This is a genomic window from Rhodococcus sp. BH5, assembly GCF_027583855.1.
Lineage (GTDB): Bacteria > Actinomycetota > Actinomycetes > Mycobacteriales > Mycobacteriaceae > Rhodococcus_F > Rhodococcus_F qingshengii.
This window is the reverse complement of the sequence record NZ_JAJHVW010000011.1, coordinates 1-57,671: the sequence shown is the minus strand read 5'-3', so window position 1 is coordinate 57,671 and position 57,671 is coordinate 1. Positions and strand designations below refer to the sequence as shown.

The following is a 57,671-nucleotide window of genomic DNA, read 5'->3' as shown; positions in this document are numbered from 1 at the left end:
CCGTTCTTCGCGAACTCGACAACGCTCTCGCGCGAGCAGGCCGGCCGTTGTTCGCGCAATCCGAGGACGGTTCGCTGACCGTCCTCCTTCGCGGAACCGACACAATCGACACTGCCAAAACACTACTGGCGCAGCTCTCCCCCACCGAGGCGAAGACGGTGCGTGCCGGAATCAGCACCCCTCACCGTCTTCTCGACGCACCCCGCGCACTCGTCCAGGCCCGCGCCGCGGCCAACCTCACGACGGCTACGGCGCGCATTCTCGAGTTCGACGCTCTGAGTGGTTCGACGATTCTGGCATCCGAGTCTGCCCGTGAGGCATTGATCGCCATGGCTGTGGACACCATCCCGGTGTTGACGGAACACGACCAGGCACACGGAACCGCACTGGCCGCGTCTTTGCGCGCCTATCTCGAGGCAAACGGCCAATGGGAATCGGCCGCAGCCGAACTCGGTGTTCATCGGCACACCCTCCGAGGTCGCATCGCACGCATCGAGGAACTGCTGCAATGCGACCTCGGACAGGCCAGGGTCAGAGCCGAACTGCTGCTATCGCTACTCGCCTGGGAGGGCCGCTGAACCCTCCTCCGCGTGCACCGAAGCGAAGCTCGACGCACCGCGGACGAGTAGTTCGAGTTCGGCGTCGACCGTGCAGAGACGGGCGGTGTCCAGCGCTCCACTGCGGCTCACGCTCGACATCAAAGCCGTGAACCGGCGCACCGCTTGCGGATTGGCGGCGGTCCACAACTCGACGACCTCCGGATTACCTTCTCCGAGCGCTCCGGACACGAGGTCCGCGAAACGCGCCGTCAACCTGGCGTGGACGGCAGCGCTGCCCATGACCTCCCAATGCGAGGCACCGACGGCGACGTCGACGCCGCCGAGAACATCGCCCAGGTCGAGAGCGTCGGAGAGTTCCCGATAGATCGCGGCTGCGGCCGCGGCCGTCGTATTCTCCTGCAGTGCAATGTCTGCCAGGGCGAGCGCTCCGAAAGACGCCTCGATGCGCTCGCTGGCCGACAAACCGTCGGTGAGTTCCCGCACCGGGGCTGCCCACCGATCGATGTCGGCGCGCGGGTTCACGGTGAACCGGCCGGCTGCTCCCGGACGACGCAACACCCAGCTCATCTCGGATTCCAACAACTGCTGCAAGCGATCGAGAGCCTGCAACTGCTCGGTGGCGCGCAGCTCCGAGTTCAAGATCTCGCGCCGAAGTTCCTCGGTGCCGAGCACTTCGCTGACCACTGCGTAGGCCAGAGCCGCTTCCGGACTGTGGACTCCGAGGTGTTCCTCGAGCCGGAACAGCACGCCGGGTCCGACGCGGTTGACCAGTTCGTCGACCACCGAGGTGATGATGATGTCGCGGCCCAACCGATGTGCGCGGACCGCGTCCGGTGCTGCCTCGACGACGGAGAGCGGGAAGTACTGCGGGAGACGATCGGCGAAGATCTGATTGTCCGGGACGGTCGACGCCCCCAATTCCGCCGTCAGCACGTTCTTCGACTGCGCCACCAGCACAGCAAGTTCCGGACGGAGTAGGCCCTGCCCGGCACGCGCCCTGACCGCCAGCGCCTTGGCGTCGGGCAGAGATTCTTCCAGTCGCTTCATGGCGCCCGCCGAGACGAGGTTCTCGATCAACCGTTCGTGCTGATCGAGTAGGGCGGGAGCGCGGTGCTCGGCCAGGCTGATCGCGAGGGTCTGATCTTCGCTGGCCTCGAGTACCGATGCGGCTACCTCGTCCTGGGCCGCCGCAAGTAGTTCATTGCGCGAGGTCGAGTCCAACTCTGCGAGTGCGATCTTGATGTTGACCTCACGGTCCGAGGTAGCCACGCCTGCCGCGTTGTCGATGAAGTCGGCGTTGATTCGTCCTCCGCCAGCGGCATATTCGATGCGGGCACGTTGGGTGAAACCCAGGTTGCCGCCCTCACCCACCACGGTTGCACGCAACTCGTCAGCGCTGACGCGAACTGCGTCGTTGGACGGATCGGCCGCGTCGACGTTGCTTTCGGTCGACGCTTTCACGTAGGTACCGACGCCGCCGTTCCACAACAGGTCCACCGGAGCACACAGGACCGCTCGGATCAGTTCCTGCGGGGTCAAGTTCTCCTCGGTGATTCCGAGGGCCGCACGCGCCTCGAGCGGAAGGCGGATCGACTTCGCGCTCCGCGGCCAGACGCCACCGCCCGGCGACATCACGGTGCGATCGAAGTCGTCCCAGGACGAGCGCGGCACGGTGAAGAGGCGAGCGCGTTCGGCAAAGCTCGTCTCGGTGTCGGGGTTCGGGTCGATGAAGATGTGGCGGTGATCGAATGCCGCGACCAAACGGATCTTGTGCGAGAGCAACATTCCGTTGCCGAACACGTCGCCGGACATGTCACCGATGCCCGCGACGGTGAATGGATCGGTGTCGACGTCGAGGTCACGCTCGGCGAAGTGGCGTCGTACCGCTACCCAGGCGCCGCGAGCGGTGATGCCCATCGCCTTGTGGTCGTATCCGGCCGAACCGCCGGAAGCAAAGGCGTCGCCGAGCCAGAAACCACGCTCGACGGCGATGCCGTTCGCGACGTCCGAGAACCGTGCGGTCCCCTTGTCTGCTGCCACGACGAGATAGGAGTCTTCACCGTCGTACTCGATTACTTCTGCCGGGTGTACCGCAGCGCCGTCGACGATGTTGTCCACCACGTCCAGCAAGCCGCGAATGAAGGTGCTGTACGACTCCTGCACCTGCGCCGGGGTTGGTGACGACGTGCCCCGAACCACGAACGCGCCCTTGGCACCCGAAGGAACGATCGGGGAATTCTTCACGCTCTGGGTCTTCATGAGGCTCAGGGCCTCGGTGCGGTAGTCCTCGTATCGATCCGACCAACGCAGGCCGCCACGGGCGACGGAGGAACTACGCAGATGAACGCCTTCGACATTGGGTGCGCTGACGTAGATCTCGCGGAAGGGAACGGTCTTCTGAGGGGTGGAGAGCAACTGCGAGTCGATCTTGAACGACGCGTACGGCAGCGGGTCGCCGGACTCACCACGCAGGTACCAGTTGGTGCGCAGAGTCGCCTGCAGGAACGAACGAACGCCGCGCAAGACGCGATCCTCGTCGAGAGTGTCTGCACCGTCGACTGATTCGTCGATGGCCGCCGCCGCGGTGACCACTGCTGTCTCCCGCAATCCTGCTACGGCGGGATCGAAACGCGCAGTGAAGAGTTCGATTGCCTGCCGTACGAAGAGTGGCTTCGCTGCCAACACTCCGACGATGTAGCTCTCGGACAGCCCGATACGAGCCTGAGCGAGGAAACGGCACGCAGCGCGCAGCAACTCTGCGTCGCGCCACGTGATGTCTGCTCGTCCGATCAGACTGGAGAATGCGTCCATCCGGGTCTGTCCGGCGATGACGGCTTCGAAGGCGTCCGCCATCTTCTCCAGCGCACTGCCGTCGAAGGTGCTCGGCTCGAAGGTGAAGTAGTGCGCCGAACCCAGAACGGTCGGAAGGGGGCGGTGCGTCGAAACTCGGAGTCCGAGGGACTCGAAGTTCTCGCACAGATCGGAGAGGGAGGGCTCTCCGGACGGCCACAGCACCACACAGGTCAGATCGTCACTGCTCAGGGCATCGCTGTTCAAGTCGTCGCCCTGACGGAAGACGAGTCGCTGGCCCGCTGCTGCCAATTCGGCGACCAGTTCGAGCGCCGGGTCACCGGATCGATCACCGCCTGCCGGTCTCGATTCTGCAGCTGCGGTCTTGGTCGCCGATGATGTGCTCGCCATTGAACACCCTCCTGGAAATTATTGGATCCGAACACTTTCCAGTGTTGCGTGGATCACCGGAAAGAGGTCGTGCCCGATAGGAGTACCAACCCCCATCGGGCACGACATTTCGGCAGTTGCGGTGAGCTCAGTCGCCCAACCTGATCGGAGCAAGCTCCTCGAACACGTCGCCGGGTCCGGGATTCTCGGTAGGCGCAGCGCCGCCGAGATGGTTGACGACGCCCCATACCGCGTTGATCGCGGTCTGGATCGCGCCCTCGGCCCAGCCGGCAGTCCACGACACGTCGTCACCGGCGAGGAAGATTCCCCGATGACGCGGTTCGAGATCATTCTGCACGAAGTGGGAGAACAGGCGCTCCTGGTAGCGGTAGTGCCCCGGAAGGTTCGCCTTGAATGCGCCCATGAAGTCGCGCTCGGTTTCCCACGACAGCGTCACCGGGCTCGAGATGATGTGGCTGCGGAAGTCAACGCCGGGGTAGATCTCTTCGAGAGAGCGCAGCATGATGTTCATGCGCTCGGTGGCGTCGAGCGCCAGCAGCTTCAGCGAATCATCCGACCAGGTGTACGACAAACAGATGAGGCCAGGTTTTCCCTCGCCTTGATCGAGCAGGTAGGTGCCGCGACTCATACGGTCGGTCAGTGTCATCGACACCGAATCACGGCCGGTCACGGGATCCTTGTCCTTCCAGAACGGGCGGTCGACGAGAACGAACACCTTGGTCGAACCCATGTAGTGAGTTCGCTCGATCGCAGTCCAGTGGTCGATCGGGAACAGATCGTCGTCACACCTGATGTTGTTCAGCAGCATCCAACTCTGCACTGTCACAACGGCACTCGCATACGTGCGAATGAAACCTTCGGAGTCCGTCACCGTGATGTTGCCAGGCTCGGTACGCCGGAGTTCGGTGACGCGGGGACGCGTCTCACCGTCGTTGAGCGAAGCGACCGTAGTACCGGCAGGCCAATGCGCCATGTGCGCCGGGGCGCGGTTCCACAACCGCATCGGCAGCTGCTGCGATCCACCGACGATGCCGCGGTGGTCGTCGTCGGCGGCCGTGATGACCACACGAAGGATTTCGAGGATCGAGTTGGGGTAGTCGGTATCCCAACCGCCCGTACCGAATCCGACCTGTCCGAACACTTCCCGCATGTGGAAGGACTTGAAGTGCTTCGACGCGGCGAGGAATCCGTAGAACGTCTGGTCGTCGTAGCGCACCACGAGGTCGTTCCAGATCCGCTTGATTTCTGCGGTGTCGCGGTCACGAATGGCCTGCTGCAACGGAATCAGATCGGCATGCTCTTCGAGAGTGCGCTGCCAGGCCTGCGCCACCTCGGTGTAGATCGGCGGCAGATCCTCGAGAGTGTGCGCGTAGTGGCTCTCGCCCTTGAGATCGATGACGGTGCTCGGCGTGACCTCGGCAAGGGGATTCGGGAACTCCTCGGTCTGCAGACCCAGTTCGTTCAGGTAGTGGAACAACGTTGTCGACGACGGTGGGAAACGCATTGCGCCCATCTCGGCGACCACCCCGGGGTGCCCGTCGAACTCGACCGACCGCATCCGGCCACCGATCTGATCAGCTTCGTAGACAATCGGTTTGAGACCGATCTTGAGCAACTCGTAGGCCGCGATCATGCCGGAGAGTCCGCCACCGATCACGGCAACTTCTGTACCCAGTGCCAGATCGGGCACCGAGCCGAGTCCCGCCGGACTGGAAACGTAGTCGTCGTACGGGAACGGAAAATCCGGCCCGAACATCGTGAGGGGCGGCTGCTTGCCGGGTTCCGAGGAACTGTCCGGAGCTACTGGGATGGTCATCTACGGTTCTCCTTGGAGACAGTCGTGACAGAAAGATCTGGATACAGATCGAGGCGTCGATCGTCGAGATGCGTGTTGAGGGTGCGCGATTGCGAGACGGTGGCGGCGGCGATATCCGCGAAGAGCAATTCCTGGCCGAACCCGGCCCTCGCCAACTCGGCACCGTCGGGCGCGATGGCGCACGAGAGACCGCAGTAGGTCAGCTCGGTTTCGGCGCCGCAGCGATTGACGTAGGTGACAAACATCTGACTCTCGTATGCGCGGGCCGGAACCACTTGCTGCGCAATGTGTTCGTACGGAGTCATCAACCCTGTCGGCACGATGAGCCATTCGGTACCGGAGTCGGCATGGGCCCGAACCGCTTCCGGAAATTCCACGTCGTAGCAGATCAACAATCCGCAGCGGATGCCCTCGAAATCGAACCCGACCACCAGGGTCTCACCTGGCCGGAAATGTTCGCGGTCGAGCGTGCCGAACAGGTGTGTCTTGCGGTAGTGCGCAAGCGAAGTGCCGTCGCGGTCCACCACCTGCACGCTGTTGTAGACGTCTCCCCCGTCGAGTTCGGGGTAGCCGTAGACGACTGCGATGCCTGCACTTCGAGCAATCTCGGCGACGGAATCGAAGATAGGGCCGTCGGCCGGCTCCGCGCGTAGCGACACCAGTTCGCCGATGTCGTAGCCGGTTGCGGACATCTCCGGCGTCAGCAGGATCTTCGCACCGGATGCCGCAGCCTCGCGGGCAGCGGTGTCGATTGCAGCGAGGTTGAACTCCACCGACGCAAAGGTGTCCGGGGTGGTGAGCGGACCTTGGAACAGGCCAACTCGAACTGAATCGACATGCATGGTGCGCTCCTTCAGGAGTTCCGTGACGCCAATTTTCGACGGTGTGTGTGACGGGGACAACTACCAGCGTGACGGGTGCCGCCAATCATGTCAACTCTTGTTTCCTAAGAATCAACATTCGCGGATTCGATTCTCACAAAGACGACGCGCGTGGCCCTTCCGGCAATGCCGGATTCAAGACCCACAGAACCTTCGCCGGAACCGAGCCTTCGGCCTGAAAACTATGGTTGTGCGTCGGCGTGAACGTGAAGGAGTCGCCCGCCGCAAGCACGACGTCCTCGGCATCGACGGCCTCACCGTTCGGATCCGTCCGACCACCCTCGAACGAAACCCGCAAACCACCCTCGAGCACGTGTACGAAGTTCACGTCGATCGGCAGACTGTAGAACTCCCGACCACTTCCGCCGCCTGGTTCGAGCTCGCCGAGCAGCACCTGAATTCGACGTTCGTTGGTAGGCGTGAGCAGGTACTCCGTCATCTTTTCGCCACCGAAGCTGATTTGCGGCATGGCGTCGGCGCGGACTACTTCACCGGCGGACGCATTCTCGAACAGGGATCCGACGGGGATCTCGAGCACCGCGCACACCTTTATCAGGGTCGCCACCGACGCGTTGACGTGATCGCGCTCGAGTTTCGAGAGATACCCCTTGGTCACACCACAGGCCTCGGCCAAGTCGTCGAGGGTCAACCGCTTCGATTGACGTGCCGCCTTGAGCCTCGCCCCGATGCGCGGTCCGATCGGCTCGACCGCTTCCTTCGCCTTGGCCACTGAACCCACTCCTTCACGACCGCCGTGTCCCTTTCAGGAAACAGGGGTTGACAACCGAGCCTCTTGAAGAAACCATACTTGCTCAGAGAGCTACATCACTGAAGGGCGCCCGGTGTGCGCCGAATCGAGAGCAGGGACCTCTGCACATGGCTACCAACAACCCCGGATCGTTCATCGGACCCGTCGACGCCACGCGCGTCCCCCGCTACGCCGAGCCGACCACCTTTGCGCGTCTCCCGCGCCTGGACGAGGTCTCGCGCGCCGACGTGACGATCCTCGGCATCCCCTTCGATTCGGGTGTCAGCTACCGCCCCGGTGCCCGGTTCGGTCCGGGGCACATCCGCGCTGCGTCGAAGCTGCTGCGTCCGTACAACCCGGCGCTGAAGGTCTCGCCCTTCGCCAACCAGCAGGTAGCCGATTTCGGCGACATCGGCGTCAACCCCTTCGACATTCAGGAAGCTCTCACGACGGTTCAGTCCGCCGTCACCGACCTGCGCGCCGACGGTTCCTCCGTGCTCACGCTCGGCGGCGATCACACCATCGCACTGCCGATCCTGCGTTCACTGGCCCGCGATCACGGCCCGATCGCCGTCCTGCACTTCGACGCTCACCTCGACACCTGGGACACCTACTTCGGTCAGCCTTTCACCCACGGCACCCCCTTCCGCCGCGCCAGCGAAGAGGGCCTGATCGACATGGAGCGTTCGCAGCACATCGGCATCCGTGGACCGCTCTACAGCGAGAAGGACCTCGAAGACGACCGCGTCCTCGGCTTCCAGGTGATCCGCAGTGACGACTACGAGGTCGACGGTGTCGCCAGCATCGTCGAGCGCATGCGTAAGCGCCTCGACGGTGGCCCGGTGTACGTCTCCGTCGACATCGACGTACTCGATCCCGCCCACGCTCCGGGCACCGGAACACCCGAAGCGGGCGGCATGACCTCTCGCGAATTGTTGAACACACTGCGTGGGTTGGTGGGACTCAACGTGGTCGGCGCCGACATCGTCGAGGTAGCGCCGGCGTACGACCACGCCGAGATCACCGGTATCGCAGCGGCCCACGTCGCTTACGAGTTGCTGTCGGTGCTCGCACTCAATCGCTGAAGCAGCACAACGGTATCCGTCGTGTGATGCATCTCGGGGTTCGCGGGAAGATCACGTTCCCGCGACTCCGAGACCAACACCTTCCAACCATCGGTGAACAGCGACTCCACGTATTCGGGTGTATGGAGCATGGCCCGATGGTGCTCGGTCGGCGACTCGTGAGGTGAGTGGCCCACGATCAGCAAATGCCCGCCGGGCGCGACCAGATCTCCGAGAGCACGGAACAATTCCCCGCGCGCGGGTTCGAGCATGTGGAAGAACTGCGCGGACACCAGATCGAACGAGCGCCCCTGCGGATCCCACTTCGTCAGGTCGGCTTCCAGCCATTCGATGTCGACGCCCTCGCCCTCGACGTGAGCCTGGGCGCGGCCGAGCGCAACCGACGAGATGTCGGTGCCGGTGACCTTCCACCCGCGACGCGCCAACCACAAAGCGTCGGCACCTTCGCCGCAACCGACGTCGAGTGCCGTGCCCGGTTCCAGGTCGGAGGCTTCGGCAATCAACTGTGGGTTGAGATTTCCGCTCCAGCGCGCGGGGCGTTCCTCGTACAGCGAGTTCCAGAACTGTGCGTCCGCCTTGGCGTACGGATTCTCGGTGGTATCGGAGTTTTCGTGGTGATTGTGGTGTTCGTGGCTCATGCACCCAGGATGAACGACCTTCCACAACTCTCGCAACCATCTTTGCTGAAACAGCAACTTCTCCATTTCGACGCCCTGCTAACGTCACGTCGTGGCCGGTGGATTTCCCGTGTTTCGTCTCTACTGCAACTCAGCAGGCCCATACGTTTTGTGTTGTGCGCATTTCCCCGAGTTCACCGGTTCGAACTCGGACGAAGAGTTCAGCGTCCGGCAGAGCTTCGACCGCGCAGTCGAGAAGATTCTGCGCGATGCATCCTTCGAACCGACTACCTTGACTTTGGTCGGCGAGCAGCAGGGCTATCCCGTCGGAGACCGACTGTTCGATACGACAGTTCCGCGTACCGGAACCGTCTCGTACGCGTTCCAAGAAGCCGGACCGCCGTGGATCGTTCTCGGCCTTGATGTTTCGGCGGACGAATTCTGGTCCGAAATCGACGACGACGCAGACCTCCACGGTCTCGGCCCCACCTCCCCGTTGAGGTCAGTTCCAGCAACCGTGCTCACGGAGACCGGGTGGCCACGACGAAGTGACCTCGACTCCCCGTGAACTGAACCAGAACTCCAACCTTCGTGAAATCGAACAAAAATCCGCCCGATTTTCGTGAGGATCGACCGAGATGCCCGTCACGTCCTACGCCAAGATTTAGCGGTCACACTCGACTGCGCCCTCACGATTCACTCCCGGGCCCCGGCTCCTTCACGGAGGCACAATGAAACACCGCTCCTATTCGACGCTTGCCGCGACCGCGGGGCTCGCGCTCGTATTGTCGGCTTGCAGCTCGGGAGGCACGTCCTCGGGCTCCGGCGGCGGTGAGCCTCTGACTGACGGAACCTTCCGGTACGCGTTGCAAGGCGATCCGGGTGCACTCAACCCGATCATGTCCGGCTCTGCGGCAACCGCGGAAATTTCGAAGCTGGCGTACGACTCCCTGGTCTACCAGGATCCTGAAACCAGTGAATTCAAACCATGGTTGGCCGAGAAGTGGGAAGAAACGCCGACCTCCGCGTCCTTCACCATTCGTGAAGGCGTGACCTGTACCGACGGGTCGACGCTGACTGCACAGACCGTCGCGAACAACATCAACTTCGTAGCCGATCCAGCCAAGGGTTCACAACAACGCGGCACCACAGTTCCCATCGGCGCTTCGGCCACTGCCGATCTCGCCACCCGCACCATCACGGTAACCACTCCGGCGCCGACCCCGTTCCTCCTCCTCACCATCAGTCGCCTCCCGATCATGTGCGATGCCGGACTCGAAGATCCGACCGCCTCGAACAACAAGTCGCTGGGCTCCGGCATGTTCGAAGTCACCGAAGTCTCGGCCAATGACCACTACACGTTCGAGCGTCGTGACGGTTACAGCTGGGGGCCCGACGACACCACCTCCGACACACCGGGTGTCCCCAAGACAGTCATTGCTGTCATGGCACCCAATGTCAGCACCGCAGCAAACCAGCTTCTCTCAGGCGAACTGAGCGCATCTCCGATCGCCGGTCCGGACAAGGATCGCATCGATGCCGCCAATTTCGACTCGGTCCAGCGCCCACTTCCCGCCGGTCAGATGTACTTCAATCAGATTGCGGACAATCCGACCAGCGATCCCGCCGTTCGAAAAGCTCTCGTCCAGGCTGTCAATCTCGACGATCTCGCTGAAGTCATCACTGGCGGCCAGGGCACCCGTGCAACAAGTCTTGTCTCCGTCGAGCCCCGAGCCTGTGTGTACGACTCTGTCGCAGGCAACATTCCGGACTTCGACCTCAGCGCAGCAAAGGCAACACTGGACGCTGCAGGTTGGACCGCCGGCTCCGACGGCAAACGAAGCAAGGACGGAAAGCCGCTGACCCTCCGCCTCTTCTACGCTGCCGGCGAAGATGCGCGCAGCGCGGCAGCCGAGCTCACCCAGTCGGCATGGTCCGACCTCGGTGCGACCGTCGAGGTGACAGGAGCCGACCAGACCAAGGTTGTCGACGTCATGCTCAGTGGCAAGGACAACAACCAGTGGGACATCGCGTGGATCCAGATCAACAATTCGGTTCCCAGCGGGTTCGTCCCGTTCTTCTCCGGTCCTGCTCCGGCAGCAGGTAAGAACTTCTCTTCGATCAACAACCCCGCCTACGAAGCAGCCGTTGCCAAGGCATCCGGCTTGACCGGCGAAGCAGCGTGCGCGGAGTGGGCGGACGCCGAGTCACAGATCACCAAAACGGTGTCCGCAGTCCCGTTTGCAGATACGGTCTTGAGCTTCTACTTCAACAAGGCCGGACTCGCATTCGGTAAGACCTTCATCGGTTCTGCGTTGCGCCTCTACCAGTAGGCCGGTCGACCGAACGCGGTGCGTCAACGAGATACGTCAGATCATTGTGATCTGACGTATCTTGTTGCCACACCGATCGTCTCGTTGTCGAGTTCGACGTAGGTCAGCTGAGGAATGCTGGACGCAAGTTCACTGAAAGCCCACTTCGCGACATTCTCGAATGACGGACGGAAATCGAAAATCTCCGGCCAGGCACCGCTCGCCAATTGCTCGGCACATCGATCGACGGACTCGTCCAGAGCGTCCGTGTCGACAAACCATCCACGTTCTCCGAGTTGGTCGTCCTCGAACGAGAACGCCACTCGCATCGTCACGCGAAATCCGTCGGCAGGCATCAGCGGCGGCAAGTTCTTCGCGTCCCGCACCGGTGCCGGAAGCCCCTGCCTCACAGCGAATGTACGACGGATCTCGATACTGAACATGCGCACCAAGGTATCAATGTTCATCACAATTCTATGAGCGGACCAATCGCGCAATCGCGTCGTTCGCTTCTTTGATCTTCGCGTCCGCCTCGGGCCCACCGGCAACAGCGGCTTTGACGACGCAGTGGCCGATGTGGTCCTCGAGCAGGCCCATGGCCACCGCCTGGAGGCCCTTGGTCATCGCCGACACCTGCGTCAGGATGTCGATACAGTACTTGTCCTCGTCGACCATGCGCTGCAGGCCGCGAGCTTGACCTTCTATGCGACGCAGACGCGCCAGGTAGTCGCCCTTGGCGGTGATGTAGCCGTGCGAATCACTCGTGCAGCATGCATCGCCGGTCGCATCACTGCCTTGGGCACTGTTTGGAGCACTGCTTGGCGCACTGCCCACTTCTGTCGCTTCCGACATTCGATGTCCTCCTGTTCGTCAACGCGTGACTTCGCAACAATTCTCGTTATCGGGGCGATGTGCGGAGACTCTTCGACTTCCGTTGTCTTGCAGAGCAATCACTGCGCACATCGCCACGCATTTCGCTACGGCACGAACAGATGGATGCATGGCGATTGCCCATGCCCGTTTTCCCGTTGCTGCGAAACGCATTCGGTTTCAGTGCCCGTGGTGCGCGTGGCTCGAGTGTTCGGCCCCAGGCGTGGTCGCATTGTCGGCCGTCAGCGTGAATTCCGCCGTACGCACCACTCCGCCGTGCTTGAAGTCCAAAAACAACCGGTAATCCTCGGCGCTCGGCATGTTGGCGTAGAAGGTGATTGCCGGTCCAGCCGGCGTGACACCGTCACCGGGGTAGCCGTCCGGATGGACATGGAGATAGGCGAGGTCGGAGGCACGCAACGCGACCAGATGCCCGTATGCGGCAAGGTAGGGCTGCAAGTCCGTGACCGGGATTCCGTCACGACTGACCGAGAGCGTGAGCTTCGATATCTGGCCGGCATGGGCCGCGCCTTCGAGGGAGACGGTATAGCCGTCGACCGTCGTGGCGGCAGCAGCAGCGGGCAACGGCCGAGGATCATAGGGTCCGGCGACGCGCACATCCGCACTGAGCGTGATTCCGTCACCACCGTCCGGAGTGAAATCAGCGAACACTCGATAGTCTCCCGCATGATCGAAATCGACTGACACATGCCAGTTTCCGTTCTCGTCCAATTCGGGATGCACGTGCTGGAATCCGGTCAGGTCCAGACCGACCACGATCAGATGCAACTGCTTGTCGTGGGTGTCCGTGTACCGGATCAAGGGAGTTCCAACCGGATCCAGGATCCGGAACTGCAAGGGGACATGGTTGCCGACGGTCGCCTCCGACGTTGCCAATTCCAGTGTGTAGCCGTTGTCGCTGAACATCTTGCCCTCCAAAGTTTGGGTCGGCAGCACTTTCGTTGCCGTCTGCGTCAGGTTCTGCACTCCTTGACATCGAACCTGTTGCAATTTGTACCATACCCCCCTAGGGTATGCAACGAACTACTCGAACACCCTGAATTCACTCGAAGGAGATCCGATGCGCATCTACGCAGAGCGCCGGCCGAATGAGTTCCAAGAGCAGCATTTCCCCGTGCGCCCCAACGAAGCGCTGCGCCGATGTCACCCAGGCCCGCTTACGACACCCCTTGACCACACAAGCATCACCTATACCCCGTACAGGTAAGGAACTCAGAATGTCCACACAACCGAAATCCACCCGTAAGTGGTGGGCGTTGGCGTTGATCGCCGCCGCTCAGTTCATGGTCATCATGGACACCTCCATCATCGGCGTCGCTCTCCCCCAGATGCAGAGCGATCTCGGCTTTTCCCAAGAAGGCCTGACCTGGGTCTTCAATGCGTACGTCATCGCGTTCGGCGGGCTACTCCTCCTCGGCGGCCGCCTGTCCGACCTGTTCGGCGCCCGCAGAGTGTTCTCCGCTGGTTGGCTGATCCTGCTGATCGGTTCCGTTGTCGCCGGTGCCGCCGGTAACGTCGCCGTCGAACTTGCGGGCCGCGCAGTTCAGGGTGCCGGTGCCGCACTCATCGCGCCGTCGGCGCTCACCTTGCTGATGATGCTGTTCGGCAGCACGCAGAAAGAGATGACCAAGGCGCTGTCCATCTACGGCGCTGCCGCCCCGGCCGGCGGTACGGCCGGCGTGTTCCTCGGCGGCGTCATCACCGAATACACCAGCTGGCCTTGGGTGTTTTACCTCAACATTCCCATCGCTGTCATCGCGCTGATCGCTACTCCCCTCCTGATGCCGAACGCACCGGCACGTACCGGGTCGATCGACTTCCTCGGCGCACTCGCTGTCACCGCAGGTCTTGCTGTCGGAGTCTTCGGCATCGTCAGAGCACCTGATGTTGGATGGGGATCCGGGCAGACGTGGCTGGCGCTCGCCGTTTCGGCCGCTCTGTTGGGTGCATTCGTGTTGATCCAGTCCAAGCGTCGGGAACCTCTGGTGCGTCTGGGAATCTTCAAGGCGCCCAACCTCGGTGCCGCGAACATCGCTCAGCTCGTCCTCGGCGCTGCCTGGATACCGATGTGGTTCTTCCTGAACCTGTACCTGCAGCAAGTGCTCGGATACAGCGCCTTCCCGGCCGGTGCGGCGCTGCTGCCGATGACGATCTTCGTCATGCTCGGCATGGTCGTCGTGGCACCACGGGCCATGGCACGCTTCGGTGCAAAAGCGATGATCGTGACCGGATTGCTTGTACTGGGAATCGGTTTGGGTTGGATGTCGTTGATCCGGCCCACCGGCAACTTCTGGGTCGACGTACTGCCGGCATCGCTCGTGGCTGCGGCAGGTATGACGCTGGCGTTCATTCCCTCACTCGGTACGGCGATTTCGGCTGCGCGCCCGGAAGAGGGCGGATTGGCTTCCGGCATCGTCAACGTCAGCTACCAGGTCGGCTCGGCTGTCGGCCTCGCGGTGATGACCGCGATCGCAGCAGTGTTCGGCGCTGATCAACTCGGTGACCTGACGGAGTTGACGAACGGTTTCTCCGCCGTGTTCCTCGGAGCAGCCGCCATAGCAGTGGTTGGCGCAGCAATCACCGCGATCGTGATGCGGTCGACCAAGGTCGACGATCCTCGACCCGTTCAATCCACCGTCAATTCTTGACCAACTCCGGTGGTGGGTTCGGCCGGCTGTCACCAGCCGAACCCACCACCGGCGGAACCACTTAGGACTCGTTATGTCGCGCCTTGCTTCTCTCACGCCCACCACCGCTGTCGGTGCATCGAAAGACCTTCTCGCCGAACTCGTCAACCGTCACGGACAGGTCGGTGACATGGTCGCGGCGATGGCTCATTCGCCCGCTGTGCTGGGCGGCTATCTGCAACTCAGCCGAGCAATGAAGCGAGCGAAACTGAGCCGCAAGATCACCGAGCGAATCTCTATCGCTGTGCAGGTCCAGCAAGGTTGCGCTGTTTGCCTCGAAGCCCACGTGGCCGCCGCGCACGCCAACGGCGTCGAGGCGGACGAGATCGAGCGTGCCCGCGCGGGCACCTCGGCCGATCCCGCCATCGCGGCAATGATCGACCTCGGGCTTCGCGTCTATCGGGAGCCTGCCTCGATTTCAGACGAACACATCACGGGCCTTCGAGCGCACGGCTACGGTGATCGCGAGATCGCCGACGTAGTCGGAATCGTCGCCCTCAATGTCCTGACCGGAGCTTTCAATCTTGTCGCGGGAGTGAAACCAAATGAACCGGATCGCTAACTCCGCACCGGAACGGAACAGCCTGCGTCTGTTCTTGATTCGCGACTATCGCCTGCTCTTCAGCGCCCAGATCATCGCGCTGTTCGGCACCGGGTTGGCGACGGTTGCGCTGGGTCTACTCGCCTACGAACTCGCCGGACCGAGCGCCGGAGCCGTGCTGGCCACCGCGCTGACGATCAAGATGTCCCTGTACGTCGTGATCGCTCCACTCGCGGCGGCGTACGTAGACCGGTTGCCGAGACGGGCTTTCCTCGTTGTCCTCGACGCCATTCGCGCAGCGGTCGTGATCGCATTGCCCTTCGTCAGCGAGATCTGGCACATCTACGTGCTGGTGGGCGTTCTCCAAGCTGCGTCGGCAGCGTTCACTCCCACGTTCCAAGCGGTCATCCCTGACATCGTGACCGACGAGGCCGATTTCACCCGCGCGCTGTCGGCATCGCAGGTCGCTTACACGATGGAAAGTCTGCTCAGCCCTGTTCTTGCCGCAGTCGCTCTGTCCTTCATGACATTCAACCTGTTGTTCGTCGCCACCTCCGTGGGCTTTGCCGTCTCGGCACTGCTCGTGCTGGCCACCCGAATCCCCAACGCTCGCCGAAGTACTCACCGCAAGGCGTGGGATCGGATCGCGTCGGGGATGCGGATCTTCGTGACCACGCCGCGACTGCGCGGCATCATGGCACTCAATCTCGTGGTGGCAGCAGCCGGATCGATCGTGGTGGTCAACACCGTCAACTACGTCCGCGACGAGCTCGGTGGAACCCAATCCGACGTGGCGTGGATGCTTGCCGCGTCAGGCACCGGCACGTTGGTGACCGCGCTTCTTCTTCCACGCGTTCTCGACAGAACCGCTGAACGTACCGTGATGACAGCAGGTTCCGTTGTCCTGGTCGTCAGCGCCGGCGCGGCAGCAGCCCTCGCCGTGGCCGGTGTATTCACGTGGATGCTCACTGCCGCAGTGTGGGCGCTCGTCGGCGCCGGCATGGCCATGATCGTCACTCCGACCGGAAAAGTACTTCGGCGCTCCGTCGAACCCGCAGGCATACCGGAGGTGTTCGCAGCCCAGTTCTCCCTGTCGCACCTTGCCTGGCTTGTCACCTATCCGATCGCCGGATGGGTTGGTTCGAGCGCGGGATTTGCGGTCACCTGGAGCATCCTTGCAGCGCTTGCCGCAGTGGGAGCCGTTGCAGGATTTGCACTTTGGCCTCGGGAGACAGTTGCTGAATTGCCCGGACAGGCGACGTATGAAACCACGCGAGGCCAATGCACCTTGGCGGCAACCCAGTGCGCATGCGCTCGCACCGTCTGATGTCGACGGTCTGCCCGAACCTCGATTGGGCCTCAACGAAAGTGGTGGTGCAGCCATCGCCTGCACCACCACTTTTCGCTCAGCTCACGTCGGCATACTTCCTGGGATTTGCGTCGAACCGAGGACCACATCCCTTGCAGCAGAACCAGTACCGATTACCTTCGAAGTCACGAAACAGGCCTTCCGCTTCGGCACGCACCTTCTCGATCACGCTGCCGGGCATGACCCGACATTCGACAAGTTCACTACTGCCAGCGGTGAGTAGGTCTTTCCCACCGGTCGGCATCGCCGAACCGACAGCGCCGACATCGCCTTTGGCGTCAGACTTCGGGGTGTTGCCACAGCCACAACTGCTCATTGGGATTCCTGTTCTTTTGCGGGACGGATGCGGCCCGCAAAGCGAGCCCGATACAACCGCCAATATACCCCCTATAGGTATATTTGACTGAACCTAAGGGTGCGTTCAGTTGACACATCGCCGTATAAACCATTGCGGGAGAAAGAATAATGCGTCACCAGTCTCGGATCACCTGCAGCATCACGACACAGTCAACCCTATACCTACTGGGGGTATAGGGTAGGTCTGGCATCAACCAGCCATGTCCGCGAGGTCGTCGACGAAGAGGAGCAATGAAGAACTGGAAAGCAATCGGCAGCAGCCGATTCGCCGTAGTTGGAGCTTTGCTGTTGGTCGGCATGCTCTGGGGAAGCTCGTTCCCCCTGGTTGCTGTGGCAGCACCAACTCTCGGCGCCGTCGGCACGACGCACGGCCGCTTCATTGTTGCAGCGTTGGTTCTCGCGCTGATAACTGCTTCCAGCAGATCGACCTGGCGCGCGGTCGGTCATCGGTTTCCTGCATTCCTACTGCTGGCTGCCCTCAACGTCGCTGGGCCCCTGACGCTTGTCGCAACTGCGATCGTCGGCCTCAACTCGTCGACGGCGTCGATCCTGAATGCCACGACTCCGATGTTCACCGTATTCGTCGCCGCTTTCTGGCTTCGACAAAAGATCACCTGGCGAAAACTCTCGGGGGTCGCGATCGGCATCGTCGGCGTCTCGGTGCTTGTCGGCGGAATTCCGTCAGCGATCGACAGTCGCGCAATGCTGGCCATTGGCGCATCTTTGACCGCGGCGCTGCTGTACGCAGTCGGAGGTGTCTACGCACGAAAGTCGTTCCAGGACACTCCACCCCTGACTCTGGCCCTCGGCCAGCAACTTGCCGCGGTCGCCCTCTTGGTGCCGGTGTCCGCCGTCGCTCCCCCACCGGGGCCCATAACCGTCGGCCCTCTCATCGCCGTGGTAGCCCTGGGGCTGGGGGCTACCGCCGGTGGCTACCTGGTCTACTTCTGGATAATTCGTCAGGCGGGTCCAGTCGCGGCATCGGCCGTCACGCTTCTCGTTCCGATTTCGGCATCAGCTATCGGAGTGCTGTGGTTGCACGAACCTGTCACCTTCGCGCTCGTCGGCGGGCTCGTCGTCATTCTTGCCGGAGTCGGCTTGCTCCTGGATCTTCCACCGACGCGAGATCCATCCCGCAGGGTTGCCCCGGGGCGGGCGGCTAGCGCGGACAAACGGCCGGTCAGCGGCTGATCGGAGCCGTCCAAAGTCCGACCAGCGCGTCGACGAGATCGGTCGTGAAGTCCTCCCATGACATGACCGCGTCCGGCCCCTCTTCGGCAAGCGTGCGCTCACGTTCGGCGAACATGTGCACGATCGCATTGCGTCCGATGTCCGCGCGGGCGCGTCGAACACTCATCGGCATGTCGGCCAGACAGTCAGAGAGTCCCCGAAGCGTCTCCTGCAGGGTGGGCGAGGCCAGTACCTCGTCGTAGACGATTTTCCGCAGGACCGGGTCGGTGAGAATCTGCGCGCTGAACCGCGCATACCAGGTCGGGCCACCCATTTCGGCGTAGTGATCGGTCGACGCCCGAACCAGACACGAAATCCAGTCACGAACATTTGTGGACCCTTCGATCTCACGCAGCAGTTCGCCACGGTTCTTCTCGACCTGCTGGGAATGCTTGTTCACGATCGCGCGGACCAGATCGGTCTTGGTTCCGAAGTGATATCCGACGGCAGCATTGTTGCCCTGACCTGCCGCCTCGCTCACCTGACGGTTCGAAACCGCGAAGACTCCATGTTCTGCGAACAACTGCTCGGCGACGGCGAGAATGCGGTCTCGGGTTGCAGCAGAGCGCGCGGAATTTGCGGCGCCGCCGACATCTGCCGACGCGTCCTCAGTCCTCGTAGTCATGGACACCATCATCCTCGACCATCCGAAGCTGCTCGGCACCGGAGATATTCGTCACGATCGGAGACACAGCCTTCCGTTAAGTCAGTCAATTGATTTAACTTTAGTTCAAGCAACTGACTTAAACCATTATTCGTTCTTCCTCCGATGGAGTTACCGCAATGTCGTCAACCACTTCACCACCACCGACAACGCCGCCACAGACAACGAAGTCGCCAGCCACCACCGCAGTGGTGGCTGTTCTGGCGTTTTCCGGCATCGTCGTCTCGCTCATGCAGACGCTGGTGATCCCGATCATCCCGCATCTGCCCGAGTACCTGAACGCGCCGGCGTCCGATACCGCGTGGGCTGTGACCGCCACGCTGCTCGCAGCTGCCGTCGCCGTCCCGACCATGGGCCGCTTGGGCGACATGTTCGGCAAACGGCGTCTACTCCTGATCAGCATGGCGCTGTTGGTCACCGGTTCGGTGGTCGGAGCACTCAGTTCGAGCGTTATCCCCCTCGTTGCCGGCCGAATCCTGCAGGGCCTTGCTGCCGGCGTCATTCCGCTGGGCATCAGTGTGATGCGCGACGTGCTTCCGCCCAAGAAGCTCGCCGGCGCTGTTGCGATGATGAGCGCTTCACTGGGAGTCGGTGGCGCTCTAGGTCTTCCGATCGCGGCTTTGATCGCCGAGTACGCCGACTGGCACGTCCTGTTCTGGGCGTCAGCCGTGCTCGGCGCTCTTGCGGCCGTTCTTGTTGTCGTCCTGGTCCCCGAATCGACGGTTCGCACAGGTGGCACGTTCGACTTCGGCGGGGCAATCTCGCTCTCAGCCGCCCTCATCGCTCTACTACTGGCCATTTCCAAGGGTGGCGACTGGGGTTGGACGAGCACGCTCACGCTTTCCCTGTTCGGCGCCGCGATCCTGATATTCGGATTCTGGGCTTGGTGGGAACTACGCACCCCCAAGCCGCTGGTGGATCTACGCGTATCCATCCGCCGCCAGGTGCTCTTCACCAACCTCGCATCGATCGTGTTCGGGTTCGCGATGTTCGCCGCCAGCATGGTATTTCCCCAGGTAGTCCAGTTGCCTGAAGTCACTGGTTACGGCCTAGGCGGTTCGATGCTCACCGCGGGTCTGGTCATGGCTCCCTCCGGCATCATCATGATGCTGATCTCTCCGCTGTCCTCACGTATCACCAATTCGCACGGCCCCAAGGTGACGCTCATGCTCGGCGCCGTTGTCGTCGCAATCGGTTACGGCATCGGCATTTTCGCCATGCACTCGATTTGGGAACTGATCGTGATCGCCGTGATCATCGGCGCCGGTACCGGTATGGCTTACGGCGCGATGCCCGCTCTCATCATGGGGGCTGTTCCTCCGTCCGAGACCGGTGCAGCCAACAGCTTCAACACCCTGATGCGCTCCCTCGGTACATCATTCGCCAGCGCCATCGCGGGTGTCGTCATCGCCCAGATGACCATGTCCATCGGTGGGGCAACGCTGCCGTCGGAGAACGCTTTCCGCGTCGTCATGGCCCTCGCTGCCGGATCCGCCGTCGTCGCACTCGTCCTGGCCGGTTTCCTCCCTCGGTTCAACAGCTCCAACTCCCGCAAGGAGATTGGTAGCCAGCACACCGATACGTCCCCGACCTCCTCGAAGGAATCCGTTCCGACACACTGAGCCAGCGCGCAATACACACTGCGCTGTACACACAGCCCGGCCCCGGCGGAGTCCAACTCCGTCGGGGCCGACGCGTTTCACACATTTTGCTGTTGATACACCTGCGGACGACAGTTTCGTGACATGCTCCGTTGAGATGGGTGCTCGTTCGATACTCGGGGAAAGGATGCCGCGATCGCCGCTCCTCGTGCTGACGTAGCCCTTGCTGTCGCCGCCGCTGCCGTCCTGGGCATAGGCGTCGGTGTCCTTCTTGCCGATGTCGTCGCCGGCCTGGCTGCAGGTGCGGGTGCTGCAGTGGTATTTCGGTTTGCTCTTCGGATGATCAATACCCGAAAGTGAGCGTTTGCCGAGGGTCCTACTTCAGGACACGGATCGCCGAGCCCGGAAGGATTCCGCTCGATGGCGGATAGATCGACGTTGCCCCGTTGAAGAACATGTGAGCGGGAGTCGTGGATACCGGCAGCAGGTCGACGTCCTTGAACAATGCCCGCTCACTTTCCTCCCAGACCTTGCAGGACTCGTCACCGGGAAGAAGCGAAGCCTGAGTAGATAATTCGATGTACTTCTTGTTGTCGAGGGAAGCGAAGTTCACTCCTTCAGGCTTCGGTGGGCCGGTGAAGTACTTCGCAAAGATACTCGGCGTATCGCTCCCCAGCGTCAAACCGATGGAAACGTCCCACGACGACAGGTCGGTGGTGCTGAATGTGTTGGCGATGACAAAACTGTAGTCGCCGCCGGTCAGTTTCACCTTCGCGCCCAGTCCTTCCCACTGTGTTGCCACGTATTCCGCGGCGGCAGAGTTCGTATCGCGTGAGTTGTTGAAAATCACGTTGAGGGCAAGCGGTCGACCGTCCTTCGTCAGGATGCCGTCGGCCCCCGCCTTCCAACCTGCGTCGGACAGCGTTTTCTTTGCTGCATCGACGTCGAAATCGGGGATCGTCCCTTCGACACTGTTGTAGTCGCAGGCAAGGGGTTCCGAAACCGCGAGGGCGCGTGCGCGGGTTCCTTTACCGCCGGTGGTGATCTCGGTGTAGTCGTCCAGGTCTACTGCCTGCACGAGGGCCTGCCGCACAGCACGGTCTGCCGTGGGTAGGGCCGCGAAATGATTGAAGATGAACTCGCCGGACAACGTGGTGTAGGTCTTCGAATCCAGACCCGCGGCCAAGACTCGTTCCTCGTCCGAACCGGTGACCGCTGCGGCATTCACTCCGCCGGTGAGAACAAGATTCGCCGTCGTACTGGGATCGGTGACAATCTTGATCGTCACTGTCTTCGGCACTCCGAGAGTGTCGGAAGTGGTCTCGCCGTTCGGACTCCAGGTGTAACCGTCGCGGCGTTCCATCGTGATGTGATCGTTCGGAACAACTTCGGTGACCTTGAACAGACCCGTTCCATTGCTACTCGAACGGATGCTGGCCGGGTCTTCGAGCGTCGCAGCGCACGGAAGCCGCAACGCGCCGATTCGAGAGAGCAGGAAGGGCGCTGGCTCGGCGGTAGTCACCGTCAGTTCGTCACCGTCCGCTGAGGCCGAAGTCGACATCGGCACAGTGGATCCGCGTAGCGGTGAAGCGTTTTCAGGATCCATGACCCAGTTGATGTCATCGGCCGCGGTCTGTGCGGTGAAGGAAGTGCCGTCGGCACAAGTGATGCCCTTCTTGAGCACGAACTTCAGCGTGTTCCCTTCTTCACTCCAGCTCTCCGCCAGATAGGGACGCACAGTGCGTGTTTGCGCGTCGATGTCGATCAACGAATCGTACGAGTACGCGTTCACGATCTGAGTCGACGTAAGGTTGGTGATCAGAGGGTGCAGATTTCCGGGATCGGCGTTGATGACAGTCGTGAAACTGCCGTCCTTTGCATACTCACCGACTGAACCTTCGGGACTGGATGCGCCGCCACACCCGGCCAGGGTGAAAACGCCAACGCTGATAACTGCTGTCGCGGAGACAGAACGGGCTTTCATACGAGCCGCCATCTACTAGGAGTTCCCATGGCGACAATCGTGCGGGACTGACGTGGTCTGTATCTCGTTGAAGTTCCCCATACAGTCGGCCGTACTCTGTTCGATTGTCACTATCGACCGGGCAAGCGCAGACGCTAAGTACGACGCTGCCGTTGACGGTGATTCGCGACGTTGATTCGGTTGCCGCACAACGCCGGCATGCAGTAGCGGCGTCGCCCTCCCCGGCTTGTATCGACAAACACCCCGTTGCACGTCGGCGATGCGCATGGACGGAATCGTTCGTACCCCAATGTGCGCAGAGTCCCCAGCAACGAGTATCCGATCAACAACGTGAGTTCACCCGCGAGATCGATTGTGTTGTCCGGTACTGCATTCCACCGATAGCCGTTCTGGGAATCTGGCGTAAGTCGAACGTGATGCGGGACGGCCTGGAGAAGTTGATGAGTGCGATCGACTAGTTCGCCGGCAGTCGGAGCATCGAGAACCGAACGAATTTCCTCTCTGAGCCCCTGAACGTCCGCAAGTTCACCGCTGGTCGGCCCGCGTCCGTTGCGGAGTGCGTCCGGCGAGAGTCCGTGTTCACTCAGTAGATCCCGAAGCGTCTGGGAGTCTGGCAACGCGTCACCAGCCTCCACCCACACTCGGGGTGAGGTGTTGACCAGGTCCGTCGCAAACGACGCACCGGATACGTAATCGTCTAAAACTACTTGCATCCCTTACCTCCCTGCTTTACCGTAATTGAATAACCTAACTTTACACCTTACGGAGGCGGCGGGATGGAACACTGCGCAGACCACGGACTGCCCGAGATACTCCTCGACACCCACAACCGATTACGCCGCGCCGGCACCGTGGCGTCGGGGACACCCGTCGTTGCAGCCGAGCTCTACTGGTCGATCGGAGCGCTCGCCCAATGCCTGACCGCGATGGACGAGGTCATTTCACAACTGGGAATCAACGCCCGAAAGCAGTTGCGAGCTGGAAAGTTCGATGTCCAGAGCGGACCGTTCGAAGGAGAGCCCGACGCTGCCCTGCTCACCGCAGTTCTTGCGCTCGCCCGAGCATCGAGCAGTTGCGAACCAGTTCAGACGGCAATCGGCAATGCCCAGATCGCGGTGAGCGATCTCGTCGTCTCAAGGCCCACCAGCGCTTGACGCCCGCGCTCGCAGCCTGTCCCAATAAAGACTGTATGGTTGGTTTTCAGGCAGCCATCGAGAGCATCGACCAGCAGGAACCGGGTTATCACTGCGAGTGCAGGAACATCGACAATCTACGAGGACCGAACCGTCCGGATCGACGATCAGGGCGTCACGATCCGCCTCTACTACTTCCCGTTTGTCAGCAAGTTCGTCCCGTACTCGCAGATCGAATCCGTCGACCTCGGAGTCATGTCATGGCTGAGCGGACGCCTACGAATCTGGGGAACAACAGATTTCAGCTCGTGGTACAGCCTGGATCTTTCACGCCCGCGGAAGGAGACCGCGGTGGTACTCACTCTCGCCGGCCACGGATCGCCTTCGTTCAGCCCCAAGGACGCCGATCGCGTCGAGACCGAAATCCGCAGTCGCATCGGATCACACGCCGCGAACTGACTAGCGGAACTCGGATTCGACGGTGACGATCTCACTCCAGTCGGTTCGATCGAACAACCGCGCCAGCGCAGTGAACAGAACTTCCGGGTCGACGACGCTCTCGGGTGAGTGCACACCGATCCGATCCGAAATCGTTCCGTCGGCGAGCCGGGACACCACCTGAGCAAGGCCGAGCGCCAAGGGGATTCCGGTTGCACCGGCCATGTCCGACAGCAACTCCGACACCGGTGAATCGTCTGCAATCCGGGCCACGACGCGCATCGCTCTTCCGTCGAACATTCCTGTCGCCGAGGCGAAGAACAACGGCAGGGATCCGTGGCCGGCGCGCGTGAGCATTCGAGGCGCAGCACGGATCATCCGTCCGAGCGAAGGCTTGCCCAATTCTTCGGCGGCCGAGTCGAGATCGATTCTCCCCTTGTCGATGTCGGCGCGGAGAACGTCGAGAAACGCCACGGTTTCCGGTGTGATGACCATCAGATTTGCCGAATGCCCCGCAGGATTGATGGTCCGATGAAACATCACCGGCTCCGGATGCCCGACCACGTAAGCGTTCCCCCGACGTCCGCCGGGCAGTTCGAGTGCGATGGAACGCAACGGTTCTTCGTTGACGATTCGCCCCGCACGAACCACCGGAACCTGGCCGCTGATCTGTTGCATCCAGTGAACGGCGGCTGCACTCAATGTGTCCACCGACTCGTCCTCGCCCTCGACATCAACCGGCCAGGCTGTATACAGATCGTCGACCACGTCCAATCGCGAGACTGCCATCGCGGCCAGGAGGTTACTCATCCCGGGACTTGCGCCCATGCCGACTACCGCACAGATTCCGGCTCCCCTCGCGGCACAGTCCAATTCCAGCATGTCGACGGCCGGCTCCCAGTCGTCGCAGATGTCGAGATAGTGAGTCCCGGTCTCGATCGCTGCCTGGAGAATGCCGACGCCGAAACGGAAGAACGGTCCGACCGTATTGACGACCACGTCTGCGCCGTCAAGCAATTCACGTAGCGTGCGACCGTCCGTGACGTCGATGCTGCGCGCCTCGACTTCCGCTGACGCCTGCGCCAGTTCAACTGAAAGACGCTTCGCAGCATCGATATCGCGATCCGCGACTACTACCTTGCCGATTCCCGGCAATGTTGCGGCCAGACGAACTGCTGCCGAGCCCATGGCACCGGCACCACCCAGTGCGACAACCGTGATTCCGTCAGCCATGAATTCCCTCCAAAAATGCAGTCTGATCCGCTAGATAGCCGGGAGCGAAGATCGAACGGGGAGCAAGGACGGCCACCAGAGCGGACCTCACTTCCGAGTCTTCGAGATCCTTGTCCACGATCGAATGCGTAGCGTCGGGGTACTTCTTGACCACCAGTTGCCCTGGCGAGTCGAGTAATTCGCGGTACACCCTTTCGGTATCAGCCACGTCGACGTTGACGTCTTGTCCGCCGATGATCAAGAGCACCGGAACCTTCACGGTTTCGAGATCGGCTCGCGCATCCGAGAGGTAGTTCTTTCGGATGAAGTTCCACCGGTCTTCGGTGAGACCGTCGGCCTCGCCGGAGGCCACGAGATCGTCGAACGATGCATCACGGGCCAACTGATCCAAGTTCTTCGCACGATCGACCCGCGCTTTCTCGAACTCGTCGGCCGACGCATTTCTCTCGGAAAGTTCGGCTAGGGTATTGAATTCGCCTTGTTGGAGCCAGTTGATCGCGGGACCCACGGCAATGACGAACGCTACGTCCGGGTCGAGGTTCACCACCTTGGGCATCACCCACCCTGCCTGGCTTGCACCCCACAGACCGATCCGAGACGGATCGATATCCGAACGTCCCCGCGCCCACTCGATTGCCGCTTCCGTTTCTGCCGCGCGATCGTCCATGCTCTGGTCGAGCCAATTGCCCGGTGCCCCATTCACCCCCGGCTTGTCCCAGGAGAGTGACGCGTACCCCGCCTTTGCGAACGCCTCCCACACCGGTCGATAGAACGTCTCATGTGTTGCATCGACCGGGCCGTCTCCGTGGACGAAAACCACGAGCCCGAAGGGACCGTCACCGTGTTCGGGCAGTGCAAGGACTCCCTGGAGCGGCACCGATCCCCCGGTGATCGTCACTTTTTCCTCACGGATGTCATAGGTGTTCTGGTACAGCGTCCAGCCCACCAGAGTCGCGATCAGAACAACGACCACCGCCAGGGAAGTAACCATCCACCTGCGTAAACGAGGCTTACTCTTGCCCTCGCTCATCGATTCCGCTGCCATCTTCCCGCCCTAACGTACGAATTTGAAACGATCGTATTGCATTCGATAGTACAGTTGTGGGCGAAGATGTCGAGAAGCGAGGAAAGGACATGGCGATGACCGACAGGGACGTCGATGTACCCACGAGGATCTTGATCGAGGGACTACTGCGCACGGACGGAACTGTCGACGGGCACACCCTCTATGCCACCGCCGACGCCCTCGGCAAAACTGATCAACAGGTTCGGCTGTGCATCAAGCGGTTGGTCACCGAGGGGAAGTTCACTCAGGAAGGTCGCGGGCGGCAGGCCACGCTACGAGCAACGCCGAAAGCCCTGCGCGAGATGGAACCCGACGTCGAATTCGTTCGGCTGGCCTATCGACAAGACCGCGACACTGTGACGCCGTGGGACGGGTATTGGCACCTGGCCGGATTCGCAATTCCGGAGTCGTCACGGAAAGCGCGAGATGCGCTGCGCACCAGGGTCGTTTACCTCGGCGGCGCGCTCGTCCAGGGCGGTCTGTACGTCTCGCCGCACGCCTGGGAACCGTATATTCGCGATGCGGCCGCCGAACTCGACGTCGAACAGCACCTGTCTTCTCTCACCACCCGAGATCTGAAAGTGGGCACTCTCGAAGACCCCGTGAAGATTGCCGCGCAGTTGTGGCCACTGGACCAGATCGCTGACGGATACGAACGGCTACTCGACGTAGCGACCGCACGCCTGCACAAACTGCAGAACAGTCCGGGTACCGATGCTGTCACGATGACCATCGAACTCGCGGCGGAATTCACGCGAGCCATGGAACCGGATCCGCTGTTGCCGCCGGAACTACTGCCCACCAACTGGATCGGCACGAGGGCTCGGTCGATCACTGCGCAGTGCTGGACGCTTCTGGCACAGGTGGACGGTGCCGACGAATTACCGTCGCTGTTCCACCTGTACGCAGATGCAATCGGTGACGATCAGGACGCAAGCGTGCGATGACGGGGCGGCAGTCCGAAACGCCCGAGAACCTCGTCGACTGCGGTGGACGGTGTGACAAGTCCGCGATCCTGAAGCCACGGAATGGTGCTGTCCACCAGATGCTCGAGCGTGCGAGGCAATGCGAGAGGCAGCAACGTAACGCCGTCGGCGACCTCCGCAGCTCGGATATCGGCGATCAAACTGCCGAGACCGGAAGGCGTTCCGACGTAATGAAGCGAAACGGGAACCCGCGGCGAGGTCAACGCGCTGTCCAACTGCGCAAGCTCCTTACGAGCGGAGCGAGCCTCCGGCGCGATCAGAATCTCGAGATCGACCAGCACTGCGACGCTGTCGGGATCGCGTCCTTCTTCAGCGACGGCAGCGCGTATCCGTGCGCGTTCGAGCTGTGCCTCACGCAGATCCGCAGCGCGAATCCGAACCACATTGGTAGGGAATGAAGCCAAATCGAGAGCCTTTTCACCCTCGGTGAGGTCCACCCAGTAGTCGCCGCCGATGATGGGCAGGTTGCCGGGTGCGCCCTCAGCGGCCGGATGGTGACCGGATCCGGTCAACTCGACCGCTACGTGCAGAGAATGCGAAGCGAGTGAAGACATGTGAGACCTCCGAAAATCAGAAAAGTATGGGATGAGCGAGACGAATCGTCAGCTCGAACACATTCCTGAAGAGGTGCGGCACAGATCGACATGGCGACGGCACCACTGACCGAGAGTGATGCTCACTCTCGAAGGGGTGGCGGGAAAATCCGCTGGTGCCATGGCTGCCATGCTAGTTGTCCGTTCGAGTTTTCGGGGACCGAGCTCAGCTCAGACGCACTCGGCTGCGCCGGCATTGTCGTCTGCGGCTCCGAGGAAGGGGCGGGTCTCGGGCACAGGGTTCCACGCACCTGCCGTCTTCGCGTACTTCCAATCACGCTGATTCGAAACCAGGATGTTCACGGCGTCGACCAACCGCGTCACGTCGTCCGAGCTGCTACCGAGGCCGAGGCTGGCGCGAACTGCACCGCCGGAGAGGCCGAGGCGCGCGAGAACCGGATGTGCGCAGAAGCGACCGTCGCGAACTCCGATGCCGTGCTCGGCGGAGAGGAATGCGGCGATCTCGCCCGCTTCGAATCCGTCGACGGTGAAGGTGACGATTCCGACGGCGTCGGGAGCGTCGTTCCACAGTCGCACGAGTGAGACGCCCTCGATGGCGGACAAGCCGTCAGTGAGCTGGGCGGTGAGCGCCTTCTCATGCTCGGCGATCACGTCGAAGTCCAGGGCGTGCAGGGTTTCGCAGGCGGTCGCGATGGCTGCCGCACCGAGCACGTTGGGGGAACCCGCCTCGTGGCGTGCGGGCGCGCAAGCCCACTCGGTGGATTCGACGGTCACCTCACGCACGGCGCCGCCGCCGGCGAGGTACGGCTGAGCTTCGTCGAGCCAGTCACGGCGGCCGACGAGAACGCCGGCGCCGAAGGGCGCGTACAGCTTGTGGCCCGAGAACGCTACGTAGTCGACGCCGCATTCCTGCAGGTCGATGCGACGGTGGGGAGCCAACTGAGCAGCGTCGACGAGGATACGTGCGCCGCAACGGTGAGCGATGTCAGCCAAACGTGCAATCGGCAGGATCTCACCGGTCACGTTGGAGGCCCCGGTGATTGCGAGCAGCGCGGCAGGCTTGGTGCACAGTTCACCGATCAGACGCTCGATCGTTTCTTCGATGGTGTCTGCGGCGGTGACGATACGAGCGTCGTTCCACGGCAACAGGTTTGCGTGATGCTCGACGTCGAGGACGACGGTGCTGCCGGGGACGCACTGCGCAAGCAGGTTCAGCGAATCGGTGGTGTTCCGGGTGAAGACGACAACCTGATCGTCGGCACAGTTCACGAAACGAGCAACGGATTCACGAGCGTTCTCGTAGGTGAGCGTGGAGATCCGGGACGCGTAGCCGGCACCGCGGTGGACGCTGGCGTACGTGGGCAACAATTCGGCGATACGGTCGGTGACCTGGGCCAATGCCGGCGCGCTGGCCGCGTAGTCGAAGTTGGCGTAGGAGCATTCGCCGCCCTGAACCAATGGAACCTGCAGGTCGGCACCCGAATCCTTGGCAATCGCGGTGGTGCAGCAGGTGTCGGCACTCAATACAGCAGTCATCGAAGACAATCCTCACGTTCAAGGACTCGTTCGTCGGGAGATGGCCCCGGAAGAGTCCGCGCTTGCCGCATTCGTTTTCGAACGCAGCCGGGTCGTCACCCGGAGCACCCCACCGCGGAGGAGGGTTGCCGACCAGCAAGCCGGGGCTGAACACTGGTACTCGTGACCTGGCAACGAGGATGGCAGGAACCTCCCGCGCTTGTCAAGACGAAGCTGCGAAGACCGTCGTCACGGCGCGATCGTCCGGCAGGCGAGGTGGAGCGCAAGCCTGGTTTCCGGATCGGCCAGATCGACCGAGAGAAGGCGCTGAATTCTATCGATCCGACTCGATACGGTGTTGCGGTGCAAGCCCATTCGGGTTGCGGTGTGAGCCAGAGACGATTCTTCGTCGAGGTACGTCGACAGAGTCTCGAGCAACTCTCCATTGGAATCGCGTAGCGGTGCGAGCAATGCCGCGGCCGCAGGCTGGAAGGTGTCGGTTCGCGTCCACGCCAGCAGCAACTGCGCCAGCCCGAGGCGGTCCACGTGCAGGAATCGACCTGTTTGAGATCGGGAACCGGCGAGCCGAGCGGCATCCCCGGCCTCCGACAGGGACGAACCGATTCCAGCCGGACCGTCGTGTGCGCGTCCCACACCTACCCAGGTCTCCATCGTGGGTTCCAACCTGGCCTGAGCTGCACGGATGCACTCGGCGATCCTGGTGATCGCCTCCGGTCGCGGCTCGCCTGGCAGAGTCGTCCACGCCGCCCAGCCGTCAGCCTGTTCCACGACATTGGCGTCGATTCCCTCGGCGGCGAGAGCATCTGCAACCTCGCTGCGTCTTGCCACCAGGTCGACCTCACCGACCGCCAGGACTTTGATGCCGATGTGCCATCCGTCCAGCATCCAACCCGCGTCGAGTGCGCGCCGGAGCAGTCCGGGTGTGGCGTCTGCTGACGTGTCGATCAGTTCACCGAGCAACGCGCTACGCCGGCGCGCTTCACGCTCGTCGACCATGCGCGCAACGGCCAGTCGGTGCCCGGCAGCCAACGAGGCCACGTCGAGAACCACTGAGAGAGAAGCCTCTTCGACGCTTTGACGCACCGGGAGCAGCACCGCCAGCCAGGGCTCTCGGGCTGCGCCGGACATCACCGGGCACGCAATCAGGACCGCGCCGGAGTCCAATTCGACCGTGGTGGGCGCCCCGCGACCCGACAACATACCGGCAGCTGCTCGATCAGCGTCTGACAACAGGTCGGCGCCGGTCATCGGACGTCCGGACGTGTCCAGGAGAAAGAATGAACGCTGAAAGGTGTTCAGTAGCACCGACAGAAGATTCTCGACGCTTCCTCCGGCTCGTTGGCCCGCGTGTGTCGCCCGCAGTACTGCGTCGGCCATCACCGCCCGCGAATTCGAGAGAAGATCACGAAGATCCACGCTGAACTGCCACGGGTCGGATACTCCGAGCACCACCAGTCCGAGCCGATCGGCAAGCAACGAGAGATTCGCATCCTCCGCCGCAGCGCTGTGCACAGCGACCACCTGGCAGCCGGTCGCCGCTGTGCGCCGAAGGAGAGCGTCGAATCTCCACTCCCCGATGTCGATTCGATCGAGAATCACCAGAACTGATCCTGAACTCGCCGCACCCGACACGGCCTCGGCCGACTGTGCCGATTCCCCGGTGAGTGCTCCCACTGTCGTCACGACGGGATCACCCTCCCCGGCAAGTCGATACAGCCCGACAAAGGCCGGGTTGTTCAGCAACGCCGAAACACTCGCGCTCATCGCGCCTCCATCAGCACTGCGTCGTGGTCGATCCCGAATGCCCGCGGGCCGACAACTTTCAATCTGCCCACTTTTTCCGCCCACCACTGTGGACCGGGAAGAACCAACACGGCCACATCGTGCCCCTGGTGCACGGATTCACACGAGACGAAGGCGCCGGTCCGCACGTCGAGCAACGTCACGATGTCCGGGCACGTTGCAATCATCTCGCCGTCCAACGCGACGGTCAGGAACTCACTCTCGAATTCGACTCGTATCACCGCAGAATCGTGTTCGAGAATCACGCTGCCCCGACGATCGCCGGTGTCCGGACGACTACGACGGACCGCACGCACCCGGCCAGTCCCCATTACCAGGGCCCCGGAGCTTTCCGCGATCTCCTGCCAACTGCCCAGTGCCCCGATGTGCTGACCCAGTTCGTATGCTCGGGAGAGAGTTCCCGGAATGCACGCCTCCTGCACCGTCCGCGCATCGATCGACGCGATCGCCAGAGCGCCCCAACCGCTGGTTCTCCCGATCAACGCCCGCACTGCTACCTCGGCGCCGAGCACATCCACTCCGTCGACGACGGTAATGAGGCCGCCGGGCTGGGCGAGTGTGACCGGGCACAATTCCAACCCGGCTGCGGCGAGAGAGAAGTGATCGAGCCGCGGCATCGCTCGACCCAGCAGGTCCGCGTCGACCACGGGAATTCCCAACGCCAACGCCGCCGCAATGCCGGAGAGAGCGTTGAGTCCACCGCCTTCGAAAGTCATCACCGCGGTCGGACGCTTCCCGGTCCAGCGCGTCAAAGCTGCTGCAGTATCTGCGAACTCACGCCCGGAGGGCAATTGCTCCTCCAAAGCCAGGGCCGATCCGACGATTCCCACCGGCATCACCAATGCCTCCTCCGGCAACTGGTCCGGCGCGATGACCTCCACCGAAGTAGACGTCATCAGTGGACGCAGCAATTCCACGAACAAGCGTGGATCGCCGCCCCCGCCGCAGCCCAGGACCACCGCCCCCGCTGCGATCGCGTCGAGGTCGGCCTCCCGGACCGCGTGCAGCCTGCTCACGGCTCGCTATTCTGCCAGTACAGGTTGCTCGAGTGTCTCCACCGGCAGGAACGGGCGATCGAGCCCGAAGCTAGCCGGGCCGAAGACCGCCAGTGCCTCCGGGGTTCTCATGATGGGTGGGGTCGCGATCCCGATGACCGCAACGCGCTGCCCGTACCGCAAGCCCTCGGTGGTGATGGGTTCGGCGGTATCGGCCTCGACGATGCAGATCAGGTCTGGCACGATCGCCACCATCACTCCGGATTGGACGGCGATCAGATTTTCGTTCTGGAACTGAACTTCCAGCTCTTCGTCTCCGACGCCGGCGATCCGCACCGAACCGCGAGCGAACCCCTCATCGGTTCGCCTGTCGACATCGATAACCTTGCCGTGAAAGAGAACTCGCCCGTATCCGTAGAGCGTGTCGGCGAGACTGTCGACAAGCGCCTGCACCGGGTCCACCCGCTGCTCACGTGAAAGTCTGATGGACCGGCCGATGGTCATGGCCAACGACAGAGTCCGTGGGATCGCCGTCCGCTTCACATCTGCACCCGTCATCGAGTACTGCGCGATGTGCGCCATCCCACCGAACCTCGACGTCACCCCGCGGGCGAGGCCCTCCAATCTGCTGTTGTCACTTCCGGTGTCGAAGATCGCCACCTCGTCGTGCTCGTTCGCCATGGCGAGCGGACTCGCCGAAATCCCGTACACCGAGAAGGTTTCCATCTCGAGCTGAGGAAAGGCTCGTCCCATCCCGTCGGCGTCGACAACCGGCAGGCCGCGCCGCGCGGCCACCAGCAACGGAATCATCGAATTGATTCCGCCGCACTCCATCGGCATCGTGGCATCTGCAGTTCGACCCGTGTGCTTCTCCAACGTGATCAGCGCCAGCTCGGGTTCGGTTCCGCGCGGCATCTTCTCGACCACGACGGTCGGGGCACCCATCTGCGCGACGGGAATCACCCATGCGTCGTCGTCAAGCTCCTCCGGATCGAGAATTGTGATTTCACCGGCCTCACCGAGCGCCTGCGTGACCAACATCTTGCCGACGAACGGATCTCCCCCGCCGCCGGTGCCCAACAAGGCTGCGCCCCTGGCGAGGTCGTCGAGGTCCGCCGTTCGTAGTGTCCAACTCATCGTGAGCCCTCCTGACCGATGGAGACCAAACCACTGTGCAGTGCCAAGTCACCGACTGCCTTCACTCGAATACGCGTTGCGTTGCCCGGCAGATACGGAATCGGGACCTCGTCGAACTCCACGATCTGCACCGACTCGGGCCGTGCGCCTGCGGCGACTGCCCGATCGATCGCCTCCTGGCGAGCATCGTCGGCAAAAACCTGCCGGTGCCCGTCCCGCACCGCTTCGACTCGATCTACCTCACCACTGACCTGCGCGATCGCAGCGCCGATCGCATTGGCAACATCGAAGCGCTCAGGACGAATCACCATTCCCAGGCCCGGGAGTTCACGCTCCAGCAGTACCGATCCCCCGCCAACCGCCACAACGGGAAGTGGATCCGACGTGGTCCGCATCTGTTCCACGGCGTCGGCGACTCGGCGCGAGATCCGGTCGAGTGCCGTCGACACCAGGCCGCGGTCGAGGTGCGCCACCGCACTGCGATCTCCGACGTCGGCCAAGCCTGCCGCGACGGCTATGTCGGTGGCCGTCAACGTGTCACCGCCGAATACGAGTGCCTGTGAACCCAATTCGTATCCCACAGATTCGGGTCCGACTGTGAGTCCGTCTGCATCCACCAGCGAACCACCACCGATACCGATCGAGAAGACGTCCGGCATACGGAAATTGGTCCGTACCCCGGCGACCGTCACCTCCGTGGTGGCTTCTCGCGGGAAACCGTTGGTCAATACGCCCACGTCGGTAGTGGTACCTCCGATGTCGATCACCGCACAGCTGGCCAGACCGGACAGCACAGCGGCGCCTCGCATGGAGTTGGTCGGCCCCGAAGCGAAAGTCGCCACCGGATAACGCCTCGCGTACTCGATGTCCATCAAGGTTCCGTCGTTCTGGCTCAGGTACAGCGGCGCGACAATGCCGTGCTCGACCAAAGATCGGGCAAGACCGTCGACGATGTGATCGGCGAGCTCGCGCAGCGCAGCATTGATGATGGTCGCGTTCTCCCGCTGAAGTAGACCCACTCGACCGATCTCGTGCGAGAGCGAAATTGCGACGTCCGGGCCGAGTTCCTCACGCACGATCTCCGCGGCGGCCGCTTCGCATTCGAGATTGACCGGAGAGAACACCGAAGATATTGCGACCGAACGAGTACCGCTGCGAGCCATATCGGCGGCATGGCGGCGAATCTCGTCGGGGTCCAGCGACGAAATACGACGACCGTCGAACTCGTGCCCACCGTGAGCGAGGTAGCGCCTTCCTTGCACAGCGGAGACCAGGTCTCGCGGCCACCCCACCATCGGCGGAAGCGCCGCGGTCGCCGGAAGCCCCAATCGCAGAGCCGCTGTCGGTGCAAGTCCGCGTTGCTCGATGAGAGCGTTGAGAAAGTGCGTCGTGCCGATCATCACTGCTTGAACAGCGCTGGGAGAGAACGAGTACTGCTGCTGCAGCGCCGTCAGAGCTCCGCCGATTCCGCCGGTGATGTCCTTGCTGGTCGAGTGTTTGACATGCCCGATGACGGTGGTCCCGTCCATCAGGACCGCATCGGTGTTCGTACCACCGACGTCGATTCCGATTCGCATCGCGAACTCCCTTCTACAGTGTGTGCCGTGCTAGTGCGTGAGCGCAGATTTTCCCGAAGTCTCTTGCGGCGCTTCGGTTGCGGTGCGTCCAACTCCGCGAATCAGGCCGAGTCGACCCGCGACGACGTAGAGAACGAAGGCCGAGGCCACCGCGTTGATCGACGGCAGGCCGAAGGTGCTGTAATGACCGATCAGCGCCGAGACGATCCAGATCACCAGCGTGGCCGGTACCCAAGTGGGTGCCGAGTTCGGGAGGGTACCCGCAGCTCGACTCTCCTCCAGATCCTTGCGCCATGTCTTGACGATGAAGTATTCCGCCACCATGATCCCGGCGATCGGCGGGAATCCGACGCCCAACAGGATCAGGAAGTCGGTGAACGAGTTGAGGATTCCGGCAGCCGCGAGGACCGAACCGGTGATGCCGACAACTGCTGTGACAACTGCGCGATTGATCCGTCGACCGAACACGACGTCGATGAAGTTCACGACGCCGAGCCCCGAGCTGTACAGGTTCCAGTCGTTGATCTTGAAGGTGCCGAGAACGATGATCAGAACGCCGACCCAACCGACCGACGAGAGAATGATCGTGGCGATGTCGGAACTGCGAACGGCATGGGCAAGAAGAACACCGGTCAGCCCGATCACGTATTCGCCCAACGTTATTCCGACGAGCGTCTGCTTCACGACATCGCCTGCCGTGCGGTTGAAGCGCGTCATGTCAGGTGTGATCACTGCTCCGGCAATGAAACCGCCTGCGACGATGGTAGTTCCGGCGAGGAAGCTGAGCTCCGGCCCGGCTGGAGCAGATGTCATCAGATCTGACAGCGAGTGATTACGCAGTTCGGCGACGACGGCCCAACCGACCAGGATCAGGAACAGCGGAACGGTGATGTTGGCGATCAGTTGCATGGATCCGAACCCGCGAAGGACTATCGCGGTAATCAGGAGACCGAAGGCCAAAGCCCACGCCCACTGCGGCAGAAACGGCATGATTCCGTGCAAACCTGATGCAGAGACAGCAGATTGAATGCCGAACCAACCGATCAGGCTGACCCCGATCACCAAACCGATCACCGCGGAACCTGCGTGCCCGAATCCACACCAGCGTGCGACCACCGATGTGTTGAGCCCTTCACGAACCCCGATGATGCCGATGAAAATACAGACGACCTCGAGAATCACCGCCCCGACTGTCAATGCCCAGAAGGCATTCCAGAACGTCATACCGTAGCCGAGCGTCGCACCGAGCAAGAACTGTGCGAGTGCCGATACCTGACCGAATCGCTGTACTGCCACCGAGAACCACGAATATCGTGCTTCGTCGGGAACGCGGGTGAGCGCGTAGTCGTCACCGTCGGACACTTCACCGCCGGCGGCGGTCGTTGACGTGTTTTTCATGACGGACTCCTCGAATAGTTGGGAAGTGTTCTCGGAGAAGACGGTACGAATGTGGCAGGGGTCACGCCTATGGGCGAATTGGCGTTTCTTCGTGTTACGACAATGCATTTCGCACAGTCGTCATTTCACACAGTCGCCAAATGGCACGGGTCTAACGCAACGCGTACCCGCCGTCGGGGTACAGCGTGGAACCCGTTGTGTACGTGTTGGTGAAGAGATAGAACACCGCTTGTGCAATCTCGTCTTCGTTCCCGACGCGGCCGAGCACGTTGTTCTCGGCACTCCAGGTGAACGCGGCCTCCCGAACCTCCGCCGGGCGCTGAGCCCACAGATGCCCGTCGATGGTTCCGGGAGCGACAGTGTTGACGCGGATCGGCGACAGTTCGACCGCCAGCCCCCGCCCGAGCCCCTCGATTGCCGCGTTGGCTGCAACGTATGCCGCGGCAGCTGCGGGTGGCCGCACACTGGCAGCGCCGGACATGAGGACCACCGATGCGGTGGGTGTCAGCTTGTCGAGCGCAGCGTGCACGACGCGGTACTGCCCCCAGAACTTGGAGGTGAACGGCGACGCCGCTTCCTCGACGCTCTGTTCACGGAACGAGCCGACCTGGTAATCGGCAGCCGTCGTGAAGAGAGCGTCGACGCTGGGGATGTTGGTGAAGAACGCTTTCACCGAGTCGTCGTCGGAGGTGTCGACGGTGAACCAGTGCGCAGCCTCACCCAGCTGCGCGGCCGCTGCTTCGAGCTTGGATGCGGTTCGGCCACCGAGAACTACCTGCGCGCCGGCGTCGACGGCAAGCTGCGCCACTCGCAGCCCGATGCCTGTTCCGCCGCCGATCAGTACGACGGTCTTGCCTGAGAGAGGAGAAGGTGTCGTTGTCATGCAGCGACTGTAGGGCTCACCTAATTGTCCCGACATGTGCAGAATGCACAGATTTCACTACGGCACAGTGCTAAGTATCGAGACTTAGCTGTTAGAGGACACCGCCCCCGGGGATCTCGCTTGACGACGTTTGCTGCGTCGAAACTGCCTTCGCATGTACCCCTCCTTCGAGTTCGCTTGTAACAAAACAACTCCCACGACCGAAAATGTCGGTGAACCACAACAGCGAAGGGAAGTAACGACTATGGGATCAGCAGACGTCATGGCCTGGCTCGCCGAGGGTTACCTCGCCGGCGATCCGATTCGCTATCCGCTCTACGTCGGATCGATGTTCCTCGCGATGCCGTTCCAACTGATCGGCGTAATTCTGGGTCACCCCTTCTGAATCGTCACATCAGGCCAGGGCGGTCGACGTAGAACGGCCAGAGTTGCGATCACTGCGGCCGCCAACCCGATGAACTCCCCCATCAAAGCCGCCCTGGTGTGATCGACGGCCGGTGACCACGACGGCTCACCCTCGTGGATCGAGAACACTCCCACTGGCACCGGTATCGGGTCGCGGCGCCACCGCCGGTGTAGACGCGAAACCGTGATGATCGTCGATCCGTCGCTGGTCTGGTGCGGTTCTCCGAAGATCGTCGAGGTCCCTGATTCCCCTCGAAATCGCTCCACCGCATCACGAATCTCCATGATCTCCATCGTCGCATCGAAACCGCAGCACTGTGCGAGTATCGATCGATGGCCGAGTGGTGGAATCCGAGCAGGCGCGTCGAGCGATGGTGGCAGACGATCGTGCTGGTTTGGCTACTCGTTTTCTTCGGCCCAAGCACCATCGACAAGGTCATCACAGAACCCACAGCTTGGAATTGGACATTCCTCGCAATCTGGCTTTTCGCGACGGTCGGGTCTGCGTACTACGCAGGCCAAGCCTGGCGAAACAGGAACAAACCTCAGTCGGTGTGGTGGGAAGGGACGACTGCCCCCACCGAAATACCCGCCGACGACGTCCGTAGCGCACTCGCGTCGACTGACGACCGTATTCCGGCAATCAAGGCACTACGCGAACTGCATCCGGGCTTGGGTCTGAAGGATGCGATGGATCTGATCGACGCTCAGCGGGGCGAACAGGGCCCGCATCACTGATAGTTGCGACCATCACAATCACAGTTAGGTATCGACACCTGACCGCCACGATCGGGCAAGCACACCAGGAGTTAACCACCTGACAGACAGGCTGTTTCGCCGAGTTTGACAAATGTGGTCAATCGGTGAGCGTCGACTCGACCGATTCAACTCACCGTACCAATCGAATTCGCCGTTCAGCATTCCACTCATGGCCCAATGCCACTATTACCCAACGATTTACAACCGGAACTACGGTATCCAGTGAGAACTTTCGCGACAGTGCAGCATCTTTCGTCCAGTTGAGTTGACCGAAACTTGACGTTACGTTGAATTTCAAAGCAATAGCCCGGTCTTGACCTGCGATGGTGTGAGCGCAACGCCCACCTACGCGTGACACGTGGCTGCCCGTATGGGCGCTGTGAATGCCTGAACGTTCGAGGAGTGGAATGACTGCGGTCAAAACTGCGTGGCGTGAACTACGGAAACCCGTGTTCATCCCCGCGTCGATAGTGATCTTTGCCCTGATCGCCTTTGCCGTGATCTATGCGGGAACCGCTGCGGATGCTTTCGAAACTCTCAACAACGTGATCAGCGACGGCGTCGGCTGGTGGTACATCCTCTCGGCTACCGGTTTCGTGATCTTTGCGCTGTACTGCGGAATCAGCCGCATCGGCAACATCCGATTGGGGCGCGACGACGAGCAACCCGAGTTCGGCATGCTCTCGTGGTTCGCGATGCTCTTCAGCGCCGGGATGGGCATCGGCCTCGTGTTCTACGGAGTGGCAGAACCACTTTCGCACTATGTGAACCCTCCCGTCGCCGGGCAGATCGCGGGATCCACGGACGCCGCAGCCAATCAAGCGATGGAACTGACGCTGTTCCACTGGGGCCTTCATGCATGGGCGATCTACGTCGTCGTCGGCCTTGGTCTGGCGTACATGACCTACCGCAAGGGTCGTCCGCTCTCGATCCGTTGGTTGCTCGAGCCGCTCCTCGGACGGGCTCGCATCGAAGGAAAGATCGGCCACGCCATCGACGTCGTCGCCATCGTCGGCACGCTGTTCGGTGTCGCGACGTCGCTGGGCTTCGGTGTCCAGCAGATCTCGGCCGGCCTCGACTACCTCGGCTGGGTGGAGACCGACAACTGGTTGGTCATCACCATCATCGTCATCGTGACGGGCATGGCCACCTTCTCGGTCGTCTCCGGCGTCACCAAGGGCCTCAAGTGGCTCTCCAACATCAACATGATGCTCGCTGCCGCGCTGGCACTGTTCGTCCTGATTCTGGGACCGACGCTGTTCCTCATGCAGTCGTGGGTGCAGAACCTCGGCGGATACGTCCAGGCCTTGCCCGAACTGATGCTGCGTACGTCCCCGTTCGCCGAAGACGGCTGGCAGGGCGCATGGACCATCTTCTACTGGGGTTGGTGGATGAGCTGGGCACCGTTCGTCGGCATGTTCATCGCGCGCATCTCACGCGGCCGCACCATCCGCGAATTCGTCTTCGGTGTGCTGCTGGCCCCGACGCTGGTCGGTTCGTTGTGGTTCACGATCTTCGGTAACTCCGGCATTCTGCGTCAGCGCAACGAGGGCACGATGCTCGACGCATCCGGCGCAGTGGACACCAACACGTCGTTGTTCACGCTTCTCGACGGACTTCCGCTCGGAACGATTTCGAGTGTTCTCGCGATCGTCGTGATCGTGTTCTTCTTCGTCACGTCCGCGGACTCCGGCTCGATCGTCATCGACATCCTCGCGACCGGTGGCAGCTTGGAGACCTCCAAGATCACGCGTGTCTACTGGACGTTCCTCTCCGGTGCCGCGGCCGCAGTTCTCCTCATCGTGGGTGGCAGTGGATCGCTCACGGCGCTGCAAACCGTTGCCATCGCCACGGCGGTACCGTTCTCGGTCATCATGGTGCTGGCATGTCTGTCGATGCTGAAGGCGTTCCGATACGAGGTCGCGTCGGCACCACGCTACCTGCGGGTTTCTACAAATGCCTCGGCATCGACCGACGTTCCGCAACCCACCGAAAAGCGGCTCCGCGATCTGAAGATCTCGTCGACCTTCGCCGGGCTGACCCCGTCACAAAGCGGAATCATGACGGATCCCTCCGACGCCCACATGCTCGTCGCGGTCCACGAAGTCCCCGCCCATGCGGTCAACATCGACCCGGATACCGGCGCCGTCGACTTCTCCGAGGAATCGAAGGTCGTCGATCCACTGGGCGGAGAGGTGTTCGACACACCCGAGTTCGCCGACTCGGCAGAAGGCCACGCGCAAGCTGCCAGTACGGACTGACCGGCACGTTCGGCATGTTGCATTAGGCATATCTGTTCACCAACTCGCAAACTTGTCATGAGACTTTCAACTCGACAGTTCGCAGGACTCTAAGTTTCGTGAGTAGAACAGGACCAACGGGTTTGCCACTCCAGTCGCAGTCGGAGACGGAACAATCTTTCGGGATTCCGTCCGTATTCCTACGGTCGGCGCATGCACCTGCGCCGCGCACGCTCATCGACATCGTGCGGGCCTCAGCCGAGGCCAACCCGGAAGCACCTGCCATCGACGACGGCGACACCACACTGTCGTACTCGGAGTTGCTCGACGAGATCGCGCTCGGTGCGCGCTGGCTCGGTGATGCCGGCGTCGGTGCAGGTGACCGCGTCGGAATCAGGATGCCGTCAGGTTCGCGTTCGCTGTACGTGGCGATCCTGTCGATCCTCGCGGCGGGCGCCGCCTACGTTCCCGTCGACGCCGACGATCCGGAAGAGCGCGCCGAGTTGGTGTTCGGCGAGGCGCAGGTAGCGGCAATCATCACCGGCGACGGAATCCAGCCGGGGACGGCGCCGAAGCGGCTCGAACATCCACCGGTTCGCGAACCCGAACCCGAGGACGACGCCTGGATCATCTTCACCTCAGGATCCACGGGCACCCCCAAGGGCGTCGCGGTCACTCACCTCAATGCCGCAGCCTTCGTCGACGCCGAGGCGCGCATGTTCCTCCAGGACGAGCCCATCGGGCCTGGTGACCGCGTCCTCGCGGGACTCTCCGTGGCATTCGACGCGTCCTGCGAGGAGATGTGGCTCGCGTGGCGCCACGGCGCCTGCCTCGTCCCGGCTCCTCGTTCGCTGGTTCGCAGCGGCATGGACCTCGGCCCGTGGCTGGTCTCGCGTGACGTCAGCATCGTCTCCACTGTGCCGACGCTTGCGTCTCTGTGGCCGGCCGAGGCCCTCGAAGCCGTTCGACTGCTGATCTTCGGCGGCGAAGCCTGCCCACCCGAACTGGCCGAACGCCTGGCCGTCGAGGGCCGCGAGGTCTGGAACACTTACGGCCCCACCGAGGCAACCGTCGTCGCCTGCGGCGCACTGATGGACGGCAAGAGTCCCGTCAGCATCGGCCTCCCCCTCGACGGCTGGGACCTTGCCGTCGTCGACGCCCAGAGCAATCCCGTCGCGGTCGGTGAGGTGGGCGAGCTGGTGATCGGCGGCGTCGGCCTCGCCCGTTACCTCGACCCCGCGAAGGACGCCGAGAAGTACGCGTCGATGCCCTCTCTCGGGTGGGAACGCGCCTACCGAAGCGGCGACCTAGTCCGGCTCGAGACCACCGGCCTGATGTTCCAGGGCCGCGCGGACGATCAGGTCAAGCTCGGCGGCAGGCGCATCGAACTCGGTGAGGTCGACAACGCCTTGCAGAACCTGCCGGGTGTGAGCGGCGCTGCCGCAGCCGTGAAGAAGACGGCAGCCGGCAACCAGCTCCTCGTCGGATACATCGCCAGCACGGATCCCGACTTCGATCTCAAGGCCGCTCATGCGCTGCTCAGCGAGCAGCTACCAGCAGCCCTCGTGCCGCGTCTGGCGTTGATGGACGAACTTCCGACGCGTACGTCAGGCAAGGTCGACCGCAATGCGCTGCCGTGGCCGTTGCCCGGCGCCGGTGAAGATGCCGGGGCCGCGTTGGGCCTCGACGGCACCGCCGCCTGGGTTGCCGGTCTGTGGGGTTCGATCCTGGGCGCGCAGATCACCGGACTCGACGACGACTTCTTCGAAGTGGGCGGCGGATCCCTCTCTGCGGCTCAGCTGGTAACCGCCCTGCGCGAGCGGTTCCCCGAAGTGACCGTCGCACAGCTCTACGACCACCCACGGTTGGGATCGCTCGCCGAATATCTCGACGAATTGGCACCCACCGAAACTGTGGAGCCGCGCATCGTCGCTCCGACACCCTTGAAGACTCAGCTCGCGCAGATCGCCGTCACCGTTCCGCTCACGACGCTCACCGGACTGCAGTGGGTGACGTGGCTGGCGATCGCGAACAACGTCCTCGGCTGGTTCGTCGACGTCAGCTGGGCGCCCACGGTCTCGTGGTGGTGGATCCTGTTGGCATTCATCCTGTTCATCACACCGATCGGCCGTATGACCATCGCCGTCGTCGGGGCGCGCCTGCTCCTACGCAAGTTGGAGCCAGGAACGTACCCGCGAGGTGGTAGTGAACACCTGCGTCTGTGGATAGCGCTGCGACTTACCGAAGCCAGTGGCGCAGCCAACCTTTCGGGCGCACCGTGGATGCTCTACTACGCCCGCGCCCTCGGCGCCGACATCGGCAGCGGCGTCGATCTCCACACACTTCCTCCCATCACCGGCATGCTCGAACTCGGTGACGGCTGCTCCGTCGAACCCGAAGTCGACCTCTCGGGCCACTGGATCGACGGCGACGTCATCCACATCGGCGAGATCAAGATCGGCGACGGCGCCTCCGTCGGTTCACGCTCGACGCTTCTGCCCGGCGCGCGTATCGGTCGCGACGCCGTCGTCGAACCCGGATCTGCGGTGTTCGGCCGAGTGAAGGCAAACCAGCAGTGGGCCGGCTCCCCCGCCACCAAGGTCGGGAAAGCGAATCATCCTTGGCCGGCCGAACATCCGAAGCGCGCACCCGGCTGGGTGCCGGTATACGGCGTCACCTCGGTCTTCCTGGCCGGTATGCCGATCTTCGCTCTGATGGCCGGAATCGCCTTGATCGGTTGGTGGATCCGCGACACCGACACGCTCGCGAGTGCAGTGCTCCAATCGCTGATCATGCTTCCCGTCGCGACCATCCTGAGTTTGCTCGTCTTCGCAGTCGTCACCCTTGTGGCCGTTCGTCTTCTCTCGATCGGGCTGACCCCCGGCTACCACCCTGTCCGCAGCCGCATCGGCTGGCAGGTGTGGGCGACCGAACGCCTGCTCGACTCGGCCAGAACCTTCCTCTTCCCGCTCTACGCGAGCCTGCTGACGCCGGGATGGCTCCGCCTCCTCGGCGCCAAGATCGGCAAGAACGTCGAAGCATCCACCGTGCTCCTCCTTCCCAAGTTCACGACGGTCGCCGACGGCGCATTCCTCGCCGACGACACCATGGTTGCGAGCTACGGCCTCGGCGGCGGCTGGATGCACATCGAACAGGCCAAGATCGGCAAGCGTGCGTTCCTCGGCAACTCCGGTATGACCGCCCCCGGTCGACGCGTCCCCAAGAACGGTCTCGTGGCGGTTCTGTCGGCTACCCCGTCCAAGGCCAAGTCCGGATCATCGTGGCTGGGTAGTCCACCGGTACGTCTGAGAAGGGCTGCCGGGGACACCGACGCCGCCCGCACGTTCAATCCGCCGATGCGACTCAAGATCGCCCGCGGAGTGGTCGAAACCTGCCGACTGATCCCCGTGATGGTCACGTTCGGCATCGGTCTCGGTGTTCTGTTTGCACTCGAAGCACTGGTCGGCGCCGTCGGATTCTGGTTCGCGGCTCTGTTGAGCGGCGTAATTCTGCTCGTCGCCGGAGCAGTGGCGGGCGCGATCACCATCGCCGCCAAGTGGATCGTCGTCGGGCGCATCGCCAAGGTCGAGCATCCGCTGTGGAGTTCGTTCGTCTGGCGAAACGAGGTAGCCGACGCCTTCGTCGAGACCGTCGCGGCGCCGTGGTTCGCTCGCGCGGCGACTGGTACGGCCGTACTGAACATCTTCTTGCGTGGACTCGGGGCCAAGATCGGTAAGGGCGTTTGGTGTGAGTCGTACTGGCTACCCGAGGCAGATCTTGTGACTTTGGGCGACGGAGCGACAGTGGAACGGGGGTGCGTCGTGCAAACTCATCTCTTCCATGATCGGATCATGTCCATGGACACCGTCACTTTGGGAGCAGGAGCAACGCTGGGACCGCACTGTGTCGCGCTACCCGCAGCCGGCATCGGCGCGGGAGCGACGGTAGGGCCTGCATCTCTGGTGATGCGAGGTGACACCGTTCCGCCCTCCACCCGCTGGCAGGGCAACCCGATTGCACCGTGGGTGGCGTCGTGAAGCCGAACCGAATGCTCGAGGAGCCGATCGATCCGTACCTGCCGCTCAACGGCAACCGCGGGTACCGCGTGTCCCGGTACGAACTGGAACTGACGTACAAGGTCTTCAGCAACCGTCTCGCCGGCAAAGCTGTCATCACCGCTGTCACCACCGAGAGCCGATCCAAGTTCAGCTTCGACCTCGCGCAGAACCTGCAGGTGTCCAAGGTGTCCGTCAACGGTGCCCGCGGCACCAAGTACGCGCACTTGAACAACAAGCTGATCCTCACGCCGTCTACCAAGATCCCCGCGGGCGGTGCCCTGTCGGTCACCATCGCGTACAGCGGCAACCCCGAGCCGATCAAGAGCCTGTGGGGCGAAGTCGGCTGGGAGGAACTCGACGAAGGAACTTTGGTCGCAAGTCAGCCCAACGGCGCGGCGTCCTGGTTCCCGTGCGACGACCATCCGATTTCCAAAGCGTCGTACCGCATCTCGATCACCACCGATTCCCCGTTCTATGCCCTCGCCAACGGCAAGCTGATCCGCAAGCAGACCCGTGCGAGTCAGACGACGTGGGTCTACGAGCAGACCGAACCGATGGCAACCTACCTGGCAACCATTCAGATCGGTCAGTACGAGCACCGACAAGTGAGCGCCGGGCCGGTACCGGTCTTCGCCGTTCACCCACCTCGGCTGCGCGCAGCGTTCGACGTCGACTTCGGGCGCCAACCCCAGATGCTGGAGGTCTTCGGAAAGCTGTTCGGCCCGTATCCCTTTGCCGACTACACCGCTGTGGTCACCGACGACGAACTCGAAATCCCCATCGAAGCGCAGGGACTCTCGATCTTCGGAGCCAACCACTGCACGGGCAGGCGCGGTTCCGAACGTCTTGTCGCACACGAGCTTGCCCATCAATGGTTCGGCAACAGCCTCACTCTCGGGCAGTGGTGCGACATCTGGCTGCACGAAGGCTTTGCCTGTTACGCGGAGTGGATCTGGTCCGAGAATTCCGGTGGCCCGTCCTCGAACCAACTCGCGACAAACGCCTATCAAGGGCTCGGGCGTAAATCTCAGGACTTGATCGTCGCCAATCCCGGTCCTGCCCTGATGTTCGACGATCGAATCTACAAGCGGGGCGCATTGACTCTGCACGCCCTGCGCGGCGTTCTCGGAGACGAGAAGTTCTTCGAACTGATCCGTCAGTGGACCACGAAGCATCGGCACAGCACGGTCAGTACCGAGCAATTCACCGATCTCGCTTCACGTTTCACCGACACTCCATTGCGCCCGCTGTGGGATGCATGGCTGAATCAGCGCTCCCTGCCTCGTCTCTGACGCTCTCTCACCGCGATATCACCACGCCGAAACATTCCGAATGCGCCGATTATCTTTGTCTTACCTTTACTATAGAGGTGGGCCGAGGGACGACCCCGACAACACAATTCTCAGGGCACGCTTCCTCGACAGGTAGATCGGGGGATCGATGTTCGTTGTATTCACAATATGTTTCGTGATCGGGGTCGTGGCCCTGATCGGAGCCTTTGCCGTCGGCGAGGTTGCAGATCTGGGCGGCGGCCACGCAGACGGGCTGCCATTTCTGAGCCTGACAACCTTGGCCACAGCACTTTTCGGCTTCGGCGCCGGCGGCGTAGCTGCCACTCTCGCGGACGCTCCGACATTGGTAGCGGCGATTGCAGCACTCACACTCGCCGCCGTTCTCGTTGCCGTCACGCGCGGCCTACTTCTCCCCTACCTCCTTGAGCAACAAGATAATTCGCACATCGGACGAGCTTCGTACTCCGGGCTGTTGGGCACGGTCACTCTCACCATTGCAGCCGAAGGTTGGGGAGAAGTCTCGTTCGTCGACGCCGAAGGCAATCGCGTGCAGGCCAAGGCCGTCAGTGCACAGCCGATGGCGCTCACCACCGGCACCACCGTCTACATCGCCGATGTAGACGATCAATACCTTCACGTCGTCACGGTTGACGACGCGATCTAAGGACTCGATACATGCTGCCAATCATCATCATTGCGGTTGTAGTCGCAGTAATCATCTTCATCGTTCTCCCCGCGATCTACGTGAAGAACTACGTCAAGGTCCCGCCGAACGAAGTGGCGGTTTTCACCGGACGAGGCAAGCCGAAGGTCGTCCGCGGCGGAGCCCGGTTCAAGATTCCGGGAATCGAACGCGTCGACATCATGTCGCTCGAGCCGTTCAACGTCAGCATCAATCTCAAGAATGCGCTCTCCAACGACGGTGTTCCGGTCAACGTCGAGGCAGTCGGCCTGGTACGAATCGGTTCCGCCGACGAAGCGGTTCAGACAGCGGTGCAACGATTCCTGACCTCCGACCTGGACGAACTCCAGCAGCAGATCAACGAAATCCTCGCCGGCAGCCTGCGCGGAATCACCGCGACCATGACGGTCGAGGATCTGAACTCCAACCGCGATTCGCTCGGACGCAGCGTGGTCGAGGAGGCAGGCGGCGACCTCGCACGCATCGGCATGGAAGTCGATGTCATCAAGATCGCGGGAATCTCCGACTTCAACGGCTACCTCGAATCGCTCGGTCAGCGCCGCATCGCCGAGGTCAAACGTGATGCCGCGATCGGAACTGCTGAAGCAGAGCGTGATTCGCAGATCCAGTCGGCAAAGGCGCGACAGGCAGGCTCCGTCGCACAGGCCGAGGCCGACACTGCGATCGCGAGTGCAAATCAGAAGCGCGACGTCGAACTCGCTCGCCTTCGAGCACAGACCGAAGCCGAGAACGCCGAAGCCGACCAGGCCGGACCACTCGCGCAGGCAACGGCCGAGAAGGCCGTCGGCATCGCACGTGAGCAGGCCGAGGCGGCCCGCGTCGAAGCTCGCACCGAGGTCGAGCGTCGTCGCGCCCAGCAATCGGAAGCGGCATTGCAGGCAGATGTCATTGCACCGGCCGAGGCCGAACGCCAAGCCTCCATCGCACGCGCAGAGGGTGAGCGACAGGCCGCGATCCTCCGCGCCCAGGCACAGGCCGAGTCCGCAAGGCAGGCCGGCGGGGCTCAGGCCGATGCACGAAAGCTCGTCGCCGACGCTGTTCGCTCCGAGCAGCAGGCTGATGCCGACGGCCTTCGTGCACGTCTGGAAGCCGAAGCTGACGGCCGCAAGGTAGCGGCCGACGCCGTTCGCGCCGAACAGCAGGCCGAAGCGGATGGTTTGCGCGCCAAGCTCGAAGCCGAAGCTGCCGGTAAGCGTCAGATCGCCGAGGCGCTCAATTCCTACACCCCGCAGGCCGCGCAGTTGCTCACTCTGCCTGACGTTCTGGCAGCACTGGTCGACGCCACCGCAGCAGCAGCGAAGCCGGTCGGCGACATCGATCGGATCTCCATCGTCGGCGGCAGCGACGGGGCGCAGGGTTCGATCGGCTCGATCCTGGGCATCAGTCCCCAGGTGATTGCCGGTGTCATCGAAACTCTCGAAAGCTCAGGCGTCGATATCACCGGTTTGCTCAACGGCCTGAACAAGACCGCATCGGTTCCGGCTGGTTCGGTACACAATTCGGTCCACAATTCGGAAAACGGTTCCGCAACCGTAGACGCGTGATTTCGCCCCGGTCCGCCGACTCTCGCAGGAGTCGGCGGACCGGCTTCACGCGCTCGGAAGGTGTGAACGCGACTTGAAGAGAATCAGAATCAAGCAGGCAGCGGCGGCGGCTGATCCGAACAGAAGAGGCACCGTGTAGCTCAGCGCCGGAATGCTTTCCGACAGCATCGCCAGCAACGCAGGCACCGCGAACCCGATGTAAGTGATCGAGTAGAACACCGCGGTCAATCCTGCCAGATCGTCCGGCCCCGCGATTCGCTGGATCTCCAGCAACCCGGACACCAGTGCCATGCCGTACCCGCAACCGAGGATCGCTGCAGCCACGATCGCGATCGCCACGGTCAGCGTCGACGCAACCAGAGCAGCACCGGCCATACCGACCACCAGAAACACCAGAGCCACAACGGCGCCACGAGCACTGCGGTCGGTGTCGATCTTGCGCCCCAACGACTGAATCGCGAATCCGCATGTCAGCGCGACCATGCACAGCAGAGCCGAAAAGGCCACGGGCGCATCGCCACTGTGCCCGGTCATGAGCGCCGGAATAACTGCATACGCGACACTGGCGGCACCGAACACCCACGGCGCCAACGGAACAACGACGTAGAGGAATCTGCGGTGACCTGCCGAGGGGATCTTGAGGTCGTCGATCAACCTGCGACGGTCGGATTTCGCCTGTGCCGGTCGTGTTTCGGGCGCACGCCACAGCGCCATGGCGGCGAGGACGGTGATCGCGATGTGCAGCACGTACGCCAACACACTCGGCATGGGCGCCCACTGCGCCAAGATTCCCGCAGCACCCGCTCCCAAGGCGAAGCCCGCGGTCAGACTCATCGCTGCTCGCCGAGCACCTGCGCCTTCCGACGCCGTCGGATCCCAAGGTTGCGTGGACAACTCCTTGACCCAGGAGCCGCCGACGGCCATACCGATCCCCAAGGCGATGCCACAGAGGATTCTTCCCAGGATGAGAGCAGCGGCGGAGTCCGCCCCGAAAGCGAGCAGCGTCGAACCGGCGATCGCGATGATCGGCGCGGGGAGCATGATCGGGCGTCGACCCAATCGATCGGACAGCGGGCCGCCGAGCAGCAGGGCCGGCACAATTCCGACGACGTAGGCGAAGAGGAAGAAATCGACCATCACCGGCGAATAGCCGTGGTCGAGTCGGTACATCACCAGCAGTGGGGTGAATTCGTTTCCGCCCCAGGCAGCGGCGAACATACTGGCGGCAACGGTCAGCCACAGCCACTTTCCGCCGGAGAGGCGTTCACCCTCGAGACGAGTTTCGGCCGCGGTCCCAGCGCCGATCGTTTGGGTGCTCATCACAGAGTTCCTTCGAAGCCGAGGCCGTGGACCTGGCGCATGTGTGTGAGGACGGCAGTGTTGTATCCGTCGGCATCGCCTGTGTCGACGAGGTCGGTAAGCGCGGTGTGATCGGCAAGGATCCGCGAGAGTTGGCCAGGGTCGCGTGAGATCGACCGGGCTGTCATCCGTCGTTGCCTGTCGCGCAGACTCGCGTAGAACGAGTCGAGCAAAGGGTTCCCACCGGCGGCAACGATCATCTTGTGGAAGTCTGCATCGATTGCGCTGAACGCGGCCACGTCCCCGCGATCAGCAATCTCACGTTGCTCGATCAGATTCGCGCGCAACGCTGCGACAAGCGCTTCCCGTGCGTGCGGTCGGACCGACACCACTCGAACGCTCTGAGTCTCGACGAGCTGTCTGGCACTGACTACGTGTTCCGCTTCCCCATCCGCGACCGGGACGATCAGCGCCCCCTTCTTCGGATAGAGGCGCATCCAACCTTCCGATTCGAGACGCAGAAACGCCTCACGCACCGGCGTTCGGCTCACATTGGTCCGTGCAGCGATGTCACCCTCACTGATCAGCTCCCCGCCGGCGAGCTCGCCGGAAAGGATCAGCTCCTTGACTTCGCGGAAGACGGTTTCGGAAGCGGAATACAACATAGACACAAGATGTATTTATACTCCACGCTGGCGCAACGCAGACATCCGGGTCACCGATCCGAACATCTCGGTCCGATGCGGCATCGATCCAGTTAGCATTGCAAGGTGCCAGACAGAAGAGGAATCAGTTCGCGATGAATGGCGCACGCTCCAGCCTTCGAAGACTGATGCACTCATGACATCGCAGATGAAGTCGATGAGGACGCTGACCCGCGAGTGGTTGATTCTTCCCGATCAATACGACCGCTTCACTCGCTATCTCCGCGACAACGGCCTCACGACCGCCACCCGGCTATTACTTGGCATCATTGTCATCGGACTGGGAGTGTGCGCACTACTGAACAGATTCAGCCCTGCCGGTCCGACAAGCACGATTGCGCTGTTCTTCAATACTGTTGTCGTGATCTCGTGCTTCGTAGTCGGAGTCTCATGGTGGGTCTTCGGCCCCACAAAGCGTCGCTCGTTCGGTTTCGTGGTCTTCTGCGACATCGCGGTCACGATCTCCGTCGTTGGAGATTCCTCCCAGCTCGCACGATTGCTCACCTGTGTCATTTTTGCTCTGGTCGGCATCTACATCGCCTACTTCCACAACCCGAAGTTGCAGATCGCGCACATAGCTTTTTCGCTTCTTGTGATCGCGGTGGCTGCGCAGCCAATTCTGTTCGGGCCGGATCGCGATCCAGCCCTTGGTGTTTCGAAAGTACTGGTCGTCATCACCGCGTTGGTGGTCTGCGCATTCATCTCGCAGATCGTGCTGACGATGCTCAGCATGGATGCTTCCAGTTCCGACCTCGATCCTCTCACCGGCCTCTTGAACCGTCGTGGCCTCGACCGCCACGTCGAGAAGGTACTCGAGGGGTTCCAGCGTCAAGAATCTGCGGCACTACTCGTGATCGCGATCGACATCGACCGGTTCAAGACGATCAACGACGTGCACGGCCACGACGTCGGCGATCGCATCATTCTCCGGGTATCGCAGCGGTTATCCGCCTGGGCACACGCCGATGCTGTCGTCGCGCGGGTCGGTGGCGACGAATTCATCCTCGTTCAAAGACTTTCCGTGCCAGCCATCGGACCGATGCTCAACTCGATCGGACCGGCAATGCACTCGAATACCGACGAGATACCGTCGACTTCGAGCATCGGAATCGCCGTGCGTACCCACAAATTCGTCGCCGGAGAAGACCGCGCAGCAGCGTTCACGGACATGCAGAAAGTCGCCGATTCGGCGATGTACGAAAGCAAGAGACTCGGCGGCGGACGCGTTCACACGATCGTCACCACCGCCGGCAGGTAGCAGTACGCACAATTTCAGTAGTAGACCGGCCCTGGCACTCCTCCACCCGCTGCCACTGCGTCACCGGTGATCGCGATGCTTCGCGGCGATGCCAGGAAGGTCACGACGTCGGCTACTTCTTCGGCATCGATGATCCGATGTATCGAGTTCGTCGCGATACCACGCTCCACCTCTGCCTGCGAGCGGCCGGATTCTTCCGACTCGCGCGTAATCCGTGCGGTCAACCTCTCGGTCCTCGTCACGCCCGGATGGACGACGGTGACGTTGATTCCCTTGGGGCCCAGCTCGTCCGCAAGATTCTTGGTCAGTGCAGACACACTGACGTTGCGGATCGTGTGGGCGATCGAGGTTGCCTGTCTGGCACCCAAACCGCTGATGTTGATGATCCGACCCCAACCCTGATCGATCAGATACGGCGCCACAGCGCGCGCAGTTCGCAGGTACCCGAGCACTTTCACTTCGACTTCGTCTCGCACGACGTCGTCTGTGGTCGCCTCGAAATCCGTCGGCTTTCCGGCGCTGAACGGAGTCGCTGCGGAGTTGACCAGAATGTCGACGCCGCCGAACTCCTCTACTACTTGCCGCACCGACGCCTGAACCGCGTCGTCGTCTCGCGTATCCGTCACGACTCCGATCGCACGAATTCCGAACTCCGAAACCAAATCTCGTGCAACGCTTACGACGGTTCGCTCAGTGCGCGCGAGTATCGCGATGTCGACCCCTTCAGCGGCCAGACCTCTGGCGATTGCCAGACCGATCCCCTTGCTACCACCGGCAACGATCGCACGCTTTCCAGACAGGTGAAGATCCATACCTGCGACACTATCCAACAGGCGGTCCCCGATCTCTACGAAGAGGGATCGGGGACCGTCGGAATCATTCCTGTGTCTCAGACCATCAGATCCGCGTACAGGTAGACGTTGTCGGCGTAGTTGCCCACACCGTCCTCGAATTGCAGTTCGCCGCCGCAGGTTACGACTGCCAACTTACGAGGGCCTTCCGGGCCGGCTAGCACGCTTTCCTCCACACCATCGGCCTTCGGGCGCGTCGTCACCGCAGTCACCTTCCACGACGTGCTCTTACCCGTCGCGTCGGATGTACGGATCACTTCACCCGGCTCGATCGTGCCCAGGTCGAACAGCGCGCCGTTACCCTGGCCGGTCAGATTGACGTGTCCGGCAATCAAGGTCGTGCCGGTGGCGGAATCGAGAGATGCACCGTCGAGCCAGATTCCGACGTTCTTGACGTTCTCCGGCGGAGTGAGAACTCCTTCCGGCACGGTGGCGTCCACGATCGGCGCCTGAACACCGACCGGGTCGAGCGAAAGAGTGTTGGGAGTCATCAACGCATCCGTAGGCGCTGCCGGATTCGCGGAGTGCGACATGACAACTCCCGGACTCGGCGGGATCGCAGCATCGTCATCGGAGGATCGCAGGCCGACGAAGGCCATGGAAGCACCGGCGACCAACACCGCGATGAGAGCCAGAATGAACGCGACACGACGCCCTTTGCCTGGACTCGCGGGCTGATCGTGGTTGGGATAGTCGTATGGATTGGATGGATTGGGATCCGACTCGTACATGGTCATCGAACTGTCTCCTGAGGGATGAGGCGCCCCCGGCACCTCGTGCGAATTGACGCCCCCTGCGTCTGATCAATGTCGGCACCGATCACACGAAGCGTGATCGGTGCCGACGTCTACTACACGTGCCTGGTGTCAGGATCGCTTGCGGCGGAGAGCAACTGCTCCGGCAGCAGCCATTCCGACAAGCCCGAGGCCCGTCACTGCGACGGCGACGTTGCGGCCTGAATTCTGTTCAGCAGCACCACCGTCGATGGCAACCGGGCGGGGGCCAGTGGCCGGCTTCGGAGCCGACGGCGCCGGAGTTGCGGGAGTTGCAACCGGCTGCGACGGAACAGGTGCACCCGGAACTACAGGCACGACCGGCACAATCGGCACGATGGGCACGATCGGAACAATCGGCACGATCGGAACGACCGGGGTTGCAGGCGTCGTGGTGGCCGGTGTGGTCGTTGCCGGTGTCGTTGTTGCCGGCGTGCTCGTTGCCGGTGTCGTCGTGGGTGCTGCTGCATATCCGACGCTGGCAGATGCATTCATCGAAGCCGGCCGAACGGTGTCGAACGACGCGAAGATCTGGCACTGTGCGCCTGCCGTGTTCCAGTGCAGGTTCTCGACCGAATCCGGAATGACGCTTGCAGTCACCGAGTAGTCCCCGCCGGCCGCAGCGGTGAGGCAAAGATCAACAGCAGTCGGTGCGTCGCCGCGGCCGTCGACCGTCAGTTGATTTGCAGTCAACGTCGCCGTGGCGTTGTCACCACAGACGGTCAGTTCGGTGCCCGCCGAGGACTGAACAGTGATCGGCTTCCGGTACATATTCGTATTCAGGGTGAAAACGGCAGTCTCGCCGGCCTTCAGAGTCCCCGTCGCGGGTGTCTTGCGAACGAGGTCGAGCGTCTGCGTGACGTTCATGATCTCGACGATGCGAGCTCGCTCGTCGTCGCCGATGTTCCTGTCGCACAGGCTTTTGAAATCGGCCATCAGCGGATTGTCGTAGTCCGAGACACACCACACAAGCGTCTGCCGCGCCGAACGTGCATCCTCGCTGCCATTTCCCGAAACGACACCGTCGAGTTTGGCGGGATTCTGCAGCAACCAACTGATGACAGCGAGATCGTCGGCTGACAGATCGGGATTGCCCGAAGACGGCACCGTCGCACCCATCTCGTCGTTGTGCTTGTCAACCGGCAAACCGTTCTCGTCGACACCGGCACACGGATCGAGATCGAAGTCCGTGCAGTACATCCATTCCGACTTCGCAATTCCGTCGACGTCGCGGACACCGCAGACCGGAGCATCCACCGCGGCCGAGGTACCCCGATCGGTGGTGCCGTACATCGGCACGATGTTGCCGTCGTTGTAGTGATCCAGCCGAATGCCGGAGATGTCGAGCATCTGCTCCGAGGGCGTGTACTCGGTGCCCTCACACAACCCGGCGGTGAACGCCGGAGCGGCCGCGGTTCGCACCGGCATCGGCGCGGACACAGCTGGCGAAGCAAAAGCAACGCTACTACCGGCGACCGTTACGGCAATAGCTGCAGTTAGCGAGAGCCGGAGAACAAGCGGCCTACGCCGTGAACCAGACACAGTCATCAAAGCTTCCCTTTCAAGACATTTCGGTAGCGGGACGGTTGCCTGGATTCCCAATACCACGCCACCCAGCGCTCACTTCCGAGAGGATCAGCCGATCACTTTTGGCAATCAGCCAGTTACTGAATGGCAATGTAGTGCATGTTTCAAGAAAGATCACCCAATCGTCGAGCACCCAGGGCGCAGCTTGGACATTCGGATGACGAGTTAGCCATGAAGGTGACTGAACCTTTGTCCAACCGCACAACAATCGCGATCCCCCCCAAAATCTGCTCATCCAACCGCGACGTTCCCGACATTTCGCCAACGCTAGCCAGTCGGTAACTTGGACATCCTGGGGAAACTCACAGGAAGGGGCGTTTTCAGCTCGCGCGCAAAAGAAGGGGCCCGCTATGCGGACCCCTTCGCCGGAAACTTCCGACCGAGACTGCTTTGTCGGGATTCGGGCAACTTGTAGATGACCCAGAACAATCTCCACTCACATTATGTGATTTGCCTCACATTCAAAGAATCTGTTGGTTTTGTTCACATCCTGAACCAATCTTTTGGTCCTCTTTGCGCCGATTACCCAGATCTCCGACGGCGGAACCCTGCCCTGCCGGAGAGCGGAGCACGAGCCTCGGATCAGTCTCGGACCGGAGGCGCCTTCCTTGTGGTAACCGCAATGCGATTCCACGCATTGATCGTCAAAATGACGCTGATGAGCTGAGCCAGTTCCACGTCCGAGAATTCGCCGGCAGCCTCGCTGTACACCTCGTCCGGAACGAAACCGTCGGTGAGGACTGTCACGGCCTCGGTCAAGGCGAGCGCGGCACGTTCACGATCGGAGTACATCCCTCGCGCTTCTTCCCACGCGTTCAGTAGGTAGAGCTTCTGCTCCGTCACGCCGACCTTTCGTGCGTCGCGAGTGTGCATGTCCAGGCACCATGCGCAATGATTCAGCTGCGACGCACGCGTGAGGACCAGCTCGACGAGCGTCGGCTCCAGCCCCTTGCGTGCAGCGGCATCCAACGCAATCATCGCCTTGTAGACCTCGGGCGCCAGCTTTGCGATATCCAGTCTTTGTCCTGTTGCTGTAGTCATAACTCAAACGGTAATCCCGGAAAGACCCGGAAACATGGTTCAATCCGGTGGTGAATTCGTGGGCCAATCTTGGGTTCGATCTACATATCGAGCTGCCACAGGGAATCGGGGTTCGCGCTGCACTGCTTCAGACCCTTCGCGACGCGATCGACAGTGGACTGCTGAAGCCCGGCACCAGACTCCCACCTTCCCGCACCCTCGCGCTCGACCTCGGAGTTGCCCGAAACACCGTTGCGGACTGCTATGCCGAGCTCGCCGCAGCTGGGTGGCTTGTCACACGGCCTGGTTCCGGGACCCTGGTCGCCACGCTCGCCAGCACACACACCCGCGAGGTCGAGCCATCACCGACTCGACGACGCTGGACCTACAGCCTTCTCCCTGGATCGCCCGACGCGTCGGCGTTTCCCCGCACTGCATGGATTTCGTCCGCCAGACGTGCTTTGACCACCGCGCCGACCGACGCGTTCGCGACTACTGATCCCAGAGGCCGAGTCGAACTCCGAAACGCCCTCACCACATACCTGAGCCGCACCAGAGGCGTTCGCGTCGATCCGAACTGCATTGTGATCAGTGCCAGCTCGGGTCACGGGATCTCCCTCCTTGCCCGCGCACTCGGAGGAACGATTGCGGTCGACGCTTTCTGCCTTCACCTGCACCGGCAGTTGCTCGCCGACGAAGGGCTGCTGACAGTTCCCATATCGGTTGACCAATCAGGCACTTGCACAGACGAATTGGCGTCTACTTCTGCTGAGAGTGTTCTGCTGACGCCGACCCATCAGTTCCCTCTCGGCGGTCCCCTCACACCGGCGAGGCGCGCGACCGCTCTCGAATGGGCCACGACTACGGGCGGCGTCATCATCGAGGACGACTACGACGGCGAATTCCGTTACGACAGAAAACCTGTCGGTGCACTCCAAGGAATCGCACCGCAGCACGTTGCGTACCTGGGCACTGTCAGCAAGACACTGTCGCCGGCAATTCGCATCGGATGGATGGTGTTGCCGGACAGGCTGATCGAACCTGTCCTCGCAACAAAGGGACCCTACGAACGCTGGGTAAGTTCAACGGATCAATTGACCTTGGCGGACTTCATCGAATCCGGAAGATTCGACAGCCATATTCGAAAGATGCGCACCTCGTACCGACGACGACGCGATCAACTGGTTGCGACACTTGCGCAGCAAGTACCCCAGGTCAGGGTCGAGGGGATCTCCGCGGGACTTCACGCTGTGATCCGTCTGCCCTCCGGCACCGAACAATCTGTTCTTGCAGCGGCCCGGGCGCGCGATCTCGGGCTCGAAGGGCTTTCGGTCTTCCGACATCCCGACGTGTCGTCAGTCGGCGGTGACGGCATCGTCGTCGGCTACAGCACGCCGACGCAGTCGCAGTACTCGAGGACGCTGGACGTGCTCTGCGAGGTGCTGCAGGCAGCTCTGCCATAACGCCTGCCAGCTTTGCCCAGCCGCTCACCTGCCCTGCCCTGCCCTGCCCTGATGGTGTGAACGTACCGTTCCCCTCGCCCAAGAGGGTGAGCGTGTCGTTCACTCGGTCCCGGACGGGGTGGTGAGTCGGCTGTGCTCGCGCCCCTGATCGTGTGAACGGTACGTTGGGTCGATCTGAGGCGACGAAAGTGCTGTTCGCTCGAAGTCGGGGGTGCCGGCGGGGGTGCTTTCGGGTGATGGTGATGGTGGGGGTGTTTTGGGTACGAGAAAGCCCCCCAACCAGTACTGGTTGGGGGGCTTCTCTAATGCGTGTTCGGCGGTGTCCTACTCTCCCACACCCTGTCGAGTGCAGTACCATCGGCGCTGAAGGGCTTAGCTTCCGGGTTCGGAATGGGACCGGGCGTTTCCCCTTCGCTATGACCGCCGTAACTC

50 protein-coding genes, 1 rRNA gene and 1 riboswitch (1 of these 52 running past the window's edge) are annotated in these 57,671 nt (G+C 62.1%); of the genes, 21 read left to right on the top strand and 30 right to left on the bottom strand.

All coding sequences use genetic code 11. From position 1 onward, the window contains the following. Positions 1–578 carry the end of a PucR family transcriptional regulator gene (locus RhoBH5_RS24680; protein WP_270008899.1) on the top strand. 940 nt of this gene lie to the left of the window's left edge, so 578 of the gene's 1,518 nt are visible here — the last part of the coding sequence; its start codon lies beyond the left edge, outside the window; its stop codon occupies positions 576–578. On the opposite strand, the gene RhoBH5_RS24675 is transcribed toward RhoBH5_RS24680, so the two are convergent. The 4 genes from RhoBH5_RS24675 to RhoBH5_RS24660 all read right to left on the bottom strand — a co-directional run bounded on the left by RhoBH5_RS24675 (position 555) and on the right by RhoBH5_RS24660 (position 7,188). Further along, entirely contained in the window at positions 555–3,761 is a 3,207-nt protein-coding gene (locus RhoBH5_RS24675; RefSeq protein ID WP_270008898.1) for an NAD-glutamate dehydrogenase domain-containing protein, read from the bottom strand. The two genes, RhoBH5_RS24680 and RhoBH5_RS24675, sit on opposite strands and share 24 nt — an antisense overlap. A 127-nt stretch (positions 3,762–3,888) precedes the next feature. Further along, positions 3,889–5,577, bottom strand: coding sequence for a flavin monoamine oxidase family protein (locus RhoBH5_RS24670; protein ID WP_270008897.1), 1,689 nt, complete (start codon positions 5,575–5,577; stop codon positions 3,889–3,891). After that, on the bottom strand, positions 5,574–6,419 hold the full coding sequence (locus RhoBH5_RS24665; RefSeq protein WP_270008896.1) for a carbon-nitrogen hydrolase family protein: 846 nt from the start codon (positions 6,417–6,419) through the stop codon (positions 5,574–5,576). Before RhoBH5_RS24665 ends, RhoBH5_RS24670 begins: the two co-directional genes overlap by 4 nt. A 133-nt stretch (positions 6,420–6,552) precedes the next feature. After that, the gene (locus RhoBH5_RS24660) at positions 6,553–7,188 is read right to left on the bottom strand and encodes a helix-turn-helix domain-containing protein (RefSeq protein ID WP_081377462.1); all 636 of its coding nucleotides are present in this window, start codon (positions 7,186–7,188) and stop codon (positions 6,553–6,555) included. Positions 7,189–7,334: 146 nt separating this feature from the next. Here RhoBH5_RS24660 and speB point away from each other — a divergent pair, with 146 nt between their 5' ends. Continuing rightward, complete coding sequence (gene speB, locus RhoBH5_RS24655) at positions 7,335–8,291, top strand: agmatinase (protein ID WP_003941134.1); 957 nt, start codon at positions 7,335–7,337, stop codon at positions 8,289–8,291. On the opposite strand, the gene RhoBH5_RS24650 is transcribed toward speB, so the two are convergent. After that, positions 8,255–8,929, bottom strand: coding sequence for a class I SAM-dependent methyltransferase (locus tag RhoBH5_RS24650; protein WP_270008895.1), 675 nt, complete (start codon positions 8,927–8,929; stop codon positions 8,255–8,257). The genes speB and RhoBH5_RS24650 overlap by 37 nt on opposite strands. 91 nt (positions 8,930–9,020) lie before the next feature. On the opposite strand from RhoBH5_RS24650, the gene RhoBH5_RS24645 reads away from it, so the two are divergent. Further along, positions 9,021–9,476, top strand: a complete 456-nt coding sequence (locus RhoBH5_RS24645; RefSeq protein ID WP_230793173.1) for a hypothetical protein — start codon at positions 9,021–9,023, stop codon at positions 9,474–9,476. Between the two features lie 163 nt (positions 9,477–9,639). Then, complete coding sequence (locus RhoBH5_RS24640) at positions 9,640–11,241, top strand: ABC transporter substrate-binding protein (protein ID WP_003941166.1); 1,602 nt, start codon at positions 9,640–9,642, stop codon at positions 11,239–11,241. 41 nt (positions 11,242–11,282) lie between these two features. Here RhoBH5_RS24640 and RhoBH5_RS24635 read toward each other — a convergent pair whose 3' ends face one another. The 3 genes from RhoBH5_RS24635 to RhoBH5_RS24625 all read right to left on the bottom strand — a co-directional run bounded on the left by RhoBH5_RS24635 (position 11,283) and on the right by RhoBH5_RS24625 (position 13,077). Beyond that, positions 11,283–11,687 (bottom strand): 6-carboxytetrahydropterin synthase, encoded by a 405-nt coding sequence (locus tag RhoBH5_RS24635; RefSeq protein WP_054187872.1) that lies wholly within the window; start codon positions 11,685–11,687, stop codon positions 11,283–11,285. A 7-nt stretch (positions 11,688–11,694) separates the two neighbouring features. Then, entirely contained in the window at positions 11,695–12,072 is a 378-nt protein-coding gene (locus RhoBH5_RS24630) for a metal-sensitive transcriptional regulator (RefSeq protein WP_020906032.1), read from the bottom strand. A gap of 198 nt (positions 12,073–12,270) precedes the next feature. Beyond that, a complete protein-coding gene (locus RhoBH5_RS24625) occupies positions 12,271–13,077 on the bottom strand; it encodes a hypothetical protein (RefSeq protein WP_065456201.1) in 807 nt (268 codons plus the stop codon). A gap of 251 nt (positions 13,078–13,328) precedes the next feature. Here RhoBH5_RS24625 and RhoBH5_RS24620 point away from each other — a divergent pair, with 251 nt between their 5' ends. The 3 genes from RhoBH5_RS24620 to RhoBH5_RS24610 all read left to right on the top strand — a co-directional run bounded on the left by RhoBH5_RS24620 (position 13,329) and on the right by RhoBH5_RS24610 (position 16,666). Beyond that, the gene (locus RhoBH5_RS24620; RefSeq protein WP_041814608.1) at positions 13,329–14,759 is read left to right on the top strand and encodes an MFS transporter; all 1,431 of its coding nucleotides are present in this window, start codon (positions 13,329–13,331) and stop codon (positions 14,757–14,759) included. Positions 14,760–14,832: 73 nt separating this feature from the next. Further along, a complete protein-coding gene (locus RhoBH5_RS24615) occupies positions 14,833–15,360 on the top strand; it encodes a carboxymuconolactone decarboxylase family protein (protein WP_020906029.1) in 528 nt (175 codons plus the stop codon). Then, positions 15,344–16,666: an MFS transporter gene (locus RhoBH5_RS24610; RefSeq protein ID WP_176742012.1), complete on the top strand. Its 1,323-nt coding sequence runs from the start codon at positions 15,344–15,346 to the stop codon at positions 16,664–16,666. Before RhoBH5_RS24615 ends, RhoBH5_RS24610 begins: the two co-directional genes overlap by 17 nt. 79 nt (positions 16,667–16,745) lie before the next feature. Here RhoBH5_RS24610 and RhoBH5_RS24605 read toward each other — a convergent pair whose 3' ends face one another. Beyond that, positions 16,746–17,024, bottom strand: a complete 279-nt coding sequence (locus RhoBH5_RS24605; RefSeq protein WP_003941173.1) for a YHS domain-containing protein — start codon at positions 17,022–17,024, stop codon at positions 16,746–16,748. 272 nt (positions 17,025–17,296) lie between these two features. On the opposite strand from RhoBH5_RS24605, the gene RhoBH5_RS24600 reads away from it, so the two are divergent. Further along, complete coding sequence (locus RhoBH5_RS24600) at positions 17,297–18,256, top strand: DMT family transporter (protein WP_270008894.1); 960 nt, start codon at positions 17,297–17,299, stop codon at positions 18,254–18,256. Here RhoBH5_RS24600 and RhoBH5_RS24595 read toward each other — a convergent pair. Next, on the bottom strand, positions 18,246–18,920 hold the full coding sequence (locus RhoBH5_RS24595; RefSeq protein WP_270008893.1) for a TetR/AcrR family transcriptional regulator: 675 nt from the start codon (positions 18,918–18,920) through the stop codon (positions 18,246–18,248). The two genes, RhoBH5_RS24600 and RhoBH5_RS24595, sit on opposite strands and share 11 nt — an antisense overlap. Before the next feature lie 158 nt (positions 18,921–19,078). Between RhoBH5_RS24595 and RhoBH5_RS24590 the strand changes: the two genes are divergently transcribed. Beyond that, positions 19,079–20,581 (top strand): MFS transporter, encoded by a 1,503-nt coding sequence (locus RhoBH5_RS24590; protein WP_058227979.1) that lies wholly within the window; start codon positions 19,079–19,081, stop codon positions 20,579–20,581. Between the two features lie 355 nt (positions 20,582–20,936). On the opposite strand, the gene RhoBH5_RS24585 is transcribed toward RhoBH5_RS24590, so the two are convergent. Further along, entirely contained in the window at positions 20,937–22,544 is a 1,608-nt protein-coding gene (locus RhoBH5_RS24585) for an ABC transporter substrate-binding protein (RefSeq protein WP_058227997.1), read from the bottom strand. 134 nt (positions 22,545–22,678) lie between these two features. Next, the gene (locus RhoBH5_RS24580; protein WP_261257104.1) at positions 22,679–23,257 is read right to left on the bottom strand and encodes a CGNR zinc finger domain-containing protein; all 579 of its coding nucleotides are present in this window, start codon (positions 23,255–23,257) and stop codon (positions 22,679–22,681) included. A gap of 63 nt (positions 23,258–23,320) precedes the next feature. Between RhoBH5_RS24580 and RhoBH5_RS24575 the strand changes: the two genes are divergently transcribed. Continuing rightward, complete coding sequence (locus RhoBH5_RS24575; RefSeq protein WP_270008892.1) at positions 23,321–23,698, top strand: hypothetical protein; 378 nt, start codon at positions 23,321–23,323, stop codon at positions 23,696–23,698. Between the two features lie 39 nt (positions 23,699–23,737). Then, positions 23,738–24,136: a hypothetical protein gene (locus tag RhoBH5_RS24570; RefSeq protein WP_270008891.1), complete on the top strand. Its 399-nt coding sequence runs from the start codon at positions 23,738–23,740 to the stop codon at positions 24,134–24,136. Here the strand turns inward: RhoBH5_RS24570 and RhoBH5_RS24565 are convergent, their stop codons facing one another. Together RhoBH5_RS24565 and RhoBH5_RS24560 are read right to left on the bottom strand one after the other, a co-directional pair. Then, a complete protein-coding gene (locus RhoBH5_RS24565) occupies positions 24,137–25,348 on the bottom strand; it encodes a saccharopine dehydrogenase family protein (RefSeq protein ID WP_054187867.1) in 1,212 nt (403 codons plus the stop codon). It lies immediately after the preceding gene. Then, complete coding sequence (locus tag RhoBH5_RS24560) at positions 25,341–26,339, bottom strand: alpha/beta hydrolase family protein (RefSeq protein WP_065456205.1); 999 nt, start codon at positions 26,337–26,339, stop codon at positions 25,341–25,343. Before RhoBH5_RS24560 ends, RhoBH5_RS24565 begins: the two co-directional genes overlap by 8 nt. 143 nt (positions 26,340–26,482) lie before the next feature. Here RhoBH5_RS24560 and RhoBH5_RS24555 point away from each other — a divergent pair, with 143 nt between their 5' ends. Then, positions 26,483–27,361: a phage repressor protein gene (locus RhoBH5_RS24555; protein ID WP_050655932.1), complete on the top strand. Its 879-nt coding sequence runs from the start codon at positions 26,483–26,485 to the stop codon at positions 27,359–27,361. On the opposite strand, the gene RhoBH5_RS24550 is transcribed toward RhoBH5_RS24555, so the two are convergent. The 8 genes from RhoBH5_RS24550 to RhoBH5_RS24515 form a co-directional block, all read right to left on the bottom strand. Further along, positions 27,340–27,954: a hypothetical protein gene (locus RhoBH5_RS24550; protein WP_050655923.1), complete on the bottom strand. Its 615-nt coding sequence runs from the start codon at positions 27,952–27,954 to the stop codon at positions 27,340–27,342. The two genes, RhoBH5_RS24555 and RhoBH5_RS24550, sit on opposite strands and share 22 nt — an antisense overlap. Positions 27,955–28,164: 210 nt before the next feature. Continuing rightward, entirely contained in the window at positions 28,165–29,490 is a 1,326-nt protein-coding gene (locus RhoBH5_RS24545; RefSeq protein ID WP_270008890.1) for an aminotransferase class V-fold PLP-dependent enzyme, read from the bottom strand. A 53-nt stretch (positions 29,491–29,543) separates the two neighbouring features. Next, positions 29,544–29,658, bottom strand: a riboswitch (SAM riboswitch). 60 nt (positions 29,659–29,718) lie between these two features. Continuing rightward, entirely contained in the window at positions 29,719–31,254 is a 1,536-nt protein-coding gene (locus tag RhoBH5_RS24540; RefSeq protein ID WP_050655921.1) for a PucR family transcriptional regulator, read from the bottom strand. Further along, positions 31,251–32,309, bottom strand: coding sequence for a DUF917 domain-containing protein (locus RhoBH5_RS24535; RefSeq protein ID WP_050655920.1), 1,059 nt, complete (start codon positions 32,307–32,309; stop codon positions 31,251–31,253). The genes RhoBH5_RS24540 and RhoBH5_RS24535 overlap by 4 nt, the downstream gene beginning before the upstream one ends. A 6-nt stretch (positions 32,310–32,315) precedes the next feature. Then, positions 32,316–33,425: a DUF917 domain-containing protein gene (locus tag RhoBH5_RS24530; protein ID WP_050655919.1), complete on the bottom strand. Its 1,110-nt coding sequence runs from the start codon at positions 33,423–33,425 to the stop codon at positions 32,316–32,318. Next, entirely contained in the window at positions 33,422–35,002 is a 1,581-nt protein-coding gene (locus RhoBH5_RS24525; RefSeq protein ID WP_007727140.1) for a hydantoinase/oxoprolinase N-terminal domain-containing protein, read from the bottom strand. The genes RhoBH5_RS24530 and RhoBH5_RS24525 overlap by 4 nt, the downstream gene beginning before the upstream one ends. A 30-nt stretch (positions 35,003–35,032) precedes the next feature. Further along, positions 35,033–36,400: a purine-cytosine permease family protein gene (locus RhoBH5_RS24520; protein ID WP_050655918.1), complete on the bottom strand. Its 1,368-nt coding sequence runs from the start codon at positions 36,398–36,400 to the stop codon at positions 35,033–35,035. A 151-nt stretch (positions 36,401–36,551) separates the two neighbouring features. Continuing rightward, positions 36,552–37,283, bottom strand: a complete 732-nt coding sequence (locus RhoBH5_RS24515; RefSeq protein ID WP_042922757.1) for an SDR family oxidoreductase — start codon at positions 37,281–37,283, stop codon at positions 36,552–36,554. Between the two features lie 244 nt (positions 37,284–37,527). Here RhoBH5_RS24515 and RhoBH5_RS24510 point away from each other — a divergent pair, with 244 nt between their 5' ends. Then, a complete protein-coding gene (locus tag RhoBH5_RS24510) occupies positions 37,528–37,668 on the top strand; it encodes a hypothetical protein (RefSeq protein WP_003941170.1) in 141 nt (46 codons plus the stop codon). Here the strand turns inward: RhoBH5_RS24510 and RhoBH5_RS24505 are convergent. Further along, positions 37,656–37,982, bottom strand: a complete 327-nt coding sequence (locus tag RhoBH5_RS24505; protein WP_039972778.1) for a hypothetical protein — start codon at positions 37,980–37,982, stop codon at positions 37,656–37,658. The two genes, RhoBH5_RS24510 and RhoBH5_RS24505, sit on opposite strands and share 13 nt — an antisense overlap. A gap of 39 nt (positions 37,983–38,021) precedes the next feature. Between RhoBH5_RS24505 and RhoBH5_RS24500 the strand changes: the two genes are divergently transcribed. The 6 genes from RhoBH5_RS24500 (at position 38,022) to RhoBH5_RS24475 (ending at position 48,284) form a co-directional block, all read left to right on the top strand. Next, on the top strand, positions 38,022–38,426 hold the full coding sequence (locus RhoBH5_RS24500) for a hypothetical protein (protein ID WP_050655917.1): 405 nt from the start codon (positions 38,022–38,024) through the stop codon (positions 38,424–38,426). Between the two features lie 428 nt (positions 38,427–38,854). Further along, positions 38,855–40,708 (top strand): BCCT family transporter, encoded by a 1,854-nt coding sequence (locus RhoBH5_RS24495; RefSeq protein ID WP_050655916.1) that lies wholly within the window; start codon positions 38,855–38,857, stop codon positions 40,706–40,708. Between the two features lie 122 nt (positions 40,709–40,830). Next, entirely contained in the window at positions 40,831–44,724 is a 3,894-nt protein-coding gene (locus RhoBH5_RS24490) for a Pls/PosA family non-ribosomal peptide synthetase (protein WP_050655915.1), read from the top strand. Positions 44,725–44,735: 11 nt separating this feature from the next. Beyond that, positions 44,736–46,037, top strand: a complete 1,302-nt coding sequence (locus RhoBH5_RS24485) for a M1 family metallopeptidase (protein ID WP_050655931.1) — start codon at positions 44,736–44,738, stop codon at positions 46,035–46,037. A gap of 148 nt (positions 46,038–46,185) precedes the next feature. After that, positions 46,186–46,701, top strand: coding sequence for a hypothetical protein (locus tag RhoBH5_RS24480; protein WP_007727150.1), 516 nt, complete (start codon positions 46,186–46,188; stop codon positions 46,699–46,701). Between the two features lie 11 nt (positions 46,702–46,712). Next, the gene (locus tag RhoBH5_RS24475) at positions 46,713–48,284 is read left to right on the top strand and encodes a flotillin family protein (RefSeq protein ID WP_270008889.1); all 1,572 of its coding nucleotides are present in this window, start codon (positions 46,713–46,715) and stop codon (positions 48,282–48,284) included. Positions 48,285–48,329: 45 nt separating this feature from the next. On the opposite strand, the gene RhoBH5_RS24470 is transcribed toward RhoBH5_RS24475, so the two are convergent. Together RhoBH5_RS24470 and RhoBH5_RS24465 are read right to left on the bottom strand one after the other, a co-directional pair. Then, positions 48,330–49,604 carry an MFS transporter gene (locus RhoBH5_RS24470; protein WP_050655913.1) on the bottom strand — a complete coding sequence of 425 codons (1,275 nt, stop codon included), beginning with the start codon at positions 49,602–49,604 and terminating at the stop codon, positions 48,330–48,332. Beyond that, a complete protein-coding gene (locus RhoBH5_RS24465; protein WP_007727164.1) occupies positions 49,604–50,248 on the bottom strand; it encodes a GntR family transcriptional regulator in 645 nt (214 codons plus the stop codon). Before RhoBH5_RS24465 ends, RhoBH5_RS24470 begins: the two co-directional genes overlap by 1 nt. Positions 50,249–50,423: 175 nt before the next feature. Here RhoBH5_RS24465 and RhoBH5_RS24460 point away from each other — a divergent pair, with 175 nt between their 5' ends. Next, a complete protein-coding gene (locus tag RhoBH5_RS24460) occupies positions 50,424–51,545 on the top strand; it encodes a GGDEF domain-containing protein (RefSeq protein WP_042450505.1) in 1,122 nt (373 codons plus the stop codon). Positions 51,546–51,559: 14 nt separating this feature from the next. On the opposite strand, the gene RhoBH5_RS24455 is transcribed toward RhoBH5_RS24460, so the two are convergent. The 4 genes from RhoBH5_RS24455 to RhoBH5_RS24440 all read right to left on the bottom strand — a co-directional run bounded on the left by RhoBH5_RS24455 (position 51,560) and on the right by RhoBH5_RS24440 (position 55,797). Further along, positions 51,560–52,357, bottom strand: coding sequence for an SDR family NAD(P)-dependent oxidoreductase (locus RhoBH5_RS24455; RefSeq protein WP_007727170.1), 798 nt, complete (start codon positions 52,355–52,357; stop codon positions 51,560–51,562). Positions 52,358–52,434: 77 nt separating this feature from the next. After that, complete coding sequence (locus RhoBH5_RS24450) at positions 52,435–53,133, bottom strand: class F sortase (RefSeq protein ID WP_050655912.1); 699 nt, start codon at positions 53,131–53,133, stop codon at positions 52,435–52,437. Between the two features lie 129 nt (positions 53,134–53,262). Next, positions 53,263–54,717 carry a hypothetical protein gene (locus tag RhoBH5_RS24445; RefSeq protein WP_231917439.1) on the bottom strand — a complete coding sequence of 485 codons (1,455 nt, stop codon included), beginning with the start codon at positions 54,715–54,717 and terminating at the stop codon, positions 53,263–53,265. 621 nt (positions 54,718–55,338) lie between these two features. Next, complete coding sequence (locus tag RhoBH5_RS24440) at positions 55,339–55,797, bottom strand: carboxymuconolactone decarboxylase family protein (RefSeq protein ID WP_007727180.1); 459 nt, start codon at positions 55,795–55,797, stop codon at positions 55,339–55,341. A 47-nt stretch (positions 55,798–55,844) separates the two neighbouring features. On the opposite strand from RhoBH5_RS24440, the gene pdxR reads away from it, so the two are divergent. Next, positions 55,845–57,239, top strand: coding sequence for a MocR-like pyridoxine biosynthesis transcription factor PdxR (pdxR, locus tag RhoBH5_RS24435; RefSeq protein WP_082239044.1), 1,395 nt, complete (start codon positions 55,845–55,847; stop codon positions 57,237–57,239). A 311-nt stretch (positions 57,240–57,550) separates the two neighbouring features. On the opposite strand, the gene rrf is transcribed toward pdxR, so the two are convergent. Further along, a 5S ribosomal RNA gene (rrf, locus tag RhoBH5_RS24430) occupies positions 57,551–57,667 on the bottom strand. Positions 57,668–57,671: the final 4 nt, after the last annotated feature.

Excerpts from the sequence above, each read along its gene's own strand:
- RhoBH5_RS24565 (WP_054187867.1), bottom strand. The coding sequence starts at position 25,348 with ATGGCTGACGGAATCACGGTTGTCGCACTGGGTGGTGCCGGTGCCATG.
- RhoBH5_RS24460 (WP_042450505.1), top strand. The coding sequence starts at position 50,424 with ATGACATCGCAGATGAAGTCGATGAGGACGCTGACCCGCGAGTGGTTG.
- RhoBH5_RS24505 (WP_039972778.1), bottom strand. The coding sequence starts at position 37,982 with ATGGAGATCATGGAGATTCGTGATGCGGTGGAGCGATTTCGAGGGGAA.
- RhoBH5_RS24515 (WP_042922757.1), bottom strand. The coding sequence starts at position 37,283 with ATGACAACGACACCTTCTCCTCTCTCAGGCAAGACCGTCGTACTGATC.
- RhoBH5_RS24575 (WP_270008892.1), top strand. The coding sequence starts at position 23,321 with ATGGAACACTGCGCAGACCACGGACTGCCCGAGATACTCCTCGACACC.
- RhoBH5_RS24525 (WP_007727140.1), bottom strand. The coding sequence starts at position 35,002 with ATGCGAATCGGAATCGACGTCGGTGGTACGAACACCGATGCGGTCCTG.
- RhoBH5_RS24610 (WP_176742012.1), top strand. The coding sequence starts at position 15,344 with ATGAACCGGATCGCTAACTCCGCACCGGAACGGAACAGCCTGCGTCTG.
- RhoBH5_RS24530 (WP_050655919.1), bottom strand. The coding sequence starts at position 33,425 with ATGAGTTGGACACTACGAACGGCGGACCTCGACGACCTCGCCAGGGGC.
- RhoBH5_RS24470 (WP_050655913.1), bottom strand. The coding sequence starts at position 49,604 with ATGAGCACCCAAACGATCGGCGCTGGGACCGCGGCCGAAACTCGTCTC.
- RhoBH5_RS24475 (WP_270008889.1), top strand. The coding sequence starts at position 46,713 with ATGCTGCCAATCATCATCATTGCGGTTGTAGTCGCAGTAATCATCTTC.
- RhoBH5_RS24640 (WP_003941166.1), top strand. The coding sequence starts at position 9,640 with ATGAAACACCGCTCCTATTCGACGCTTGCCGCGACCGCGGGGCTCGCG.
- RhoBH5_RS24670 (WP_270008897.1), bottom strand. The coding sequence starts at position 5,577 with ATGACCATCCCAGTAGCTCCGGACAGTTCCTCGGAACCCGGCAAGCAG.
- RhoBH5_RS24440 (WP_007727180.1), bottom strand. The coding sequence starts at position 55,797 with ATGACTACAGCAACAGGACAAAGACTGGATATCGCAAAGCTGGCGCCC.
- RhoBH5_RS24580 (WP_261257104.1), bottom strand. The coding sequence starts at position 23,257 with ATGCAAGTAGTTTTAGACGATTACGTATCCGGTGCGTCGTTTGCGACG.
- RhoBH5_RS24550 (WP_050655923.1), bottom strand. The coding sequence starts at position 27,954 with ATGTCTTCACTCGCTTCGCATTCTCTGCACGTAGCGGTCGAGTTGACC.
- RhoBH5_RS24445 (WP_231917439.1), bottom strand. The coding sequence starts at position 54,717 with ATGACTGTGTCTGGTTCACGGCGTAGGCCGCTTGTTCTCCGGCTCTCG.
- RhoBH5_RS24595 (WP_270008893.1), bottom strand. The coding sequence starts at position 18,920 with ATGACTACGAGGACTGAGGACGCGTCGGCAGATGTCGGCGGCGCCGCA.
- RhoBH5_RS24605 (WP_003941173.1), bottom strand. The coding sequence starts at position 17,024 with ATGAGCAGTTGTGGCTGTGGCAACACCCCGAAGTCTGACGCCAAAGGC.
- RhoBH5_RS24590 (WP_058227979.1), top strand. The coding sequence starts at position 19,079 with ATGTCGTCAACCACTTCACCACCACCGACAACGCCGCCACAGACAACG.
- RhoBH5_RS24635 (WP_054187872.1), bottom strand. The coding sequence starts at position 11,687 with ATGAACATTGATACCTTGGTGCGCATGTTCAGTATCGAGATCCGTCGT.
- RhoBH5_RS24630 (WP_020906032.1), bottom strand. The coding sequence starts at position 12,072 with ATGTCGGAAGCGACAGAAGTGGGCAGTGCGCCAAGCAGTGCTCCAAAC.
- RhoBH5_RS24650 (WP_270008895.1), bottom strand. The coding sequence starts at position 8,929 with ATGAGCCACGAACACCACAATCACCACGAAAACTCCGATACCACCGAG.
- RhoBH5_RS24675 (WP_270008898.1), bottom strand. The coding sequence starts at position 3,761 with ATGGCGAGCACATCATCGGCGACCAAGACCGCAGCTGCAGAATCGAGA.
- RhoBH5_RS24665 (WP_270008896.1), bottom strand. The coding sequence starts at position 6,419 with ATGCATGTCGATTCAGTTCGAGTTGGCCTGTTCCAAGGTCCGCTCACC.
- RhoBH5_RS24510 (WP_003941170.1), top strand. The coding sequence starts at position 37,528 with ATGGGATCAGCAGACGTCATGGCCTGGCTCGCCGAGGGTTACCTCGCC.
- speB (WP_003941134.1), top strand. The coding sequence starts at position 7,335 with ATGGCTACCAACAACCCCGGATCGTTCATCGGACCCGTCGACGCCACG.
- RhoBH5_RS24615 (WP_020906029.1), top strand. The coding sequence starts at position 14,833 with ATGTCGCGCCTTGCTTCTCTCACGCCCACCACCGCTGTCGGTGCATCG.
- RhoBH5_RS24600 (WP_270008894.1), top strand. The coding sequence starts at position 17,297 with ATGAAGAACTGGAAAGCAATCGGCAGCAGCCGATTCGCCGTAGTTGGA.
- RhoBH5_RS24560 (WP_065456205.1), bottom strand. The coding sequence starts at position 26,339 with ATGGTTACTTCCCTGGCGGTGGTCGTTGTTCTGATCGCGACTCTGGTG.
- RhoBH5_RS24450 (WP_050655912.1), bottom strand. The coding sequence starts at position 53,133 with ATGACCATGTACGAGTCGGATCCCAATCCATCCAATCCATACGACTAT.
- RhoBH5_RS24480 (WP_007727150.1), top strand. The coding sequence starts at position 46,186 with ATGTTCGTTGTATTCACAATATGTTTCGTGATCGGGGTCGTGGCCCTG.
- RhoBH5_RS24540 (WP_050655921.1), bottom strand. The coding sequence starts at position 31,254 with ATGAGCGCGAGTGTTTCGGCGTTGCTGAACAACCCGGCCTTTGTCGGG.
- RhoBH5_RS24465 (WP_007727164.1), bottom strand. The coding sequence starts at position 50,248 with ATGTTGTATTCCGCTTCCGAAACCGTCTTCCGCGAAGTCAAGGAGCTG.
- RhoBH5_RS24545 (WP_270008890.1), bottom strand. The coding sequence starts at position 29,490 with ATGACTGCTGTATTGAGTGCCGACACCTGCTGCACCACCGCGATTGCC.
- RhoBH5_RS24485 (WP_050655931.1), top strand. The coding sequence starts at position 44,736 with ATGCTCGAGGAGCCGATCGATCCGTACCTGCCGCTCAACGGCAACCGC.
- RhoBH5_RS24520 (WP_050655918.1), bottom strand. The coding sequence starts at position 36,400 with ATGAAAAACACGTCAACGACCGCCGCCGGCGGTGAAGTGTCCGACGGT.
- RhoBH5_RS24500 (WP_050655917.1), top strand. The coding sequence starts at position 38,022 with ATGGCCGAGTGGTGGAATCCGAGCAGGCGCGTCGAGCGATGGTGGCAG.
- RhoBH5_RS24620 (WP_041814608.1), top strand. The coding sequence starts at position 13,329 with ATGTCCACACAACCGAAATCCACCCGTAAGTGGTGGGCGTTGGCGTTG.
- RhoBH5_RS24585 (WP_058227997.1), bottom strand. The coding sequence starts at position 22,544 with ATGAAAGCCCGTTCTGTCTCCGCGACAGCAGTTATCAGCGTTGGCGTT.
- RhoBH5_RS24555 (WP_050655932.1), top strand. The coding sequence starts at position 26,483 with ATGGCGATGACCGACAGGGACGTCGATGTACCCACGAGGATCTTGATC.
- RhoBH5_RS24455 (WP_007727170.1), bottom strand. The coding sequence starts at position 52,357 with ATGGATCTTCACCTGTCTGGAAAGCGTGCGATCGTTGCCGGTGGTAGC.
- RhoBH5_RS24495 (WP_050655916.1), top strand. The coding sequence starts at position 38,855 with ATGACTGCGGTCAAAACTGCGTGGCGTGAACTACGGAAACCCGTGTTC.